Source organism: Kitasatospora sp. NPDC004240, assembly GCF_053603215.1.
This window is the reverse complement of sequence record NZ_JBSGFD010000016.1, coordinates 1-54836: the sequence shown is the minus strand read 5'-3', so window position 1 is coordinate 54836 and position 54836 is coordinate 1. Positions and strand designations below refer to the sequence as shown.

The 54836-nt window shown below is 74.2% G+C and carries 56 protein-coding genes and 1 tRNA gene (1 of these 57 running past the window's edge); 10 read left to right on the top strand and 47 right to left on the bottom strand.

Translation table 11 applies throughout. The annotated features are described in order from the left end of the window. The 16 genes from hypE to ACWEQL_RS07080 form a co-directional block, all read right to left on the bottom strand. Positions 1–591, bottom strand: partial view of a hydrogenase expression/formation protein HypE gene (hypE, locus tag ACWEQL_RS07155; RefSeq protein WP_452149177.1) — the 5' portion only. The gene continues 495 nt to the left of window position 1, outside the view; only the first 591 of its 1086 coding nucleotides appear in the window; the start codon lies at positions 589–591; its stop codon lies off the left edge, out of view. Continuing rightward, entirely contained in the window at positions 584–1708 is a 1125-nt protein-coding gene (gene hypD, locus ACWEQL_RS07150) for a hydrogenase formation protein HypD (RefSeq protein WP_452149176.1), read from the bottom strand. Before hypD ends, hypE begins: the two co-directional genes overlap by 8 nt. Next, the gene (locus ACWEQL_RS07145; RefSeq protein ID WP_452149175.1) at positions 1705–1995 is read right to left on the bottom strand and encodes a HypC/HybG/HupF family hydrogenase formation chaperone; all 291 of its coding nucleotides are present in this window, start codon (positions 1993–1995) and stop codon (positions 1705–1707) included. The genes hypD and ACWEQL_RS07145 overlap by 4 nt, the downstream gene beginning before the upstream one ends. 13 nt (positions 1996–2008) lie before the next feature. Next, positions 2009–4372, bottom strand: a complete 2364-nt coding sequence (hypF, locus tag ACWEQL_RS07140) for a carbamoyltransferase HypF (RefSeq protein WP_452149174.1) — start codon at positions 4370–4372, stop codon at positions 2009–2011. Further along, complete coding sequence (gene hypB, locus ACWEQL_RS07135; protein ID WP_452149173.1) at positions 4369–5154, bottom strand: hydrogenase nickel incorporation protein HypB; 786 nt, start codon at positions 5152–5154, stop codon at positions 4369–4371. Before hypB ends, hypF begins: the two co-directional genes overlap by 4 nt. Positions 5155–5160: 6 nt before the next feature. Beyond that, a complete protein-coding gene (gene hypA / locus ACWEQL_RS07130) occupies positions 5161–5541 on the bottom strand; it encodes a hydrogenase maturation nickel metallochaperone HypA (protein ID WP_452149172.1) in 381 nt (126 codons plus the stop codon). A gap of 135 nt (positions 5542–5676) precedes the next feature. After that, on the bottom strand, positions 5677–5781 hold the full coding sequence (locus ACWEQL_RS07125) for a DUF6893 family small protein (protein ID WP_452149171.1): 105 nt from the start codon (positions 5779–5781) through the stop codon (positions 5677–5679). After that, entirely contained in the window at positions 5775–6299 is a 525-nt protein-coding gene (locus tag ACWEQL_RS07120; protein WP_452149170.1) for a hydrogenase maturation protease, read from the bottom strand. Before ACWEQL_RS07120 ends, ACWEQL_RS07125 begins: the two co-directional genes overlap by 7 nt. Then, positions 6296–7660, bottom strand: a complete 1365-nt coding sequence (locus tag ACWEQL_RS07115) for a hypothetical protein (RefSeq protein ID WP_452149169.1) — start codon at positions 7658–7660, stop codon at positions 6296–6298. The genes ACWEQL_RS07120 and ACWEQL_RS07115 overlap by 4 nt, the downstream gene beginning before the upstream one ends. Further along, positions 7657–8301: a DUF6084 family protein gene (locus ACWEQL_RS07110; RefSeq protein ID WP_452149168.1), complete on the bottom strand. Its 645-nt coding sequence runs from the start codon at positions 8299–8301 to the stop codon at positions 7657–7659. Before ACWEQL_RS07110 ends, ACWEQL_RS07115 begins: the two co-directional genes overlap by 4 nt. Next, on the bottom strand, positions 8298–8945 hold the full coding sequence (locus ACWEQL_RS07105) for a DUF5947 family protein (RefSeq protein WP_452149167.1): 648 nt from the start codon (positions 8943–8945) through the stop codon (positions 8298–8300). Before ACWEQL_RS07105 ends, ACWEQL_RS07110 begins: the two co-directional genes overlap by 4 nt. Then, positions 8942–9409: a thioredoxin gene (locus tag ACWEQL_RS07100; protein ID WP_452149166.1), complete on the bottom strand. Its 468-nt coding sequence runs from the start codon at positions 9407–9409 to the stop codon at positions 8942–8944. Before ACWEQL_RS07100 ends, ACWEQL_RS07105 begins: the two co-directional genes overlap by 4 nt. After that, on the bottom strand, positions 9406–11193 hold the full coding sequence (locus tag ACWEQL_RS07095; protein WP_452149165.1) for a nickel-dependent hydrogenase large subunit: 1788 nt from the start codon (positions 11191–11193) through the stop codon (positions 9406–9408). Before ACWEQL_RS07095 ends, ACWEQL_RS07100 begins: the two co-directional genes overlap by 4 nt. Positions 11194–11275: 82 nt before the next feature. Then, positions 11276–12334, bottom strand: a complete 1059-nt coding sequence (locus tag ACWEQL_RS07090) for an NADH-quinone oxidoreductase subunit B family protein (RefSeq protein WP_452149164.1) — start codon at positions 12332–12334, stop codon at positions 11276–11278. Between the two features lie 132 nt (positions 12335–12466). Next, positions 12467–14161 (bottom strand): hydrogenase maturation protein, encoded by a 1695-nt coding sequence (locus ACWEQL_RS07085; protein ID WP_452149163.1) that lies wholly within the window; start codon positions 14159–14161, stop codon positions 12467–12469. 149 nt (positions 14162–14310) lie between these two features. After that, positions 14311–15186 (bottom strand): MBL fold metallo-hydrolase, encoded by an 876-nt coding sequence (locus ACWEQL_RS07080; RefSeq protein WP_452149162.1) that lies wholly within the window; start codon positions 15184–15186, stop codon positions 14311–14313. Between the two features lie 171 nt (positions 15187–15357). On the opposite strand from ACWEQL_RS07080, the gene ACWEQL_RS07075 reads away from it, so the two are divergent. Beyond that, entirely contained in the window at positions 15358–16413 is a 1056-nt protein-coding gene (locus ACWEQL_RS07075; RefSeq protein ID WP_452149161.1) for an AraC family transcriptional regulator, read from the top strand. A 45-nt stretch (positions 16414–16458) separates the two neighbouring features. Here ACWEQL_RS07075 and ACWEQL_RS07070 read toward each other — a convergent pair whose 3' ends face one another. The 7 genes from ACWEQL_RS07070 to ACWEQL_RS07040 all read right to left on the bottom strand — a co-directional run bounded on the left by ACWEQL_RS07070 (position 16459) and on the right by ACWEQL_RS07040 (position 21618). Beyond that, a complete protein-coding gene (locus tag ACWEQL_RS07070; protein ID WP_452149160.1) occupies positions 16459–17175 on the bottom strand; it encodes a response regulator in 717 nt (238 codons plus the stop codon). After that, positions 17165–18445 (bottom strand): sensor histidine kinase, encoded by a 1281-nt coding sequence (locus tag ACWEQL_RS07065; RefSeq protein ID WP_452149194.1) that lies wholly within the window; start codon positions 18443–18445, stop codon positions 17165–17167. Before ACWEQL_RS07065 ends, ACWEQL_RS07070 begins: the two co-directional genes overlap by 11 nt. 183 nt (positions 18446–18628) lie before the next feature. Beyond that, on the bottom strand, positions 18629–19408 hold the full coding sequence (locus ACWEQL_RS07060; protein WP_452149159.1) for an ABC transporter permease: 780 nt from the start codon (positions 19406–19408) through the stop codon (positions 18629–18631). After that, a complete protein-coding gene (locus ACWEQL_RS07055) occupies positions 19405–20292 on the bottom strand; it encodes an ABC transporter ATP-binding protein (protein ID WP_452149158.1) in 888 nt (295 codons plus the stop codon). The genes ACWEQL_RS07060 and ACWEQL_RS07055 overlap by 4 nt, the downstream gene beginning before the upstream one ends. Before the next feature lie 267 nt (positions 20293–20559). After that, a tRNA-Glu gene (locus ACWEQL_RS07050) sits at positions 20560–20631 on the bottom strand. A gap of 109 nt (positions 20632–20740) precedes the next feature. Next, positions 20741–20935, bottom strand: coding sequence for a hypothetical protein (locus tag ACWEQL_RS07045; protein ID WP_452149157.1), 195 nt, complete (start codon positions 20933–20935; stop codon positions 20741–20743). Further along, positions 20932–21618, bottom strand: coding sequence for a TetR/AcrR family transcriptional regulator (locus ACWEQL_RS07040; RefSeq protein WP_452149156.1), 687 nt, complete (start codon positions 21616–21618; stop codon positions 20932–20934). Before ACWEQL_RS07040 ends, ACWEQL_RS07045 begins: the two co-directional genes overlap by 4 nt. 143 nt (positions 21619–21761) lie before the next feature. Here ACWEQL_RS07040 and ACWEQL_RS07035 point away from each other — a divergent pair, with 143 nt between their 5' ends. Beyond that, on the top strand, positions 21762–24017 hold the full coding sequence (locus tag ACWEQL_RS07035; protein ID WP_452149155.1) for an MMPL family transporter: 2256 nt from the start codon (positions 21762–21764) through the stop codon (positions 24015–24017). A 66-nt stretch (positions 24018–24083) separates the two neighbouring features. Here ACWEQL_RS07035 and ACWEQL_RS07030 read toward each other — a convergent pair whose 3' ends face one another. After that, the gene (locus ACWEQL_RS07030) at positions 24084–25583 is read right to left on the bottom strand and encodes an extracellular catalytic domain type 1 short-chain-length polyhydroxyalkanoate depolymerase (protein ID WP_452149154.1); all 1500 of its coding nucleotides are present in this window, start codon (positions 25581–25583) and stop codon (positions 24084–24086) included. Positions 25584–26614: 1031 nt separating this feature from the next. On the opposite strand from ACWEQL_RS07030, the gene ACWEQL_RS07025 reads away from it, so the two are divergent. Together ACWEQL_RS07025 and ACWEQL_RS07020 are read left to right on the top strand one after the other, a co-directional pair. Then, positions 26615–27220 (top strand): hypothetical protein, encoded by a 606-nt coding sequence (locus ACWEQL_RS07025; RefSeq protein WP_452149153.1) that lies wholly within the window; start codon positions 26615–26617, stop codon positions 27218–27220. Continuing rightward, entirely contained in the window at positions 27217–28398 is a 1182-nt protein-coding gene (locus ACWEQL_RS07020; protein WP_452149152.1) for a glycosyltransferase family 4 protein, read from the top strand. Before ACWEQL_RS07025 ends, ACWEQL_RS07020 begins: the two co-directional genes overlap by 4 nt. A gap of 18 nt (positions 28399–28416) precedes the next feature. On the opposite strand, the gene ACWEQL_RS07015 is transcribed toward ACWEQL_RS07020, so the two are convergent. Next, positions 28417–29073: a response regulator gene (locus tag ACWEQL_RS07015; protein WP_452149151.1), complete on the bottom strand. Its 657-nt coding sequence runs from the start codon at positions 29071–29073 to the stop codon at positions 28417–28419. Then, positions 29058–30446 carry a sensor histidine kinase gene (locus ACWEQL_RS07010; RefSeq protein ID WP_452149150.1) on the bottom strand — a complete coding sequence of 463 codons (1389 nt, stop codon included), beginning with the start codon at positions 30444–30446 and terminating at the stop codon, positions 29058–29060. The genes ACWEQL_RS07015 and ACWEQL_RS07010 overlap by 16 nt, the downstream gene beginning before the upstream one ends. Positions 30447–30668: 222 nt before the next feature. On the opposite strand from ACWEQL_RS07010, the gene ACWEQL_RS07005 reads away from it, so the two are divergent. After that, entirely contained in the window at positions 30669–33212 is a 2544-nt protein-coding gene (locus ACWEQL_RS07005) for a GmrSD restriction endonuclease domain-containing protein (protein WP_452149149.1), read from the top strand. Positions 33213–33275: 63 nt separating this feature from the next. Here the strand turns inward: ACWEQL_RS07005 and ACWEQL_RS07000 are convergent, their stop codons facing one another. Both ACWEQL_RS07000 and ACWEQL_RS06995 read right to left on the bottom strand, forming a co-directional pair. Further along, the gene (locus tag ACWEQL_RS07000) at positions 33276–33473 is read right to left on the bottom strand and encodes a hypothetical protein (RefSeq protein WP_452149148.1); all 198 of its coding nucleotides are present in this window, start codon (positions 33471–33473) and stop codon (positions 33276–33278) included. Next, entirely contained in the window at positions 33470–33838 is a 369-nt protein-coding gene (locus ACWEQL_RS06995; protein WP_452149147.1) for an ATP-binding protein, read from the bottom strand. Before ACWEQL_RS06995 ends, ACWEQL_RS07000 begins: the two co-directional genes overlap by 4 nt. Here ACWEQL_RS06995 and ACWEQL_RS06990 point away from each other — a divergent pair. Next, positions 33750–35024, top strand: coding sequence for a helix-turn-helix domain-containing protein (locus ACWEQL_RS06990; protein WP_452149146.1), 1275 nt, complete (start codon positions 33750–33752; stop codon positions 35022–35024). The two genes, ACWEQL_RS06995 and ACWEQL_RS06990, sit on opposite strands and share 89 nt — an antisense overlap. Then, entirely contained in the window at positions 35017–35220 is a 204-nt protein-coding gene (locus ACWEQL_RS06985) for a DUF397 domain-containing protein (RefSeq protein WP_452149145.1), read from the top strand. The genes ACWEQL_RS06990 and ACWEQL_RS06985 overlap by 8 nt, the downstream gene beginning before the upstream one ends. Before the next feature lie 65 nt (positions 35221–35285). Here the strand turns inward: ACWEQL_RS06985 and ACWEQL_RS06980 are convergent, their stop codons facing one another. From ACWEQL_RS06980 to ACWEQL_RS06965, 4 genes are read right to left on the bottom strand one after another with little or no spacing between them, the layout of a single operon-like run. Next, positions 35286–36275 carry a hypothetical protein gene (locus tag ACWEQL_RS06980; protein WP_452149144.1) on the bottom strand — a complete coding sequence of 330 codons (990 nt, stop codon included), beginning with the start codon at positions 36273–36275 and terminating at the stop codon, positions 35286–35288. Between the two features lie 51 nt (positions 36276–36326). Further along, on the bottom strand, positions 36327–37475 hold the full coding sequence (locus ACWEQL_RS06975; RefSeq protein WP_452149143.1) for a hypothetical protein: 1149 nt from the start codon (positions 37473–37475) through the stop codon (positions 36327–36329). Next, positions 37472–38500, bottom strand: a complete 1029-nt coding sequence (locus ACWEQL_RS06970) for a hypothetical protein (RefSeq protein WP_452149142.1) — start codon at positions 38498–38500, stop codon at positions 37472–37474. Before ACWEQL_RS06970 ends, ACWEQL_RS06975 begins: the two co-directional genes overlap by 4 nt. Positions 38501–38560: 60 nt before the next feature. Continuing rightward, on the bottom strand, positions 38561–39838 hold the full coding sequence (locus ACWEQL_RS06965) for a hypothetical protein (protein ID WP_452149141.1): 1278 nt from the start codon (positions 39836–39838) through the stop codon (positions 38561–38563). 292 nt (positions 39839–40130) lie between these two features. On the opposite strand from ACWEQL_RS06965, the gene ACWEQL_RS06960 reads away from it, so the two are divergent. Next, positions 40131–40463, top strand: a complete 333-nt coding sequence (locus ACWEQL_RS06960; protein ID WP_452149140.1) for a hypothetical protein — start codon at positions 40131–40133, stop codon at positions 40461–40463. A 196-nt stretch (positions 40464–40659) separates the two neighbouring features. After that, a complete protein-coding gene (locus ACWEQL_RS06955; RefSeq protein ID WP_452149139.1) occupies positions 40660–41550 on the top strand; it encodes an AfsR/SARP family transcriptional regulator in 891 nt (296 codons plus the stop codon). A gap of 20 nt (positions 41551–41570) precedes the next feature. Here ACWEQL_RS06955 and ACWEQL_RS06950 read toward each other — a convergent pair whose 3' ends face one another. The 15 genes from ACWEQL_RS06950 to ACWEQL_RS06880 all read right to left on the bottom strand — a co-directional run bounded on the left by ACWEQL_RS06950 (position 41571) and on the right by ACWEQL_RS06880 (position 52970). After that, positions 41571–42095, bottom strand: a complete 525-nt coding sequence (locus tag ACWEQL_RS06950) for a MauE/DoxX family redox-associated membrane protein (protein ID WP_452149138.1) — start codon at positions 42093–42095, stop codon at positions 41571–41573. Continuing rightward, a complete protein-coding gene (locus ACWEQL_RS06945; protein WP_452149137.1) occupies positions 42092–42583 on the bottom strand; it encodes a S26 family signal peptidase in 492 nt (163 codons plus the stop codon). The genes ACWEQL_RS06950 and ACWEQL_RS06945 overlap by 4 nt, the downstream gene beginning before the upstream one ends. Further along, positions 42580–44490, bottom strand: a complete 1911-nt coding sequence (locus tag ACWEQL_RS06940; protein WP_452149136.1) for an ABC transporter ATP-binding protein — start codon at positions 44488–44490, stop codon at positions 42580–42582. Before ACWEQL_RS06940 ends, ACWEQL_RS06945 begins: the two co-directional genes overlap by 4 nt. Beyond that, positions 44487–45059 carry a hypothetical protein gene (locus ACWEQL_RS06935; RefSeq protein ID WP_452149135.1) on the bottom strand — a complete coding sequence of 191 codons (573 nt, stop codon included), beginning with the start codon at positions 45057–45059 and terminating at the stop codon, positions 44487–44489. The genes ACWEQL_RS06940 and ACWEQL_RS06935 overlap by 4 nt, the downstream gene beginning before the upstream one ends. Positions 45060–45137: 78 nt before the next feature. Continuing rightward, positions 45138–45377, bottom strand: a complete 240-nt coding sequence (locus ACWEQL_RS06930) for a hypothetical protein (protein ID WP_452149134.1) — start codon at positions 45375–45377, stop codon at positions 45138–45140. Between the two features lie 166 nt (positions 45378–45543). Beyond that, positions 45544–45909 (bottom strand): low affinity iron permease family protein, encoded by a 366-nt coding sequence (locus ACWEQL_RS06925; protein ID WP_452149133.1) that lies wholly within the window; start codon positions 45907–45909, stop codon positions 45544–45546. Between the two features lie 138 nt (positions 45910–46047). Continuing rightward, positions 46048–46494, bottom strand: coding sequence for a hypothetical protein (locus tag ACWEQL_RS06920; protein WP_452149132.1), 447 nt, complete (start codon positions 46492–46494; stop codon positions 46048–46050). 111 nt (positions 46495–46605) lie between these two features. Further along, positions 46606–47646: an iron-containing redox enzyme family protein gene (locus tag ACWEQL_RS06915; protein ID WP_452149131.1), complete on the bottom strand. Its 1041-nt coding sequence runs from the start codon at positions 47644–47646 to the stop codon at positions 46606–46608. A gap of 6 nt (positions 47647–47652) precedes the next feature. Then, complete coding sequence (locus tag ACWEQL_RS06910; RefSeq protein WP_452149130.1) at positions 47653–47883, bottom strand: hypothetical protein; 231 nt, start codon at positions 47881–47883, stop codon at positions 47653–47655. A 158-nt stretch (positions 47884–48041) separates the two neighbouring features. Continuing rightward, positions 48042–48776: a metallophosphoesterase family protein gene (locus tag ACWEQL_RS06905; RefSeq protein WP_452149129.1), complete on the bottom strand. Its 735-nt coding sequence runs from the start codon at positions 48774–48776 to the stop codon at positions 48042–48044. Continuing rightward, the gene (locus ACWEQL_RS06900; RefSeq protein ID WP_452149128.1) at positions 48773–49027 is read right to left on the bottom strand and encodes a BON domain-containing protein; all 255 of its coding nucleotides are present in this window, start codon (positions 49025–49027) and stop codon (positions 48773–48775) included. The genes ACWEQL_RS06905 and ACWEQL_RS06900 overlap by 4 nt, the downstream gene beginning before the upstream one ends. Further along, on the bottom strand, positions 49024–49707 hold the full coding sequence (locus ACWEQL_RS06895; RefSeq protein ID WP_452149127.1) for a nucleotidyltransferase family protein: 684 nt from the start codon (positions 49705–49707) through the stop codon (positions 49024–49026). The genes ACWEQL_RS06900 and ACWEQL_RS06895 overlap by 4 nt, the downstream gene beginning before the upstream one ends. Before the next feature lie 263 nt (positions 49708–49970). Next, positions 49971–50969, bottom strand: coding sequence for a type I glyceraldehyde-3-phosphate dehydrogenase (gene gap, locus ACWEQL_RS06890; protein ID WP_452149126.1), 999 nt, complete (start codon positions 50967–50969; stop codon positions 49971–49973). Positions 50970–51144: 175 nt separating this feature from the next. Continuing rightward, entirely contained in the window at positions 51145–52101 is a 957-nt protein-coding gene (locus ACWEQL_RS06885) for a GlxA family transcriptional regulator (RefSeq protein WP_452149125.1), read from the bottom strand. Positions 52102–52292: 191 nt separating this feature from the next. After that, a complete protein-coding gene (locus ACWEQL_RS06880) occupies positions 52293–52970 on the bottom strand; it encodes a macro domain-containing protein (RefSeq protein WP_452149124.1) in 678 nt (225 codons plus the stop codon). A 166-nt stretch (positions 52971–53136) separates the two neighbouring features. On the opposite strand from ACWEQL_RS06880, the gene ACWEQL_RS06875 reads away from it, so the two are divergent. Next, complete coding sequence (locus ACWEQL_RS06875; protein ID WP_452149123.1) at positions 53137–54756, top strand: ADP-ribosyltransferase domain-containing protein; 1620 nt, start codon at positions 53137–53139, stop codon at positions 54754–54756. Positions 54757–54836 lie beyond the last annotated feature (80 nt).

Sequence of the window (54836 nt, the reverse complement as noted above, 5' to 3'; positions counted from 1 at the left end):
CTCCCCGCTGACGATCACCACGTCGCCGGGGACGGCGCGCTGCGGCCTGATGTCCACGCCCGCCGGGACGAGCCCGATGCCGGCGGTGTTCAGGTAGACGCCGTCGCCGTGGCCGGCCTCGACCACCTTGGTGTCGCCGGTGACGACCTCCACCCCGGCGGCCCGCGCGGCGGCGCCGAGGGCCCGGGCGACCCGGTCCACCACGGCCATCTCCACGCCCTCCTCCAGGATGAAGCCGCAGGAGAGGTAGGCGGGCCGGGCCCCGCTCATCGCGAGGTCGTTGACCGTCCCGTTGACGGCGAGGTCGCCGATGCTGCCGCCGGGGAAGAACAGCGGCCGGACGACGTAGGAGTCGGTGGAGAACGCCAGTCTGGCGCCGCCGAGTTCGAGGACCGCGGAGTCCGCGAGTCCGGCGAGCGTGCGGCCGCCGTAGGCGGGGGCGAAGAGGTCGGTCACGAGCTCGGCGGACATCGCCCCGCCGCCCCCGTGCCCCATCACCACCCGGGGGTGGTCGCGCAGCGGCAGCGGACAGCTCCACCCGGAGAGGTCGGGCCCGGCGGCCGGCTCGGCCAGGGTCTCGGTGTCAGCCAACGGGGCTCGCCTCCCGGGTCACGGCCGGCGTGCCGAGCCGCCGGTAGAGGTAGTACGCGGCGCAGGCCCCCTCGCTGGACACCATGGTGGCGCCGAGCGGGGTGCGCGGGGTGCAGACGGTGCCGAAGGCCTCGCACTGGTTCGGCTTGAGCAGACCTTGCAGGACCTCGCCGCTGCGGCACGCGGCGGGCTCGCGGGTGGTGATCCCGGCGACGTCGAAGCGGTACTCGGCGTCGTGGTCGCGGTAGCGCGGGGAGAGCCGCCAGCCGCTCATCGGGATGACGCCGATCCCGCGCCAGGCCCGGTCGGTGACCTCGAAGACGTCCTCCAGCATGGCCCGCGCCGCCGGGTTGCCCTCGGGGCGCACCGCTCGCGGGTACGCGTTGTCGACGGTGTGCTCGCCGCGCTCCAACTGCCGTACGGTGCGCCGGATCCCCTCCAGGATGTCGAGCGGTTCGAAGCCGGTGACGACGATCGGCACCCGATGGCGTTCGGCCAGCGCCGGGTACTCGTCGGTGCCCATGACGCTGCACACGTGGCCGGCGGCGAGGAAGCCCTGCACCCGGCAGTCGGGCGAGTTCATGATGGCCTCGATGGCGGGGGGCACCCGCACGTGCGAGACCAGCATGCTGAAGTTGCGCACGCCCTGTCTGCGGGCCTGGTGGACGGCCATGGCATTGGGCGGGGCGGTGGTCTCGAAGCCGATGCCGAAGAAGACCACCTCGCGGTCGGGGTTCTCCCGGGCGATCCGCAGCGCGTCCAGCGGCGAGTAGACCACCCGGACGTCGCCGCCCTCCCCGCGCACCCGGAACAGGTCGCGGTCGGTGCCCGGCACCCGCAGCATGTCGCCGAAGGAGCAGAAGATCACCCCGGGCCGGGCGGCGATCGCCAGCGCCCGGTCGATCACCTCCAGCGGGGTGACGCACACCGGGCAGCCCGGCCCGTGGATCAACTCCACGCCTTCCGGCAGCAGTTGGTCGATCCCGTGCCGGATGATGGTGTGCGTCTGCCCGCCGCACACCTCCATCAGGGCCCACGGTCTGGTCACCGCCGCCCGGATGTCGGCGAGCAGTCCGCCCGCGAGCTCCGGGTTCTGGAACTCCTCCAGGTACCTCAACTCCGCTCCTCCGTCCCGGCCTGGCCGGCCGCCGCCTCCCATGGGTCTCCGAACTCCTCCTGAAGCAGGCCGAGTTCGGCGAAGAGCTCCAGGGTCCGCCGGGCCGACTCCTCGTCCAGGCGCTGCAACGCGAACCCGACGTGCACGATGGCGTACTCCCCCACCTCCAGGTCGGGGAGGTACTCCAGGCACACGTCCTTGACGACTCCGCCGAAGTCGACGACCGCCATCCGTGTGCCGTCCCGCTCCGCGATCTCCATCACCCTGCCGGGCACCGCCAGGCACATGCGCTCTCTCCTCTCAACCGGCGCCCGGGCCGCCGGCCCGGGCGGCCACCATCAGCTGGCCGAGCGCCAGTCCGCCGTCGTTGGGGGGCACCCGGCGGTGCCGCAGCACGGTGAAGCCGTCCGCCCTCAGCCGCCCCGAACAGTCCGAGGAGAGCAGCGCGTTGGCGAAGACCCCTCCGCTCAGGGCGACCGTCTCCGACCCGCACTCCTCACGGGCGGCCCGGCACAGCGCGTGGACCAGCCCGGCCACCGCGTCGTGGAAGCGGGCCGCGATCAGGCCAGCCGCCGCGCCGGCGGCGAGGTCGGCGATCACCGCGGCCAGGAGCGGCCCGGGATCGCCGATCAACTCCTCGCCGTCCCTGCGCAGGTGGAAGGCGTATCCGTCGGCCGGACCGTGCGTCAGCGCCGCGGCCTCCAGCTCGATGGCCGCCTGCGCCTCGTACTCGGCCCGCTGGCAGATCCCGGCCAGCGAGGACACCGCGTCGAACAGCCGGCCCATGCTCGATGTCGGCACACAGTTCAGTGAGCGCTCCAACTGCCGGGCCAGCAGCGGCGGTTCGCCGTCCGCGCAGGCCCGCAGCGGCGGCATCCCGGCCGCCCAGGGGATGCCGGCCGCCCACAGGTGGGCCAGCGCCATCCGGTAGGGCCGCTCCACCGCGGCGTCGCCGCCCGGCAGCGGGACGTAGCCGAGGTGCCCGTACCGGCGGTAGCCGGCGTAGTCGGCGAGCAGCACCTCGCCGCCCCACACCGCGCCGTCGTCGCCGTAGCCGGTGCCGTCGAAGGCCACCCCGATGACGGGACGGCTGCCGTCGAGCCCGTGCTCGGCCATGACGGAGGCGATGTGCGCGTGGTGGTGCTGGACCGGCCGCAGCTCCTCCCGGGGGCGGGAGTACCGGGCGTGCCGGGCGGACCGGTAGCCGGGGTGGCGGTCGACCGCCAGTACCTCGGGGCGGACCCCGGTGACCGCCTCCAGGTGCGCCACCGCGCGGTCGAAGGCCTCCAGCGTGGCCAGGTCGTCCATGTCCCCGATGTGACCGGAGAGCCAGGCGTAGCCGTCACGGGCCAGGGCGAAGGTGTTCTTGAGGTCCCCGCCGACGGCGAGCACCGGCCGGACGGGCACGGGGAGCGGCAGCGGCAGCGGCGCGTGGCCGCGGGAGCGGCGGACCGGCAGCTGCTCGCCGTCCACCACCCGCACCACCGAGTCCTCGCACGGGACGTGGATGGTCCGGTCGTGCGTCAGCCAGGCGTCGACCAGCGGGGCGAGCCGGGCGAAGGCGTCCCGGTCGTCGGTCACGATGGGCTCGCCGGAGAGGTTGGCGCTGGTCATCACCAGCAGCCCGGGGCCGGGCGGCGCGAGCAGCAGGTGGTGCAGCGGGGTGTACGGCAGCATCACGCCGAGGTCGGGGCTGCGCGGCGCCACGGCCTCCAGGGCGGGCAGCGGCCGGCCCGAGCGGCGGAGCAGCACGATCGGGCGGGCCGGGCCGGTGAGCAGTTCCTCCTCGACCGGCCCGGTCCGGACCAGTCCGGCGATCTCCCCGAGGTCGCGGGCCATCAGGGCGAAGGGCTTGGCACCGCGCCGCTTGCGCCTGCGCAGCCGGCTGACGGCCTCCTCGTTCAGCGCGTCGCAGGCCAGGTGGTACCCGCCGATGCCCTTGACGGCCAGGATCGCCCCCTCGCGCAGCAGCCCGCGGGCCCGGTCGAGGGCGGCCTCGCGTTCCAGCCTCGGCCGGCCCGGTACGGCGAGGGCGAGCCGGGGGCCGCAGGCGTGGCAGCCGATCGGCTGGGCGTGGAAGCGGCGGTCGGCGGGATCGGTGTACTCGCGGGCGCAGTCCGGGCACATCGGGAAGCCGGCCATGGTGGTGTTGGCCCGGTCGTAGGGCAGGGCGGTGACGATGGTGTGGCGCGGTCCGCAGTTGGTGCAGCTGATGAACGGGTGCCGGTGGCGGCGGTCGCCGGGGTCGGCGAGTTCGGCGAGGCAGTCGGCGCAGGTGGCGGTGTCCGGCGGCACCAGGGCCAGGCGGGGGCCGTCGTCCCGGGACGGGGTGATGGCGAAGCCGGGGGCGCCGGTGGGGGTGAGCGGCGTGTGGTCGACGGAGTCGACCCGGGCCAGCGGCGGTGCGTCGCCGGCGACGCGTCGGCAGAACGCCTCCACGGCCTCCCCCGGGCCCTCGACCTCGGCCAGGACCCCTTGGCCGGTGTTGGTGACGGTGCCGGCGAGGCCGAGTTCGGCGGCGAGGGAGTGGACGAAGGGCCGGAAGCCGACGCCCTGGACGACCCCGCGGACGGCCACCCTGCGCCGCTGCGGGCCGGCCTGCGCCTGGTCGGCCCGGTCCTGGTCGACCTGGGCCTGGCCGAGCCGTGCCTGACCGGCCGTCACGACCGTTCCACCGCCGCGTCCTGGAGATGCTCATGCGGGTGGCCGTGGCCGTGGCTGTGGCCGTGCCCGTGACCGTGGCTGTGTCCGTGCCCCGGCGCCCCCGCCATCACCGGCCGGTGGACCTCCGCGCCGTCCAGCACCGCGCACGCCCGGTCGAGCAGTTCGCCCAGCCCCTGACCGCTGCGGGCCGAGGTGAACACCACCTCGACCCCCGGGTTGACCCGCGCGACGCTCGCCAGGAACGCGGCCTCGTCGAACTCCACCGCCGCCGCCAGGTCGGCCTTGGTCACCAGCACCAGGTTGGCCAGACCGAAGGCCGTCGGGTACTTGAGCGGCTTGTCCTCCCCCTCGGTGACCGAGGCGAGCACCACCCGCAGCGACTCGCCGAGGTCGTACGAGGCCGGGCAGACCAGGTTGCCGACGTTCTCCACGAACAGCAGCCGGGTACCCGGCGGGAGCCAGCCGTCCAGCTCGGCGGCGAGCATCGCCGTCTCCAGGTGGCACAGCCCGTCGGTGAGCACCTGCTTGACCGGTGCGCCGGAACGGGCGAGGCGGGTCGCGTCGTTCTCCGTCGCGAGGTCCGCGGTGAGCGCCGCGACGGGGATGCCGCGGTCGCGGGCAAGGCCGAGTTCGGCCTCCAGCAGCGCGGTCTTGCCGCTGCCCGGGCTGGAGAGCAGGTTCACGGCGACGGTGCCCTGGGCGGCGAGCCGGGCGCGTAGTTCACGGGCGCCGTCGTCGTTGCGGGCGAGGACCGCCTGCCGGAGTTCGACCGTGCGACACATGGGGGTTCAGCCTTCCTGTCCGGCCGCGGCGCCGGCGGGGCGTTCGGCCCACTCGACGCCGAGGATCTGCAGCTCGCGGCCCGCCAGCAGTTCGACCCGGCCGCCGTCGCAGCGCGGGCAGCCCAGGTCGGGTGGCATGCCGACGGCCCATTCGACCTCGCACGGCAGGCATCTGGCGCGGGCCGGGACCGCCTCGGTCTCCAGCACCGCGCCCTCCACCAGGGTTCCGGCGCAGGCCAGTTCGAAGCAGAAGTCGAGGGCCGAGGGCACCACCCCGGCGAGTTCGCCGACCTGCAGGCGCACCCGCGCGACGGCGTCCGCCCCGTGCTCGCGGGCCGCCGCGTCCACCTGTTCGACGACTGCGGTCGCGATCGACATCTCGTGCATCGGGCCCCGTTCCCGCCGCTGGAGGCAACAGGTTTCATTACAGGCCGCGGCGGCGGCAGCGGCCCGCAGCCGCGCCGCCGCCGCACCGGCGTCTACGCCGTTCGCAGCAATCCGCCGCGCCCGGCCGTCCGCCGGTCACATCCGGCGGATGCGCAGATAGCGCTTCAGCTCGTCCAGGTTCTGCCAGACCAGCGCCGCGACCACGGCCACCACGGCCACGCCGAACAGGTTCTTCACCATGTCGTTGCCTCTCTCTCCGCTTGCACGTCCGCACCGACGGTCCGCAGGACCACCCGCACCGCCTCCTCGACGGCGGCGGCCACCGGTGCGCTCAGTCCGATCCCCTCCTCCAGCGACGCCGGCTCGCACCCGACCACGAGGATCCGCTCGGGCGGACGGCCGTCCGTGCCGGCGGCCAGCGTGCCGAGCAGGGCGAGCACGGCGTCCGGTCCCATCCGGTGCCCGTCCAGGACGGGCACCCCGACCGGGCCGGGTGCCTCGACCGGGCCGGCGTCGGGCTCGATCAGGTAGACCGTGCCCGGCTCGCCGCCCCGGGCGGTGGCGTCGACGAGGAGCAACATTCGGTAGCCGTCGAGGAGTTGGTACGCCAGGTGGACCCCGCGCACCCCGACGTCGACCAGCTCGACGTCCGGCGGCAGCGGGTGCTCCCGCAGCCGTCGGACGGTCTCCACGCCGAAGCCGTCGTCGCCGAGGAAGACGTTGCCGACCCCGGCGACCAGCACCCGTCCCGTCGTCACGGCCCCTCCAGCGGGGTGATCTCGTCCGGCTGGAAGTAGCGGTAGCGGCCCTGGGCCCGCCACAGGTCCGCGCCCGGGTCGTCCTCCAGTGTCACCGCCAGGTGCACCGAGCCGTCGACGTCGTGCAGCACGGCCTCGACCACGGCGGTCCGGCCGTCCAGGAAGAGGTCCTGGGCGTCGGTGCGCCGCCGGCCGGGCCGCAGCACGACCCGGCTGCCGGCGCCCACCTGGTGGCCGCCGACCTGGACGCGGTCCCGCGCGGGGTCGACCCCGGGGTCGTCGCCCGGGTCCCACCAGGGCTGGTCGGGCGCGTTCCCGGTGATCTCGCGCAGGCCGCGGACGGCGCCGTGCAGCCGCTCCAGTACCTCGGGGGGCATCGAGTCGGCGAGGTCGATCACCGCGCCGGCCCGCTCGTCGGTGCCCCGGGCCTCGCGCTTCTCGCGGTCGGTGAGGGCCGCGGTCCGCATCGCGAGGATCTCGTCGATCTCGGTGGCGTCGTAGAGCGCGCCGAGGCTCTCGGGGGCGATGCTCGGGTGGTCCTCCAGGATGATCGGCGAGGAGAGCAGCACCTGGCCGCGGCCGGGCGGGCCGGCGAGGACCGGCCAGGTGTGCTCGTTGCGGCATTGCCCGACGGCGGCCCGGGCCCATTCGGGCGGGTCGGTCACCGAGAGGAAGGAGCCGCGTTCCAGCCCCAGCAGCAGATGCGCCGAGACCAGCGAGCGCGGCAGCGCCTCCTCCCGCCGCTCGTCCGGCCGGGGCGTCCAGTCGCCGGTGTTCTCCACCACGGCGGTCAGCCGCCGTGCCGCGTACGGCCCGGGGACGTCGGCCGCGGTCAGCCGCAGGAGGCCGTCGATCCGCTCGCGCCGGCGCAGCAGCCGGCCGAGGGTGGCGCCGCCCTCGCGGAGCAGCTCCGTCTCCGTGCAGGCCGGCAGCCGGAACGGCCGTACGACCTCGCCGGCGGCCAACTCCTCCACGGGCACGAGGAGTTCGACCCGTTCCTCGACGCCCTCGTCCCACGGGACGAGGACCTTGTCGGCGAGTTCGAGCTCGTCGACCGTCTCGAACCCTCCGGTGGGCGTGGCGCGTTGGACGGTGCGCCGGCGGGCCCGCAGGAAGCGCAGCTCGACGGCCAGCCGGTCGCCGGGGCGCGGTTCCATCAGGCATTCGGTGCGCTGGTGGGAGTGCTCGCCGCTGTCCGTTCCGTAGCCGGGCGGGACGAGGACGCCGAACTGCCAGCGCAGCCGGTTCTTGGCCGCCGAGGCCCGGTACGGGTAGAGCACGTACCCCTCGAAGAGGACGGCGTCGGCGATCTGCCGGGCGTGGGCGAAGCGGCCCTCGATCCCGTCCGGGAAGGCGGTCACCGGGCCACCTCCTCGGCCCGGACGCCGTTCAGCAGGTCGCGTACGGTGGCCTCCCAGGACGGCAGGGCGCGGCGCGAGCGGTGGGCGAGCAGCGCGTCCATCAGGTCCTCGGGCAGCCGCAGCCAGCCGCAGCCGGGGAAGTGCCGGTCGATCGCCTCCCGCCAGACCCGTACGGGCATCCGCACCGCGGCCTCGCGGTCCCAGGGCACCGGGGTGACCTGGAAGCCGCCGGGGCCGGTGAAGGCGGTGCCGGAGAACAGCAGCAGCAGAGGGACGTCGCCGCCGTCCAGGGCCCTGAGGTAGCGGGCCGCGGCCACGTCCATGTCGTAGGTGCACGGGACGGGCAGTTCCACCTCGGTCTCGCCGGTGAAGCCGGGCACCATCAGCGGCACCTGGGCGAACTGGACGGGGTGGAGGGTGCCGCCCCAGCGCGAGCGCTCGCCGAACAGGTCGGTCAGCCGCTCGCCCTCGGCCTCGCCGTACGGGCGCCGCGCGGGCTCGATGCGCAGCTGGCAGCGCAGGGCCAGGGCGTGGACGCGGACGTCGGCGGGGGCGGTGACGCGCAGCCGCAGGAGCAGGGTCGGCCCGGCCGCGTGCTCGGCGGCGCGGACGTCGACGCAGGAGAAGTTGAGTTCGGTCACCGGGCGTCGTCCTCTCGCAGGGGCCGGGCCCGTTCGGCGAGGCGGGCGAAGAAGGCGTCGAGTTCGGCACGGGCCTCGGCGCCGCCGTCGAAGCCCTTCCAGCAGCGCCGCAGCCGGCCGACCAGTTCGTAGCAGACGTCGATCGGCACCAGCCTGCAGTGCACCTCGCCGTCGGTGCGGCGCAGCAGCAGCGCCTCGACGTCGGGTTCCAGGGCGGCGGCCAGCCGGCTGCCGCCGAGCGCGGCCTGCCAGGCGGCCTCGTCGGGTTCGCTCTCGGTGGCCCCGCCGGGGCCCGGGTAGAGCAGCACGAGCCGCTGCTGGCGGCTGTTGCGGAACAGGAAGGCGGCGGCGACCGGGATGCCGAGGGCCGTCCAGGCGTCCTCGCCGATCGGGTGGTCCGGGTCCACCAGGTGGCGGTCGGGGACGCTGCGGTAGCGTCCGCCGGCCGCGCCGGGCCGCTGGAAGAGCAGCCCGCAGGCGGTGCAGACGCAGGTGAGGGCCTGTTCCTCGGTGTCCACCAGGTGCCGGTGGGCCTCGGGGACGCGCTGGCCGCAGAAGGCGCAGCGTTCGGGCCTCGGTGGTGCGGGCTCGCGCAGCCGCCGCAGCAGGGCCGTGCCGGGCCGGTCGATCCGCGGGGTGCTCACCGCGCCTCCGCCGGGGTGGCCGGGCGGGTGCCGATCTGCAGGAGCTGCGGCGCCCGCTCCAGGACGACGGCGGTGACCTCGGGTGCGTGGGTGGCGAGCGCGGCCTCGACGTCCCGCTCGCCGCAGCCGCAGCCGGCGCGGGTCCGGCGCAGCCGTACGGTGCCGGTCGCGGGGTCGTGGCCGAGCAGCTCGACCGGTTCGGGCAGCGAGGCGAGGGCGCGGGCGATCCGGGTGGCGGTGTCCTCGGGGTGCAGGTCGTGCAGGACCAGCAGTCCGGCCACCTCGGGGTCGTCCAGCAGGGCGGTGAGGGCGGGCGGCGGCAGCGCCCGGACCAGCCGGGCGAGGCCGTCGGCGTGGAACTCCAGGAGGGCGCGGGCCAGTTGCTCGCCGGCCTCGCGCGCGCCGTCGTCGGCGAGCCGGTCCAGGGCCTCCTGGATCCGCAGGCCGGTCTGCTCCGGCGTCATGCGGTGAGCCCGCTGAGGCCGGTGGGCACGTGCATCTTCTGCACGGTCTTCCCGCCGCCCACGTACATGTGGACGCCGCAGGGCAGGCAGGGGTCGAAGCTACGCACGGCCCGCATGATGTCGATGCCCTTGAAGTTCTCCGGGGAGTTCTCCTCGAAGATCGGCGTGTTCTGCACGGCGTCCTCGTACGGCCCGGGGGTGCCGTAGCTGTCGCGGACGCTGGCGTTCCACGGGGTCGGCGGGTACGGGTGGTAGTTGGCAATCTTGCCGTCGCGGATCACCATGTGGTGCGACAGCACGCCGCGCACGGCCTCGGTGAAACCGCAGCCGATGGACTCGTCCGGCACCTCGAAGCGCTCCCAGGTCTGGCTGCGCCCGGCCCGGACCTCCTCCAGGGCCTTCTCCGCGAAGTGCAGGGCCGCCGCGGCCGCGTACGCCTGGAAGTAGGTGCGGGCGCGGTTGCGTTCGATGGCGTTGCTCCACTGCGGGATCTTCCACTCGAAGGTGACCTCGGGCTTGGTCATCGAGCGGGGCAGGTTGATCACCACGCTGTGGCCGGTGGCCTTGACGTAGCCGATGTCGACCAGGCCGGAGAGCGCGGTGGACCAGAGGCGGGCGATCGGGCCGCCGCCGGTGTCGAGGGCGAGGTGCTCCTTGCCGTCGAACCAGCGCGGGGACATCACCCAGCTGTACTTGTCGTCGAAGTCCCGCTTCTGGGGCTGCGGGATGGTGTGCTGGTTCCACGGGTGGCGGGGGTCGACCGGGTTGCCGAGCGGGTCGTGGGTGACGAAGAGTTCCTTGCCCTGCCAGTCCTCGTAGTAGGAGCTGCCGAGCAGGATCCGGATGCCGAGGTTGATCTCGGTGAGGTCGTTGGTGACCAGCTTGCCGTCCACGACCACTCCCGGGGTGACGAACATCCGCCGTCCCCAGTCGGTCATGTTGCGGTAGGTGAAGTCGCAGTGGTCGGGGTCGTTGAGGCTGCCCCAGCAGCCGAGCAGGACGCGGCGGCGGCCGACCTCCTCGTAGCCGGGCAGCGCCTGGTAGAAGAAGTCGAAGAGGTCGTCGTGGAGCGGCACGACCTTCTTCATGAACTCCACGTAGCGCATCAGCCGGGTGAGGTAGTCGGTGAACAGCTGGACGGTGGCCACCGTGCCGACGCCGCCCGGGTAGAGCGTGGAGGGGTGCACGTGGCGGCCCTCCATCAGGCAGAACATCTCCCGGGTGTAGCGGCTGACCTGGAGGGCCTCGCGGTAGAACTCGCCCTCGATCGGGTTGAGCGAGCGCATGATGTCGGCGATGGTCCGGTAGCCGTGCTCGCCGGCGTGCGGGGCCTCGGTGCGTTCGGCCATCTCCAGGACGCCGGGGTTGGTCTCGCGGACCATCTTCTCGCAGTAGTCGACCCCGACCAGGTTCTCCTGGAAGATGTTGTGGTCGAACATGTACTCGGCGGCCTCGCCGAGGTTGATGATCCACTCACCGAGGTGCGGGGGCTTCACGCCGTACGCCATGTTCTGGGTGTAGACCGAACAGGTGGCGTGGTTGTCGCCGCAGATGCCGCAGATCCGGCTGGTGATGAAGTGCGCGTCGCGCGGGTCCTTGCCCCGCATGAAGACGCTGTAACCGCGGAAGACCGAGGAGGTGCTGTAGCACTCCGCGACCCTCTTCTGCTTGAAGTCGATCTTCGTGTGGATGCCGAGGCTGCCCACGATCCGGGTGATCGGGTCCCAGGACATCTCCACCAGGCCGCTGCCGTCACCGGCCGCCTTGGTCGTCGGTACCGCCATCGTGTCTGTCGTGCCCTTCTGGAAGCGGGTGGGGAGTTGGGCCGGACGGGCCGCCGCGCACGGGACGCGGCGGCCCTCCGGGTCACCAGGGAGCGCGGTAGCCGGTCGTCAGCCTGCGCCCGGCGTGGCGCCACTTGGGTTCCTTGTCGACGGTCTTGAGGGTGATCGCGCGCAGTCGCCGGATCACCGAGCCGTACACCGAGCTGGCCGCCGTCGAGACCGTGGAGCCCGGCGGAGCGTCCATGAACGGCATGAACTTGTCGGGGAAGCCCGGCATCGTGCAGGCGATGCAGATGCCGCCGACGTTCGGGCAGCCGCCGATGCCGTTGATCCAGCCGCGCTTGGCGACGTTGCACTTGACGACCGGACCCCAGCAGCCGAGCCGCACCAGGCACTCGGGCGTGCCGTAGTCGGTGGCGAACTGGCCCTGCTCGTAGTAGCCGCCGCGGTCGCAGCCCTCGTGCACGGTGGCGCCGAACAGCCACGCCGGGCGCAGCTTGTCGTCCAGCGGGATCATCGGTGCGGAGCCGGCCAGCTGGTAGAGCAGGTACGTCAGGGTCTCGGAGAAGTTGTCGGGCTGGATGGGGCAGCCGGGCACGCAGACGATCGGCAGGCCGGCCTTGGACTTCCAGCCCCACCCGAGGTAGTCGGGCACGCCCATGGCGCCGGTCGGGTTGCCGGCCATGGCGTGGATGCCGCCGTACGTGGCGCAGGTGCCGATGGCGACCACCGCCGTGGCCTTGGGGGCGAGGCGGTCCAGCCACTCACTGGTGGTGATCGGCTGGCCGGTCAGCGGGTCGTCGCCGAAGCCGCACCAGTAGCCCTCCTCCTTGATCTTCTCGTTCGGGATGGAGCCCTCGACGACCAGGACGAACGGGTCGAGCTCGCCGCGGTCCGCCTTGAAGAACCACTCCACGAAGTTGTCCGCGCCCTGCACCGGACCGCACTCGAAGTCGATCAGCGGCCAGTGGACGGCGATCTTCGGCAGGCCCGGCAGGGCGCCGGTGACGATCTCCTCGATGCTCGGCTGCATGGCGGCGGTCAGGGAGACCGAGTCGCCGTCGCAGCTCAGGCCCGCGTTGATCCAGAGAATGTGCACCACGTCGGTGTCGGTGGCGCTCGTTGCTGCTTCAGCACCCATGAGGATGCCTCCTCGGAACTGGGAGCCGGACACAATGGCTCGAAACAGTCATAACAGCGGTTCGCCCGGCCCGCCGGTCCGCAGAGCCGGGCGGTACGGCCGGACGGACGCAAGCCGGGTGGGCCGTCCGGGTCACCCCGCCGCCGGGGCGGGGGACGGTGTTGACGGCAGCTTCCGTACGAAGGCGGCGCGCAGCGCGTGGTACGGGGACTCGGGGGTGAAGAACTGGTGGTGCATCACGGCCAGTTCCTCGGCGCGGTGGTCGGCGAGCGGCCGGACGGCCTCGTCGGCCTCGCGGGCGGCCTTCTTCGCGACGATCCGGCCCTGGACGGTGGGCGAGTCGGCGGTCAGCCGGGCCAGGCGGGCGGCCTCCCGGCCGAACTCCCCCGGGGCGCACGGCAGGACCTGGTCGACCAGCCCGGTCCGCAGCGCGACGGCGGCCGTCACCGGGAGCGCCTGCTCGGTGAACCGCCGTGCCCGGGCCTCGCCGACCCGGCGCGGCAGGGTGTACGTCCAGTACTCCGAGCCGTACAGGCCCATCAGCCGGTAGTGCGGGTTGAGCACCGTGCCCCGGCGGCACCAGACCTCGTCGGAGGCCAGCGCGAGCATCGCCCCGCCCGCGGCGGCGTTCCCGCCGAGGGCCGCGACGACCAGGCGGTCGGTGGTGGTGAGGACGGCCTCGACCAGGTCGTCCATGGCGTTGATGTTGGCCCAGGACTCGGCGGCCGGGTCGGCGGCGGCCTCGATGACGTTCAGGTGGATGCCGTTGGAGAAGAAGTCGCGGCCGCCGCCCAGCAGCAGCACCGAGGTGGGCCGGGTGAGGGCGAAGCGGTAGGCGTCGAGCAGGCGGCGGCAGTGGCCGGTGCTCATCGCGCCGCCGGGGAAGGCGAAGCGCAGCAGGCCGACCGGGCCGTCCTCGCGGTAGCGGATGTCCGACCAGACCGGGTCGTCGGCCGCGGGCATCAGCGGCGCCGGTACCTCCGGCAGGTCGGGCAGCGCGTCGCCGAGGGCGGTGACGGCCGGCAGCTTGAACGTCGTGGGGCCGTCCGGGTGGCGGCGCCGGCGCAGCTCGGGGATCCACACGGCGCCGTCGCGGGTCGCCCGGCAGAGCGCGCCGGCCCGGGTGGCCAGCGGTTCGCCGGGCCGTCCGCGCAGCCGGTGCTCGGGGTGGCCGCCGTGCAGGAACCATTCGGCGCCCAGCAGTTCGTCCAGCACCCCGGGCTGGGAGTCGGCGGCCCGCAGCTTGCGCAGCACGGTGTCGGTGTCGTCGCGGGCCCAGTCGATCCGTCGCACAGCCTGGCGCAGGTACGGCCGGGTGTGCTCCGGTGCCCACCGGTCGGGGCCGTTCTGCGGGCGCGGGACGTACGTGCCGGAGGCGAAGCGCTCCACGGCGCGCAGCACCGCCGCGACCGCGGCGTCGGAGACCTCGCCCCGGTACAGGTCGCTCTTGGCGACGGGCGGCAGCGCGCACGGCGCCGTGGCCCAGACGGGCCCGGCGTCCATCTCCTCCTCCGCCTGGAGCACCGTCACCCCCCAGTCGGCCACGCCCTCGTGGATCGCCCAGTCGAGGGAGGACGGCCCCCGGTCGCCGGGCGGGCCGGGGTGCACGATCAGGCAGGTGACGGTGGACCAGACGTCCCGCGGCAGGGCCGCCCTGAGCATCGGCGCGATCACCAGCTCGGGCGCGCTCCGCCGTACCGCCGTCCGGAGCGCCTCGTCGTCGCCGGTGGCGAGGTGGAGCTCCACGGTGTGCCGCAGATCGCGCAGCTCGGCGTGGACCCGCTGGGTGAGGCTGTTGTACGCGCTCGCGACGAGCAGGATCCGCATGTGCGCCTCCGGCGGTGTGGCCCCCCGTGAACCCGGCGATCATCCCCCGCCCCGCCCCGGGGCCCGCCGCACCGCGCCGTCCGTTCACCCGGGCGGAGTCCGGGCCGGCGCGGCGCGCGTACGGCTGCCCGGGATGCCCGTCCGCCGGGTCAGGCCGTCCAGCGGGAGACCTCGAAGGCCGGGCCGGTGCGGCGGACCTCCAGGGCGCCGGAGCCGCCGAAGTGGGCCGGGACCAGCAGTTCGCGCCGGTCGGCGGCCTGCTCCAGGACTCGCCGGCGGGTGGCGGCGGCCTGCGCCGGGTCCTCGCAGAAGCAGCTGTTGCACGACGGGTGGAGCAGCTGGACCGGGGAGTGCAGCAGGTCGCCGACGAAGACGGCCCGTTCGCCGCGCGACTCCAGCCGCAGCACGGCGGAGCCGGGGGTGTGGCCGGGCGCGGCCTCCAGGGTGAGGGCGTCGTCGATGCGGTGGGCGCCCTCCCAGAGCCGGGCCCGTCCGGCCCGCAGCACCGGCAGGACGCTGTCGGCGAACATCAGGTGCCGGTTGTCCCCGGGGTCGGTGACGGCCTCCAGGCGGGCGTGGTCGGCGGCCGGCAGCAGGTACTCGGCGTTGGGGAAGAACGGCTCCCAGGTGCCGTCCCGGTCCACGGTGTTCCAGCCGATGTGATCGCTGTGCAGATGGGTGTTGACCACCACGTCGACGTCCTCCGGCTTGATGCCGGCGGCGGCGAGGTGGGCCGGGAAGTCGCTCGGCCGGCGGTGGAACTGCGGGGTGCCGGGGCGCTCGCGGTCGGCGCCCACCCCGGTGTCGACCAGCACCGTACGGCCGCCGTGGCGGATCACCCAGCTCTGCAGGGCCACCTTGTAGGCGCCGGTCTCCGGGTCGTAGTGGTCGGGCGCCAGCCAGGACGCGTTCTCCTGCCAGACGTCCTCCGCCACCCCCGGCACGACGTCCCGGGCCGCGGCGAACGGCCCCTGCCACTCCCGCACCCTGATGATCTCGGCCTCGCCGAGCACGATCCGCTCCATGGTGTCCTCCCCTGTCGTGGCGCGGCGGTCCGCCGGTCCATGCCGCCGGTCCGGCCCGCCGCCCTGATGTCATCGAGCCTAGGCGGCAGGTGCTGAGCGGATCGATACGGGATCGGCTCTCTTTGATACGTGATCAGCTCACGGTGGATCCGTCAGGGCTAGGATGACCGCATGGACGTGGTCAGCGACGCGATCGCCGCCGTACGGATCGGACGCCCCTCCTGCAACCGGCTGCGGGTGGCGGGCCCGTGGTCCGCCCGGATCCCCCCGTACGACGGGGCGGGCTTCCACGTGGTGCTGGAGGGCGGCTGCTGGCTGCTGCCCGACGGAGGGTCTCCGGTGGCGCTCAGCCCGGGCGACGCGGTGCTGCTGCCGCACGGCACCGGCCAGGTGATCGCCGGTGAGCCGCTGGACGCCGAACGGGCCGCGCGCGCACCGGAGATCACCCGGGTGCTCGCCGCCGGGCGGCCCCTGCCCTCCCCCGTGCCGGCCGCCGACGCGGCCGAACCCGGCGGCCCCGCCACCGAGTTGCTGTGCGGCAAGTACCGGCTCGACCACAGCCGCGTCCACCCGCTGATGCGTGAGCTGCCGGACGTCGTCCACCTGCCGAACCGGCTCGGCGGCGACCGCCAACTGCGGGCCGCCGTCGACCTGCTGGGCACCGAGCTGGCCTGCCGGGGGGCGGGCGCGGCGCTGGCCGTGCCCAGCCTGGTCGACCTGCTGCTGGTGTACATGGTGCGCACCTGGCTCGACCGGCAGGCCACCGCCGAGGCCTCCGCGGCCGACCCCTCGGGGGCGCCGCACCCGGCCGCCGACCGGGCGGCCCGCTGGCCCGTCGCGCTCGGCGACCCGGTGGTGGCCGCCGCGCTGCACGCCCTGCACGAGGAACCGGCCCGCGCCTGGAACGCCGACGGCCTCGCCGCGGCCGCCGGCGTCTCCCGCGCCACCCTCACCCGGCGCTTCACCACCCTGGTCGGCCAGCCGCCGATGGCGTACCTGACCTGGTGGCGGATGAACCGCGCCGCCACCCTGCTGCGCGGGACGGACCGGCCGCTGGAGTCGATCGCCCGCCAGGTCGGCTACAGCACGCCCTACGCGCTGTCGCACGCCTTCAACCGCCACTTCGGCACCACACCCGGCCGCTACCGCACCCGGGTGCTGGACGGCGGCGGGGCCGGCTCCGCCACGGAGCCCGCCGAGCCGATCGGTCTTCCGGCCGGGGCGTGACGTTCGGTTCACCAGGTGCCTCGGGCGCCCGGGCAGGGCTGGGTGTCAGCCGAGGATGCGCCGCTCGTAGGCCTGGGCCACCGCGGCGGCCCGGTCGGACGCGCCCAACTTGGCGTAGATGTGGGTGAGATGGGTCTTGACGGTGGCCTCGCTGATGAACAGGACCCGGGCGATCTCCCGGTTGGAGGTACCCCTGGCCACCAGGGCCAGCACCTCGCGTTCCCGTGCCGACAGCAGCCCGTCCGGCAGCGCGCGATCCGACGGTGCGCGATCCGACGGTGCGCGGTCCGACGGCGGGCCGGACGGCGGTTCGCCGGCCGGCGGGGAGGCCGGGGACCTCACCGCGGCGACCAGGCGGGAGGCGACCGCCGGGGAGAGCACGGTGCGCCCCTGGACGGCGGCCCGGACCGCGGTGAACAGCTCCTCGCGCGGCGCGTCCTTCAGCAGGTAGCCGGTGGCGCCCGCCTCGATCGCGGGGAGGGTGTCGGCGTCCGTGTCGTAGGTCGTGAGGACCAGCACCCGGGAGCGGACGCCCCGGCGGGTGAGCTCGGTGATCGCCTCGACCCCTCCGCCGCCCGGCATCCGCAGGTCCATCAGGACCACGTCCGGGTCGAGCGCCGCGACCGAGGCCAGCGCCTCGGGGCCGCTCGCCGCCTCGCCCAGCACCCGGAACCCCGGGTCGGCGGCGAACATGCCGCGCAGGCCGTTCCGGACGACCGGGTGGTCGTCCACCAGCAGGAGGGTGATCACGTCAGTACTCATGGCGCACCAACGGTACGCGGGCCGAGACCGCCGTCCCGAGGCCGGGCTCGGACTCCACCGTGACCGAGCCCGCGATGCGCTCGGCCCGGGTGCGCATGCCGGTCAGGCCGAATCCGCCCGCTCCGGTGCGGTCCGCCGGGTCGGCCGGCGCGAGCGGGTCGAAGCCGCGGCCGTCGTCCCGGACGTCCAGCACCACCTCGTCGTCGATGAAGGAGAGCGTGACGCCGAGCCTGGTGGCCCCCGCGTGCCGGGCGGTGTTGGCCAACGCCTCCTGGGCGATCCTCAACAGGGTGGTGGCGATCTCCCCGTGCAGCCGCTCGACGACGCCGGTGACGGTGAACTCGGCCCGCACGCCGGTCCGTTCCCGCCAGTCGGCGACCGCCTTGCGGAGCGCCTCGGGCAGCGTGTCGTGCTCCAGGGCGGCCGGTGAGAGGTCGCGGACCGAGCGGCGGGCCTCACCCAGGCCGTACCGGGCGAGGTCGGCCGCGCGGTCGAGGTGCGCGCGGGCCGCGGCCGCGTCGGGCGTGATGGCGGCCGCCTGGAGCTGGGTGACGATGCCGGCCAGGCCCTGCGCGATGGTGTCGTGGATCTCCGCGGCCATCCGGGCCCGCTCGTCGGCGACCCCGGCCTCCCGTGCCTGGACCAGGAGTTGGGCGTGCAGGGCGGCGTTCTCGGCGAGTGCCTGCTCCAACGCCGCGTTGGCACGGGCGAGTTCCTCGATCGCGGCGGCCTGCACCCGCGAACGGTCGGCCTCCTGGGCGGTCAGCCGGCTCACCACGACGAGCAGCACCAGATGGACGGCCAGCACCCCGGCGAAGGCGACCCACCCGGCCGTCCCCCGGGGCGGCACCCCGCCGGACTGGGCACCCGCCAGGATCACGGCGGTGGCGACCAGACCGGGCCAGCGCAGCCGGCGCGGCAACAGCCGCTCGGCGTCGAAGTAGCCGGCCACCGCGTAGGTGGTGAAGAACGGGTTCTGCCAGGAGAGCGCGAGGGCGAGCGCCAGACGGAGGGCGAAGTAGCAGGTGCTGCGCGCGGACGGGCCGACGGGGAGGGCACCCTCACCGGGGCGGCCCCGGGCCGCCCGGGCCCACCAGATCTGGAGCAGCAGCGCGAGGCCGACCAGCACCGCGGCGAGCGCCCACTGCCCCTGGTCCGTGCCGAGCGGCGGCGAGGTCGCCGCGGAGACCGCCAGGCCGGCGCCGAGCAGCGCGAACGGGCCCCAACGGTGGAACAGCGACCACCGTCGTTCCACGGCGGCGTAGGCCATGCCGGCGTCGGCGGCGCCCGCCCGGGCCGTACCGGTACCGCCGACCGGATCCGGCCCGGCGCGGTCACCGGTCACGTCCGTACGGTTCACGAACCCGGTCGCCCTCACGTCCCCGTCCCCGTCCCGTCCCCATCGGCCATCGGCCATCGGCCATCGGCCCAGTCTGCCCGAGCGTGCACCGCGCTACTCCCAGCGGAACCAGCGGGCGGCCGCCGCCAGCAGGGCCGCCACCCAGGCGGTGAGGACACCCAGGTGCCCCCAGCCCGGCCAGTCCCCCGCCGCCGCCTCGCCGAACGCCCGGGCGGCGGCACCGAACGGCGTCCAGCCGACCACCCGGGCGAGCGCGTCGGGCATCGCCTGCACCGGCACCCAGGTCCCCGCGCAGAACATCATCGGGAAGTACACCGCGGAGCCGACCCCGCCGGCGATCCTCGAGGTACGGGAGAACGCCGAGATCACCGCGCCCAGGGCCAGCGCGCCGAGGGCGGCGAGCGCCAGCACGAGCAGATGGCCCAGCGGCTGCCGCGGCAGCGGCACGGCGAAGACGATCCGGCCCACCGCCAGCGACACCACGGCGGACAGCAGCGCGGCCGCGCCGTACAGGACCACCTGCGCGCCGAGCAGCGCGGCCGGGCGCACCGGAGTGGTCGACATCCGGCGCAGGATGCCGCGCTCACGGTAGCCGGTGATCACCGGCGGCATGCCCGCCACCCCGGCCGTGAGCAGCGCGATCAGCCCGGCCACCGGCGTGTAGGCGTCCACCGGGCGGATTCCGCCGAGCGATTCGTCGGCGGTGCGGAAGGAGGGGACCGCGCCGAGGATCCCGAGCAGCAGGGTGGGGAAGACCAGCATCCAGAAGACGCCGGCCGGCTCCCGCAGGAACAGCCGGGCCTCGGCCCGCAGGACGGCGGCGCCCGGCCCGCGCCGCCGCGACGCGCGCCCGGTCAGGAGGTTCTCGGTCATGGCCGACTTCCGGTGAGATCGATGAACGCGTCCTCCAGGGTGGCGTCGGTGACGCGCAGTTCGTGGGCGGTGATGCGGGCGCGGGCGAGCAGGGTGAGAACGGCGTCCACGGTCTCGTCCGTCCCGGTCAGCGTGAGCCGGCCGCCGTCGGACACCACGGAGACGAGCCCGGGCAGCGCGGCGAGGTCCGCCTCGGCGGGCGGCGCCGAGGGCCGGAAGGAGACCACCGTGGCCCCGGCGGAACGGCCGACCAGCCCCGCCGGCGTGTCCGACGCGACGATGCGCCCGCGGTCGAGGACGGCGACGCGATCGCAGAGCCGCTGCGCCTCCGCCATGACATGCGTGACCAGCAGGACGGTGACCCCGCCGTCCCGGACCGACTCGACGAGGTCCCAGGTGGCGCGCCGGGCCTGCGGGTCGAGGCCGGTGGTCAGCTCGTCCAGGACGACCACCCGCGGCCGCCCGATCAGTGCCAGCGCGATGAACAGCCGTTGCTTCTGGCCCCCGCTGAGATCCGCGAACCGGGTGGACAGCCGGGAGGCGAGGTCCAGCCTCCCCACCAGCGAGGGCAGGTCGGCCGGGTCGGGGTAGCAGGCGGCGTACAGCTCCAGGGCCTCGCGGACGGTCAACTTGGCCTGGAGTTCGCTCTCCTGGAGCTGAACGCCGAGGACGAGGGCGGTCGCGGCCCGGTCGTCCCGCGGGTCGGCCCCGCAGACACGCACGGTGCCGGAGTCCGGGGCGCGCAGCCCGGCCACGCACTCCACCACGGTGGTCTTGCCGGCGCCGTTGGGGCCGAGCAGGCCGAAGATCTCGCCCTCGGCGACGGCGAAGGAGACGTCGTCGACCACGGTACGACCCGCGTAGGACTTCCGTAGGGCGTTCACCTCGATGACGGGCCCGTCCCGGGGCTCCGGTGTCGAGCCGTGGGGAGGGCCCTGGGGTACCGGCGGTTCTGGGCGCCTTGGTGGTTTCGCGTGCTTCATGGACCCAGCCTCGCGGCCGCCGGGGCCGGGTGGCATCCACCGATCCGCTCGGCCATGGCCCGCCGTATCAACCGATCGGCTGATGGCGACGATTCCGGGGGCCGAACGCGGCGGCCTCCGGAAATGCGACAGGGGCGGAAGTCGAGAACGACTTCCGCCCCTGCGAGTTGGAGCGCCGGGCCTGAATCGAACAGACCCTTCCCACTGAAAGTGGGCGTGCTACCGCTGCACCACCGACGCCTGACGGTCCGGATTCCGATCACTTCCGTGATCTCGTCCTGCCGACATGGGAAAACTTATCAGCGGATGATCGGAAGGCGAAATCCGGACCGTCGGTGCGGCCGGTGGATCAGGACCGGACGCCGGCCCGGGCGGCCACCGTTGCGGCGAAATGCCGTAGGGCCAGCGGCGCCCCGGCGTCGTCCCAGGCCACCGCCTCCGCCGCCACGCCGCGGGCGCGCAGGGCGTCCACGATCAGCGGGAGGTCCTCGTCGTACGCCAGACCGGCCGCACTGGTCACGATCGCGACGCCGGGCCCGCTCATGCGCTCTCCCCAGGGCGGTCGCCGGAGGGGCGGCCGTCGGACGGGCGGCCGTCGGCGGCGGTGAGGAGGGCGTGGACGGTCACGGCCATGGTGTGGCGGGCCTGGTCCACGGTCAGGCCGGTGCTGCGCCAGTGGTGCCAGGTGCTCCAGGTGGTGACCGCGTCCAGGCCGTTGAGCAGGTCGGTGCGGGCGGGTTCGGGCAGCGGGTCGAGCTCCGGGGCGAAGATCCGGGCGAGCCGCACCCGCGCGAACTCCGTCATCCCGCGGACGGCCTCCACCACGCTGGGCGACGGGTTCTCCAGCCGCATGACGGCGAGCCGGGCGGGGGTGAGGCCCTCCAGGATGCGGGCGCGCTGCTCCGCGACGGCCGCGACCCGGACGTCCCGCGGCCCGTCCGTCGGCACCGGCCGGACCTGGGCCATCAGCTGTTCCAGGCGCCGGTTGACGGCGACCTCGGCCAGCTGCGCCATGTCCGCGAAGTGGTGGAACACCAGCCGCCGGGAGACGCCCGCGCGCTCGGCGACCTTGTCCGCGGGGAAGTGCGACTGGTTCTCGTCGAGCAGCGACAGCACCGCGTCGGCGATCTTCTCGCGGGTCCGGGCCCCGCGTGCCGTGCGCCCGTCGGTGACGGGCGCGGCGGGCTCAGCGGGCCTGGCGGGCCCCGCCGGCTCGGTCGGCTTCACGTGGGCTCCTCCGGCCTCTCGTTGACTTTGTTGCACCACGAGTGCAAGTGTACGCGTTGCACGGTGAGTGCAATTAGTTCGGCCGGGACGTGCTCCGGCCGTCCACCGCCGTGGAGACGCACGAAGAAGGACGGTTCATCCGCATGTTCACCGGTACGGGGCGCTGGTGCGCCCGTAGACCCAGGCGCGTGGTCGCGGCCTGGCTGCTCCTGCTGGCCGCCGCGCTCACCGCCCTCGGGGTGTTCGGGCGGGTCACCAGCGAGGCGGTCTCCATCCCGGGCAGCGACAGCCAGGCCGCCCGGGACGTCACCGACCGGGCGTTCCCGGGCTCGGCCTCGGGCAAGCAGCCCGTGCTGCTGCACACCGGCGCCACCGCGGCCCCGCTCACCACCCCCGAGAACGCCGCGGCCGTCCGGGCCACCGCGACCGCCGTCGCCGCCGTGCCGCACGTGGTCGCCGTCACCACGCCGTACGACCCGGCCGGCGCCACCGCCCTGAGCGCCGACGGCCACACCGCCTACCTCTCGGTCGAACTCGACCTCAGCGGGCGGGAGGTGACACCGGAGATCACCGAGGCCGTGCTGGCCGCGGCCGCGCCGGCCACCGCCGCCGGCATCGAGGTGACGCCCGGCGGGTACCTGGCCGCCGCCGTCGACAAGGGGTCCACCGGCCGCAGCGAGCTCATCGGCCTCGGTGCCGCCCTGGTGATCCTCACCCTCACCCTCGGCGGGCTCGTCGCCGCCGGACTGCCGCTGCTCGCCGGGATCGTCGGCCTCGGCATCGCGCTGCCGGCCATCGGCCTGGCCGGCCACCTGATGGACGTCCCCGAGGCCGGCGAGACCATCGCCGCCATGATCGGCCTCGGGGTCGGGATCGACTACACCCTGTTCGGGCTCACCCGCTTCCGGGAGCTGCGCGCCGCGGGCGTCGGCATCGAGGACGCGGCCGTCCGCACCACCGCCGGATCGGGCAAGTCCGTCGCCTTCGCCGGCAGCGCCGTCGTCGCCGCCCTCGCCGGGCTCGCCCTCGGCGGGCTGCCGCTGCTGTACGCGCTGGCGCTGGCCCCCGCGATCGCCGTGGTGACGGCGCTCGGCGTGAACCTCACCCTGCTGCCCGCGGTGCTGGTGCTGCTGGGCGAGCGCCTGACGCCGAAGCCCGCCGCCCCCGCCCCGGACGACCGCCCGCGCGGCTGGGGCCGGATCGCCGCCGTGGTCGCCGCCCGGCCCTGGCCACTGCTGCTGGCCGGCCTCGCGCTGCTCGGCGCGCTCGCCCTCCCCGCGGCCCACCTGCACCTCGGCCAGCTGGACGGCGGCAGCAAGCCTGCCGGTTCGATGAGCCGCACCGCGTACGACCGGATGGCGGCGGCGTTCGGCCCCGGGGCCAACGGCACGCTCCAGGTGGTCGACGTCCTGCCCACGCAGGCCGATCAGGGTGGGGCGGCGGCCGGCGACCCGCGCCTCGCCGCCGTGACCGCGGCGCTGCGCTCCGCCGAGGGCGTCGCCGCCGTCACCCCGCCCGCCATGGCCGCCGACGGCCGTACCGTCCGCTGGCAGGTCACCCCGGCCACCGCCCCCGCCGACCCGGCCACCACGGCGCTGGTCCACCGGCTGCGTGCGGACGTCCTGCCCGCCGCCACCGCCGGCAGCGGCCAGGTGACGCACGTCGGCGGGGCCGTGGCGGCGCAGGCCGACCTCAACACCCGGATCGCGCACCGGATGCCGCTCGTGGTCGGGTTCGTCCTGACCGTCGCGGGCCTGCTCCTGCTGCTCGCCTTCCGCTCGCCGCTGGTCGCGGTGAAGGCGGCCGTGATGAACCTGGTGTCGGTCGCCGCCGCGTACGGCGTGCTGACCGCCGTCTTCCAGGACGGCCGGGGTGCGCGGCTGATCGGTCTGGAGGGGGCCGTGGCGGTCCCCGGGTACGTGCCGCTGCTGATGTTCGCGGTGCTGTTCGGGCTCTCGATGGACTACGAGGTCTTCCTGCTGAGCGCCGTGCGCGAGGGCTACCTGAGGGAGGGCGACAGCCGTCGCGCGGTGGTGGCGGGCCTGGCCGGCACCGGGCGGATCATCAGCTCGGCGGCCATGATCATGGTCGCGGTCTTCCTGAGCTACCTGCTCTCGGACGACCCGGTGGTCAAGATGTTCGGCGTCGGCCTGGCCACCGCCGTCGCCCTCGACGCGACCGTGGTCCGCGGCCTGCTGGTGCCGGCCTCCATGGTCCTGCTCGGCGACCGGAACTGGTGGCTGCCCGGCTGGCTCGACCGCCTGCTCCCGCACGTCGACATCGAGGGCGACGGCCACCCGGAGCGCCCCGGGGCGGCCACGGGGGCCTCGGATGTGACGGCAGGTACGGCGGTGCAGGCCGAATGCCCCGCGGTCAGCGGGGCACCGAGGTCGGGGTGACGTTCGGCTGGGGAGGGATGGTCATCGGGGGGAGGGTGATCACCGGGCCGAGCGGGTAGCAGCCGCTCAGCAGGCGCCGTCGGCGATCACGTAGTACCCGGCGGCGGTCTCCTTCAGGGTGTGCGTGGTGAAGAGGGTGTAGAGGCCCATGTGCTGGCCCGAGCCGTTGGCGTACACGGACCCGCCGGCGGTGTGGGCCCGGCCCGCGGCGACCTGGTGGTAGTTGTCGGTGGTGAAGCACCGCGCGACCTGGCCGGTGGTGGTGGCGGTCACCGGGGCGGAGGCCGTCCCGGCGGCCCCGGCGGGGTCCACGGCGGCCACGGTGTAGGTGTGGGTCGTGCCGACGGTCAGGCCGGTGTCGGTGAAGCCGGTGCCGGACGTGGTGCCGACCTCGGCGCCGTCGCGGCGGACCTCGTACGAGACCGCGCCGCCGACGGCGGACCAGCCGAGCGACACGGTGGTGTCGGTCGTCCCGGTGACGGTCAGGCCGGTCGGGGCCGGCAGTCCGGTGCCGGGGCCGGAGCCGTCGAGGCCCCAGAAGGCGGCGGTGTAGGAGGCGGAACAGATGCGGTCGAGGTAGTAGGCGCCCGTCGCGCCGCACCGGTCGTCGCCGGTGCCGGGGTCGACGGCCAGTCCGTGGCCCATGCCGGAGATCGAGTACACCTCGACGGCGGGCGTGCCGTCGGCGGCGGCGTGGACGCTCAGCGTGGTGCCGCCGGGGAGGCTCCGGGTGCTGGAGGGAACCCGGGGGACGCCCAGGACGTCGGTCCACTGGTCGCGCAGCTCGTCGGCGTTGACGGGCTTCACCGTGCTGTCGGAGGTGCCCTGCCAGATCGCCACCCGCGGGTAGCGACCGGTCCAACCCGGGTACGAGCCACGGACCTTGGCGCCCCACTGGGCCGGGGTCAGGCCCTGGTCGCTGTTCTGGCAGCCGCCGGCGGCGGCCTGGGTGGTGGCGCACTGGGCGGGGAGCCCGGAGTTGACGGCGCCGCCGGCGAAGACGTCGGGGTAGTCGGCGAGCAGGTTCGCGGCCTGGCCGCCGCCCGCGGAGAGGCCCGTGACGTAGATCCGGCCGGGGTCGCTGCCGTACAGCGCGACGGCCTTGTCGACCATCTGCCTGACGGACAGCGCCTCACCGCGGCCGCGGGTGCTCTGCGCGGAGTCGAACCAGCGGAAGCAGCTCAGCGCGTTGTTGGCCGAGGTGGTCTGCGGGTACACCACCGCGAAGCCGTACCGGTCGGCCAACCGGGCCCAGCCGGAGTGGGCGTGGTAGTCCGCGGCGCTCTGCACGCAGCCGTGCAGGGCGACCACCAGCGGCCGTCCGGCGGGCAGGCCGTCCGGCACGTAGGCGTACATGCCGAGGTTGCCGGGGTTGGACCCGAACCCGGCGACCTGGGTGAGACCCGCGGCGGCGGCCGGCGGCGCGCCGACCGTCACCAGTCCGGCCGCGAGGGCGAGGACGCCGACCGCGGCGGAGATCCAGCGGCGGACGCGGCGTCCCGTACGGGCGGCGCGGGGCGGACGGGTCGGCGGGCATGCCGGTGGACGTGTCGGTGGACGTGTCATGGGGGAGCTCCTGGGTGGGGGTGGACAGGACCGCGCGCCGCACCGGGCCGCCGTACGGGTGGGGCCGCCCCGGCCGCCTGCGGTGCGCCACGACGTGCATCATCCGACCCGGCCGGTGCTGCGGTAATGGCACGGAGGTCCACCCTCCGCCGGGCCGCCCTGTGATGCTCCGCCATGGGCGGCGGCCGCGTCGTGGCGGCGGACGAGCCGGGGCGCCGGTCCCACCGGCCGGCGGTGGTAGGGGAAACCCGACCACGGAAGTCGACCTGGCCGTCATGACCCCGGCGGGCCGCGCCGCTGGAATGAAGAGGTGCCGATTCCCCTTGCCCGTCAGGGCGTTCCCCTTGCTCATGGGCCCGCTCCGCGCCCTCCCGGCGACCGGCGGACGTGGTGGTGCGCCGGGTGGCTGGCCGCCGCCGGGTGGGCCGGGACCTTCCCGTTGTTCTCCTCGCTGGGGCCGCACCGGAGTTGGGGCCTGGTCGCCGCAACGGCGTACCTGGGGGCGGCCGTTGCCGTGCTGGTCCTGCCCCGGCGGTGGGCGCGCGGGGGCTCGGCGGGCGTGGCGCTCGCCGGTGCGGTCGTCGTGCCGCTGCTGCTCCTGGTCGCGGCCGGTCAGGGGCAGAGCGAGGTCGCCGTCATCGAGCGGTCGGGTGAGCTGCTGCTGCGGCACGGCACCCCGTACCTGGCGGAGCCGCGCAGCGTCGGCGAGTACACGCCGTATCTGCCGGGCATGGCGCTGTTCGGGCTGCCCCGCGCGCTCCTCGGCGCCGACGGCCTGCCCGCCCGGCTGCTCGGCGACGCCCGGCTCTGGTGCGCCGCGGTGTTCCTCGGCTGTCTGTCGGCGGCCGCCGGCCCGTCGCCCCGGCGTGGCGCCGTGGCCCCGGTCGCGGCGCCGGCCCCGGTCGCGGCGCTGGTCGCCTCGCCGCTGGTGGCGCTGCCGCTCTGCGTCAGCGGGGTCGACCTGCCGATGACCGGGCTCTGCTGCCTGGCCCTCGCCCTGGCCGGCCGGGCCCGCCGGACTGGCCCTCGCCGTGGCCTGCGCACTCAAGTGGACGGTCTGGCCGGCGGTCCCGGTCGTCGCCGCGCTGCTGGCGGCCACCGCCGGTCGCCGGGCCGCGGTACGGGCCGGCGTCACCGCCGTGGCCGGCGCGGCCGTCCTGGTCCTGCCGACGGCGCTGCGCTCCCCCGGGCCGCTGCTGGAGCAGGTGTTCGCCTTCCCCACCGGCCACGGCGCCCTGCCCACCCCGGCGAACAGCCCGCTGCCCGGCCGGCTGCTCACGGACCTCGGCCCGGCCGGCCGGTACGCCACGGCCGCCCTCCTGCTGCTCGCCGGCCTCGCCGTCGCCGCCTCGCTCGTCCTCCGGCCGCCGCGGGGCGTCCTCGTGGCCGCCGACCGGCTCGCGCTCGGGCTCACCCTGGCCGTCCTCCTGGCACCGGCCGGACGGTTCGGCTACCTCGCCCTGCCCGTCCTCCTGGTGCTGCTCGCCCGGCTGCGGGGCGGCGCCGCCCCGGCCGCGTCCGTCCCCGCCCGGCCGTCACGGTCGGCCCGTCCGTCACCACCCGCCCGTCCGTCACCGCCCACCCGTCCGTCACCACCCGCACCCGCTCACCGAACCGAGGTCGTACCCGCCCCATGAACAGCACGCTGATCGTCACCAACGACTTCCCGCCCCGGCAGGGCGGCATCGAGACCTTCGTCCACGCCATGGCCACCCGGCTGCCCCGGGCGTCCGGCGGCGAGGTCGTCGTCTACACCTCCGACGAGCCGGGCGCCGCCCGCCACGACGCCGCGCTCCCGTTCCCCGTGGTCCGCGACCGGGCGCGAACGCTCCTGCCCACCGGCCGGGTCACGGGCCGGGCCGCCGAGCTCGCCCGGGCGTACGGCTGCGACCGGGTCTGGTTCGGCGCCGCGGCCCCGCTCGCGGCGATGGCCCCCGGACTGCGCCGCCTGGCCCCGGACATCCGGCGGACGGTCGCCACCACGCACGGCCACGAGATCTGGTGGGCCCGCACCCCCGTCGCCCGCCGGCTACTGCGGCGGATCGGCGACGGCGTCGACGTGGTCACCTACCTCGGCCCCTACACCCGCGACCGGATCGCCCCCGCGCTCGGGCCCGCGGCCCGGCTGGAACGGCTGGTCCCCGGTGTCGACACCGAGCTCTTCCGGCCGTCGGCGAACGACGGCTCCGGCACCGCCCCGGTGATCCTCTGCGTGGCGCGGCTGGTCCCGCGCAAGGGCCAGGACACCCTGATCCGCGCACTGCCCCTGATCCGCCGGGCCGTCCCGGACGCGGTCCTCGTCCTGGTCGGCCGCGGGCCCGACGAACGGCGGCTGCGCGCGCTCGCCCGGCGGTACGCCGAGCCCGGCGCGGTCGTGTTCGCCGGCGGCCGGGAGCACGCGCTGACGCCCGCCGACTACGCGGCGGCCGACGTCTTCGCGATGCCCTGCCGCACCCGCCGGGCGGGCCTGGAGGCGGAGGGCCTCGGCATCGTCCTCCTGGAGGCCGCGGCCTGCGGTCTGCCCGTGGTCGCGGGCCGGTCCGGCGGCGCACCCGACGCCGTCCTCGACGGCGTCAACGGCACCGTCGTCGACGGCCGCGACCCCGCCGAGGTCGCCGGGGCGATCACCCGGATCCTCCGTGCGCCCGCCGCCGAGCGGGCCCGGATGGGCGCGGCCGGACGCCGGTGGGTGCGCGAGGCGTGGTCCTGGGACGCCACCGCCGGCCGCCTCTGCGACCTGCTCACGCCCACCCCGGCTCCCTTGGCCACGCCGTCCGCCTCACGGACCACCGGGCCGCAGGTCACGGCGGGCTGACGCTACTCGCCCCGCACGCTACTCGCCCCGCAGATGGGCGAGGACGGCGAGGACGCGGCGGTTGCCCTCCGCGGGGTCGAGGTCCAGCTTCATGAAGATGTTCCCGCAGTGCTTGACCACCGACGCCTCGGTGACGCTCAGCCGCGCCCCGATGGCCTGGTTGTTGAGGCCCTCGGCCATCAGCCCCAGCACCTCCCGCTCGCGCGGCGTCAACCGGGCCAGCGGACGGTCACCGGACTGCTGCCGGAGCAGCACCCGCACCACCTCCGGGTCGATCACGGTCTCCCCCGCCGCCACCCGGCGCAGCGCGTCCAGGAACTCCGCCACCTCGCCGACCCGGTCCTTGAGCAGGTAGCCGAGCCCCGCCCGCTGCACGCCGACCGCGCCGAGCAGTCGGGTGGCGTACGGGGTGGCCACGTACTGGGAGAGCACGAGGACCGGGAGGTCGGCGTGGCGCTCGCGCAGGTCGAGGGCGGCGCGCAGGCCCTCGTCGCTGAAGCCGGGCGGCATCCGGACGTCGGTGACGACGGCGTCCGGCCGATCCGCGTCGACGGCCGCGGCGAGCGCGGCGGCGTCACCGACCGCGGCGATCACCTCGTGGCCGCCACGGGTGAGCAGTTCGACCAGGCCGGCCCGGAGCAGCACGGCGTCCTCGGCGATCACGAGCCGGAGCACGGCACCTCCAGCCGGAGCCTGGTCGGCCCGCCGATCGGGCTGGTCACCATCAGTCGTCCTCTCAGGATCGCCGCCCGGTCGGCCAGTCCCTGCAGTCCGGCCCCGGCGGCCGGGTCGGCCCCGCCGCGGCCGTCGTCGGTCACCTGGATCACCAGCCGCCCGGCCTCGACCCGGCCGTGCACGGTGACGACGTCGGCGCCGCCGTGCTTGGCGGCATTGGTGAGCGCCTCGGTGACCGTGAAGTAGGCGGTGCTCTCGACCGGTCCCGGCAGCCGGCCGGGAAGGTCGAGGTCGAGCTCCACCGGGACGGGATGGCGCAGCGCGATCTCGGCGACGGCGGCGGCCAGTCCGTGGTCGGTGAGCACCTGGGGGTGGATGCCGCGGACCAGGTCCCGCAGCTGCTCCAGCGCCTGGCGGGCCTCGGCCCGGGCGCGGTCGACCAACATGGCGGCCGGGTGCTCCGTCGGGCCGTCGCCGTTGGCGCCGCCATGGATTGTGGCGCCTCGCAGTTCGTGGGCGGCGAGGCCGAGAGTCATGGTGAGGGCGACGAGTTGCTGCTGGGCGCCGTCGTGCAGATCGCGTTCGATCCGGCGACGTTCGGCCTCGAAGGCATCGGCCAACCGGGCCCGTGAGCGGGTCAGTTCGAGCACCTGGCGGCCGGGATCCTCCTCGCGCGGGCCGAGCAGCAGCCGCGCCAGCCGTACGTGGGCGGTGGCCAGCAGGGCGCCGCCGTAGCCGGCGAGCATCAGCCCGGCCAGGCCGACGGCGGTGGCCGGGAGCGCGTGGAGCGGTCCGGGGACGGCGTGGCCGGGGATGAGCATCACGGTCTCGGGGGCCAGCGCCCAGACGATCATCGGGCTGACCACCAGGGCCGCCGAGAACAGCAGCAGCGCGGTGAGGCCCAGTCCGGCGGCGGTGAGCACCGGGGCGACCAGCGCGGTGTGCGCCAGCTCCCGCCAGGTCGCCCGCTCGCGCAACCGTGTCCTGAGCCGGGCGCGGCGCCCGGCCCCGGGCAGCGCGCGATGCGGGTCGGGTACGGGGTACGGCTCGACCAGCCGGAGCCGGCGACGCTCCAGCGCGCCGACGGGCACCCCGCTCACGGCCACCCCGAGCAGCACCGGCAGGCCGATCCCGACCACGGACAACCCGAGCCCGAGCAGGGTGAGCGCCACCAGCAGCACGGCCACCAGCACTCCGAGCACCGCGCCGCTCACCAGGTACGCCCAGCAGCGCAGCACGTGCCACGTGAACGGGAACCGCAGCACCCCACCACGCAACGCAGCCCACACGGCGACCGGCGGACGGGCGGCGGCGCCCACGGGGTCACCAACGTCCACCCCGCCCAGCTGTTCGTACACCCGCCCAGCGCCCATCCGGCCACTCTAACCGACCTGCTGACGGGGGCTCGGAGGGTGTCGGGGTGGACGCACGTGGAGGCCCGTCACCACGGGACGGGCACTGCCGGAGGAGCGTGCGGCCCGCCGACCCATCTGAGTGAGCGTCAATCTCTTTGCTCCGTTCGGATGTCACGCACGCTCTACGCTGTCGATCGGTGCCGGAGGCGCAGCTCCGTGCACGAGGGTCGAAGGGGAGTCATGCGGGCGCAGGAGATCACGTTCCTCAAACTGGTGCAGGGCGACAAGCAGTTCCAGGTGCCGCTCTACCAGCGCACGTACAGCTGGGGGCGTGAGCAGTTGCAGCGGCTGTGGGACGACGTGTCCGAGCTGGTGGAACAGCACATGGACGGGGACGCGCCGGCTGCGCACTTCCTCGGCTCCGTCGTCCTGGCCCCCGGTCACATCCAGGCCGGCGGGGTGCAGCGCTGGCTGGTCGTCGACGGCCAGCAGCGGCTCACCACGCTGATGCTCGCGTTCACCGCGTTGCGCGACCACTTCAAGGCCGTCGGCGGTGAACGCGCGGCCGACCGGGTCCACCGGCAGATCCTGGTCAACGAGTTCCACGAGGGGCCCGACCACTACCGTCTGCTGCCCACCCAGGCCGACCGGGACGCGTACACCGCGTGCGTGGGGTCCTCGCCGAAGGCCGGCGGAGCGGACAACATCGGTGTCGCGTACCGCTTCTTTCTCGGCACCCTTACCGAGGGTGCCGAGGAGCAAGGGGCCGAGTGGGCCGTCGCGGTGGAGACCGTACTCAAGGACCTGCTCTCGATCGTCGAGATCACCGCGCAGGGCGGCGACAACGTCTTCCGCATCTTCGAGTCGATCAACAACACCGGCGTCGGTCTCAGCCAGAGTGACCTGCTGCGCAACTACGTGTTCAGCCTGCTGCCGAAGCGGGGCGAGCGGGTGTACCGGGAGCTGTGGCTGCCGATGCAGCAGGAGCTCGGCCCGAAGAACCTCGAACTCCTGGTCTGGCTGGACCTGGTGGTGCGCGGGCACGGCAAGGCCAAGCAGAGCGACATCTACCGCGAGCAGCAGCGGCGGCTGGACGCGTTCCGGAACGACGAGGCGGCGTTGCAGCAGGAGATCGCCCTGCTGGCCGAGCGGGGTGAACGGCTGCTGCGCATCCTGCATCCCGAGCGGGAGGGTTCGCCCGCACTGCGCGGCGCACTGGAGCGGCTGGGGGCGTGGGGCGGGCAGACGCACTACCCGCTGGCGCTCCACCTGCTCGATCTCGTGGACGGCGGACGGGCGACGGCGGCCGAGGCCGCCGAGGCGCTCCGGTACGTCGAGTCGTACCTGGTGCGCCGGATGATCTGCCAGGTCCCGACGAACCACCTCAACCGGATCTTCATGGACGCCCCCAGGGAACTGGAGACGGACCGCTCCCCCGCCGAGGCCGTGCACCGGCTGCTCTCGGGCCGCCGCCGCCGCTGGCCCTCCGACGAGGACCTCCGCGAAGCGATCCGCACCAAGCCCTTCTACTGGACCGGGCGGCCCCAGCAGCGCCTCCACGTGCTGCGGCGGCTGGAGGAGAGCCACGCGGCCACCGAGCCGGTGGACTTCGAGAAGGCGGCGCTGACGGTCGAGCACGTCCTGCCGCAGCGCCCGCAGCAGGACTGGTTCGACCTGCTCGCGGAGGAGACGGAGGACGGCCAGAGCCCGAAGGACCTGCACGACCTGCTCGTGCACACCCTGGGCAACCTCACACTCTCGGGTGAGAATTCCAAACTCTCCAACCACCCCTTCGAGCGGAAGCAGCAGATCCTCGATTCGAGCGCGCTGCGGATGAACCAGGAGATCGCCGCCGCCGAACGCTGGGGCCGGGCGGAGATCCTGGCCCGCGCCGACCGGCTCGCCGAGCGCGCCGTTGGCCTGTGGCCCGCCCCCATCGGGGCGGTCAGGACGGTCGGGGACGAGTGGCCCGGCTGGACCGAGCTCCGCGCGGCCCTGGTCGCGATGCCGAGCGGCACCTGGACGACCTACGGCGACGTCGCCGAGCTGGTCGGCGGTCACCCCGTCCCGGTCGGCGCGTACCTGGCCCGCAAGGAGGGCGTGATCGGCGCCCACCGCGTGCTCAACTCGGACGGCCGGGTCTCGCCCTCCTTCCGGTGGCCCGACGGCCGCACCGACACCCCGAGGGAGATCCTGGAACTGGAGGGCGTGCGCTTCGACGAGGTCGGCCGCTCCCACCACTCATGCCGCCTGACGGCCCCCGAACTGGCCACCCTGCTCGGCCGCGACCTGCCGGACTCCGGTGTGCGCGATCCGCTGCCGGACGTGGAGGACGCCGCCGCCGGCGGGCGATTCGCGGTCCAGCTGGCCGAGCACCACCCGGAGGCCGCGCCGGGCGTGCTGGGAGCACTGCTGTTCTGGCAGCAGCAGGGCGGGTACCTGGAGTACGGGCGTGCGGACGAGACCAGCTGCTTCCCGATGCTCGACACCGGCACCGCGGCCCAACCCCACCGGCTGTGGCCGTTCGGCCTCTACCCGGTCACGGGAACGGTGGAGGTCGTCTTCCAGTACCTCAAGGACCGCAGGCCGTTCGACGACGCGCAGGTGCGGCGGGAGCTGCTGCGACGGCTGAACGAGATCGAGGGGGTCGAGCTGGCGGAGGCGAAGCTGGACCTCCGCCCGTCCTTCCCGCTCCGGGTGTTCGCCGACCGCGGCGAGGAGATCCGCGCGGTGCTGGAGTGGTTCGTCCACACGGCGGCACTCGGTCTCGCGCGACGGCCCTGAGAGCTGCTTCCGTGCCGCCGGGCCGGGTCGGGGACTCGGCCCGGCACCCGGCGCTCGGCGCGATCAGGCGGGTATGCGCGTGGCCGGGTCGCGGTGGTCGGGCTGGGGCTGAGGCTGTGGAGTGGCGGGCTCATCCGTCCTGGGCATCCGCAGGGCCGTGATGACCCCGAGGACGACCGTGGCGAGGGCGAGCGCGAAGAGCACCGCGAAGGCGACGGCGACCAGGAAGCCCGCGGAACCGAGCCTCATCGGCGGGCTCACGCGGCGGAGTCCAGTTCGAACCAGACACGCTTGCCCGGCTTCCGGGGGTCGGCGCCGAACCGGTGGGTGAGCGAGCGGACCAGGTGGAGCCCGCGGCCGGAGACCTCGTACGGGTCGGCGGAGAGCCGGGGCTCGGGGAGAACGGGGCAGTCGTCGCTGACGCAGACGCGGACGGTACGGCCCCCGATGAGGACGACGACCACGGTGGGCGCGGCGCTGCCGCCGTGCTTCCAGGCGTTGACGAACAGCTCGTGCAGGGCGAGTTCGGCGTCGCGGATGAGGTCGTCCGGCCAGTCGGCCCAGGACAGGACGTCGCGCAACTCCTCGCGGGCGGCGGACCAGTCGGGCGGGTTGCAGGCACGCATGAGGGAACCTCCGAGCGGGTTGTGCAGTGGAGTTCGATCGACGATCGGCGGATGCGTCGCCGTGAGCCAGGCCAGGACGGAGCTGGCTGAACCGTGTGTGGCTGCTCTTCGGCACGAGGAAAGCAGGCGCCTACTGCCCTTGGAACAGGCATTACTGACGATCCGTCGGATCGACCTGGGAATGACCATAGCCCAGCTTGGGGGCAAGTTTTCCCCAAGCGCGAGACATTCCCCCTATCGTGTTGCTGGCCGCCCTCGGATGGACCGTCCGGTCGGCCACGCGGCAGACTTGACGCCGAACCCGCCCCGGAAGGAAGCCATGGCTCCACGCGCGAACCCCACGCTCCGCCAACGCCGACTCGGCGCTGAGCTGCGAAGAATGCGCGAGCAGGCCGGCTTCGGCGGTAGCGAGCTCGGCCGCGCCGTCGGCATGAATCCCGCGCAGGTCACGCAGATGGAGGCAGGGAGGATCGGCATCAGCGTCGAGCGGCTGCACACGATCGCTGCGGCCTGCATGTGCGTCAACGAGCCCTTGATCGCCGCCCTCTCGGACATCATCACGGAGCGCGAGAAGCCCGGCTGGTGGGAGGAGTACCGCGGAACGCTGTCGGCGGACTTCATCGACGTCGCCGAGGTCGAGAGCCACGCGCGAAAGCTCACGACCTACACGATGGCCTTCATTCCGGGCTTGCTCCAGACCGGCCCCTACGCCTCCGCAGTCTTCGCCCAGGCTGTCCCGCCTCCGCCTCGGCACGAGATCGACCTCAGGACGGCCTTCCGGATGCAGCGCCAACGCGTCATCCGATCCGGCGCAGCGCCCTATGCGGCCTTCATCCATGAAGCCGCGCTACGCATGCAGTTCAGTGGTCCGACCGTCCTCGCGGAGCAGCTTGGCGCACTCATCGACGACTCCCAGCAGCCAACCGTCACTGTCCGGGTGATCCCGTTCGGCATCGGTGCGATGCCCAGTTCCAACGAGAACATCACGTATGCCGAAGGGCCGATCATCGAGCTGGACACTGCGCAGATGGACACGGGTGTCGGTACCCGGGTCCTCGACGCCCCGGCCCACTTGGCGAGGTTCCGGTCCTTGCTCGCCCGATTCGCCGGCGCCGCCCTCCCCGAGGAAGAGTCTCTCGACTTCATCGCGTCCATCAAGAAGGAAGTGGAAAGCAAACGTGACTAGCTTCGCCTGGCAGAAGTCCACCTACTCGGGCGCAAATGACGAGTGCGTCGAGGTGCGTGCCCTGGACGGGCTGATAGAGATCCGCGAGTCCGACGACGGCGACCACATAGTCCGCACCACCCCGGCCAAGTTCGCCAAGTTCCTCCAAGGCATCAAGGCCGGCGAGTTCGACCACCTCGCGGACCTCGCCCGCTGACGTATGCCGCCCAGCCGCTCCAGCCCGGTCGGGCGAGAGGCGGGCCGGCGCGCGGGTATCGGCGCTCACTCCTTGGCGGGCCGGTCGTGGCTGCCCTTCGACTTCAGTTCCCTCTGCTTCGTGTCCTTGTCCACCACGATCTCCCAGGGGCCGGAGACGACCGACGGGGCCTCCCCGGAGACCACGGAGGCGAGGGGGAGGCCGCCGTCGTCGTAGACGGTCGCGACGTCGGTCAGCTCCCAGAAGAGGTTGAGCTCGGCGTGCTCGCTCAGGTTGGCGTAGGTGCTGGAGACGAACGACGTCGTCTGGGTGGACACGGTGAGTTGCTGGGTGGTGGTGGAGGACTCGCTGAGGGAGGCGGAGACGGAGGCGCTGAACGGGCCCCAGCCCGCGCTGGCGCTCACGCCGACGGAGGCGTCGGTGGTGTCGGACTCCGAACTGCTGTCCTGCTTGCCCTGGGTGACCGTGTAGCTGACGGTCCGGCTCTCGCCGGGGGCGAGGCTGTACGACTCCCCCGTGCAGTGCCAGAACTGTTCCCGGGTGACGGTCACGCCGAGTCCGACCTGTTCGTCCCCCGGTACCGTCACCGGGGTCCGCCTCGTGGCGCCGTGCTGGACGAGCCCGGTGGCCACCAGGACGCTGGGGCCGTCCTGCGGGATGAGCATGTCGATGGTCGGCTCGGGGATCGGCCCGAGGTTGTTGGGGTCCAGCAGGTCGGACCCGGCAAAGGTCATGGTGCTCTTGCCCGGCAGGTTCTGCAGGACGGCGGCGAACGCTCCCGAGTAGTGGGACTTGGCCACCCAGTAGCTGTCCGCCCAGCAGTCGCCGGTGATCACGATGTTGCCGCCGTCGGGATCCAGGACGAGTCCGGGCATGCCCGCGGTCCAGTGGCCGTTACCGGGGTCGTAGCCGCACAGGTAGCCGGACTGGTCGAGGTAGAAGAGGTCCAGGGGGATCGAGAGGTCGTTGAAGACGAGGACCTGGGCCCTGGACTCCTTGGCGGGCGAGGCGAGGGTCCCGTCGAGGGCCGCCTGGTAGGTGTCGTTCATGCGCATGGTGAGCTCCGATCACCGCCCGCCGCGCATCCGCGTGCGGGGCCGGGTCCGTCAGAACTGGGGCTCGTCGGTGAGGTAGTAGAGCCGCGGGCCTCGCTCGGTGTGCACGAGGGCCAGGGGACCCTGCGTGGCCACCGTGGCGGCGGCCGGGAGGTGCAGGTTGGCGGTCAGGTCCCACCACTGCCAGTCCTCCTGCAGCCCTCGCCACAGGGAGAGGTGGTTGTCCTTGTCCACGTAGGACACCCAGGGCTGGCCGTCGCCGGTTACCGTGCTCGCCACGGAGCTGTTGGCGGCCACGGTGGTGGGGATCTCCCGGCTCCACCATCCGCCGTCCCGACTCGCCCAGACCGGTTCGGCCGTCTCGTTCCACAGGGCGACGCCCGCCAGGGTCTCGGGGCCCACGGCGGCCGCCAGTGGACTCCCGCGCTCGGGCTGGCTGACGCCCGACTTGCAGGGGAGCGTGTGGCTCCACATGCCGCCGTCGTCCCCGAAGCCCACCACCTCGATGAGGTTGTCCTGGCGGTCCGTGTAGTACACGCGCCGGTGGTCGTACCCCCAGCCCACGGCGGAGAGCCCGCTGAGCGGGGACGCGTGGGGGAGGCTCGCGTAGTTGGTGAGATCGGTGACCTGCCCCGACACCCCTCGTTCCTCCACCTCGATGATGTGGTCGCGGTCGTCGAAGTAGTAGGCGAAGCGGCCCCGGCCGTTCTGCAGGGCGGTCAGCGGACTCTTCTCCGCGACCTTGGGGAGCCTGGGGTTGCCGCCGAAGTTCCAGTCTCCGCTGTGGAACTTCATGACCACGAGCCGACCGCGCTCGTCCGCGTAGTAGACGTTCATCCACTGGCCCCGCATCCCGCCGGTGGCCAGCGGACTGTTCCACCGGGCGACGCGGACGCCGAAGTCGGCGGTGAAGTTGCGGTACTCCCAGCCGTGTCCGGTGGTCCCGATTTCGATGATGGCGCCGTCGGTGTCCGCGTAGTAGACGCGCCGACGGTCCGTTCCCCATCCGACGGCGGCGAATCCGCCGGTCAGGGAGGGCGAGGGAGCGGGTCTGGAGATGCCGGGGCCCACGACCGTCCCGGCGGCGATGTTGAGGTTGGTCCACCGGAACGAGCCGTCCGGCTCCCGTGCCACTTCGATGACCGCCGTGTAGTCCCCGCCCGGGGTCACGTCCAAGGGGCGGGGGCCCGCTGTCGTCATGATCTCCTCCGGATGCTGGTGGGTGTACCGGGAGCCGGTACCGCGTCGCGGGCGGCGGGCGCGGGCCGGGGCGGCGCGGCCGCCGGCCGTACGGAGACGAGCTCCGGCAGGTCCGGTCGGCCGACGCTCAGGGCGGACGTGCCCGGCTTCGCGATGTCGAGTTCGTCGACGTTGACGGGGCCCCAGACGACCGTCGGGCCCCTGGCGGAGACGACGGAGGACAGCGGCGTCCCCGTGGTGTCGAACACGGTGACGACGTCCGTGAGTTGCCAGAACAGGCACAGCCGCCCGTGCGAGGTTTCGTTGGTGTAGTGGTTCGACGTGAAGGTCGTCGTCTGGGTGGAGACGGTGACCTGCTGGGTCTTGGTCGAGGACGTGCTCAGGGAGGCGTTGACGGAGGCGCTGAACGGGCCCCAGCCCGCACTGGCGCTCGCACTGACCGATGCCGACACGGTCTTGGTGTCCGACGAGCTCGCCTGCATCCCCTGCGTCTGCGTGTAGTTGACCATCTTCTCCTCGCCCGCCGCGAGGCTGTACGACTCCGGCAGGCGCTGCCAGAACTGCTCGCGGGTCACGGAGTTGCCGTTCGGCAGCGCCCCGACGCCGACCAGGACCCTCGGCCCGTTCGGCGGAACGATCACCGCGCTGGTGGGCGCCGGGGGCTCGCCGATGTCGTCCGGGTCCAGCAGGTCACGGCCGGTGAGGGTGACGGCGGCGTTGTCCCCGTCGACCCCCCAGACCGCCGCGAAGGCGCCCGAGTACCCGGCCTTGGCGACGAAGCGGTAGGTGCGGTCGACGTTGGTCCAGGTCGCGGTCGCTCCGGGGTCCAGGACCTGGCCCGCGTGGCCGGCGGTGAACCTCTGGGTCCGCGGGTTGCGGCCGCACAGCAGGCCGTCGAGGCCGACCCAGTACACCAGTAGGTGCACCGGGGTGGCGTTGGTGACCGTCATGCTGGTCCGGCTGCCACTGTTCACGGACACGAGCGTTCCGCTCAGGGCGTCCCGGTAGGTGTCGTTCATGCGCATGGGTGGCTCCTTCGCACGTACGTGGCTGTGCGCGTGCGGGCCGGCGACCCGCGGCGTCGGCTACTCCACGCTGGTGTAGTAGACACGCGGGCCGCTGGTGCGGATGGCGGCGAACGGGCTGGGCACGTCGGTGGCGACGTCGGGGAGGTTCAGCTCGACGCCCAGGTTGCGGGAGGTCCACCCGGCCCCGGCCCCCCGCAGTTCGATCAGGTCGTGGTCGCCCTCCCCCGGGCCGCCGTCCGGGTCGGCCGCGCCCAGGTAGAACACCTGGGCCGCCGAACCGTCGGCGCCGGGCACGGCGGCCAGGGAACTGCCGCCGGCCGCCACGGGAGCACCCGCGCCCTCGTCGGCGTCCGCCCCCGCACGGTCGACCCGCCACCCACGGCCGTTGAACCCCACCTCGACGACCATCCGGTCGGCATCCAGGTAGTAGAGCCGTGGACGGTCGTCGCCGGTGAGCACCACCGCCGGCAGGGTGCCCGCCGCGGCGGCCGGGGCACCGTACGCGGCGAGCTCGCACAGCTGCCACTCCACGCCCCCTTCGGGGCTCTTCTTCGTGCCCTCGATCACCGTGTGCTCCAGTTGGACGGGCCGGTCGGACCCGTCGAGGAAGTACACGAGGCGGGAATCGCCCCCGCAGCCGACGGCCGTGAGCCGGCTCAGCGGGGACGGCGTCGGGCAGCCCTCGACACCGGCGGTCACGTCGCAGACCGACCAGCCCTCCTCGCCGCGCCACGCCGCCTCGACGAGGTGGCCCCACGCGTCCAGGTAGTAGGCGTACTCGCCCGCGTCGGTGGTGACGGCGGCCAGCGGGCTGATCAGGGACCCCTGCGGCGCGTCGGGGCACACGCTGTACGTCCACTCCCGTCCCCGCTCCGCCAGCCGCACCGGGCGACGGCCGTCCTCGTCCCCGCCGTCGAGGTAGTAGACCCGCAGACCGCCCAGCCGGCCGGTCACGGCCACCGCGCTGCCCACGTCGGCGGTCGGGGCGCCGGTCTCGCGGGTGAAGACGCGGTACCCGGCCCAGCGGCCGTCCGGCGAGGACGGGTCGTACGCCACGCCGACGAGGCTGCGGTCACGCTCCTGGTAGTAGACCCGCCGCTGGTCCTCGGCGGATCCCGCGGCCGCCAGGCCGCTGCCCGCGATCGCCACCGGGCTGATCTGCCGCCACCCCGGCCCGGTGCCGTCCGCGCGGGTACCGTTCGCGCGTGGACCGTCCGCGCCGGGGTCCGCCGACACCGGCCCTTCCGCGGAGAAGTTGATGTCCGAGTACCCCCACTTCCCGTCCTGTTGCGCCACCTCGATGATGCTGTAGACCTTCTCGGCCATCGTTCTCACGCCCCCGTCCCTTCCGTCCGTGCGGGCGCGGCCACGACGGCGACCGCACCGCCCCGGCGGGGTTCGGGCCGGGGGCGGCGTCGCCGTCCTCCCTTCCACCGTCCTCCCGATCGGCCGCCGTCGCATCCGGAGCGAAACCGACTGGCAGCACAGCGTGGGGAGTTGACGCGCCCACCGACGGCGGCCGCTCCGGGGTGCGCGTGCTCGCCCCTGGTGGGTAGATGGATATGTCGAGGGGCTTCGCCCGCCCGTCTGTTGACTTCAAGCCGGGTTGAGGTCGCACAGTGATCGCATGACCGCCGAACCCACGGAACGCATCGCCCGGATCCGTCACGAGCTGGCCGCCCTGGGGCTCACCCAGCCCCAGTACTGGATGCTGCGCTACCTCAGCCCCGACGACCTGGGCGCCGACGCACCGGGCCGCACCGTGGATGAACTCGCCACCGTGCTCGGGGAGTTCCTGCTGCCCGGGGACAACCTCCCGGCGGACGCCGACGCCCTCCTCGCCCGACAGCTGGTGACCCGGGACCGGGACGGCCGCCTCCGCCCCACCGCGGACGGGCAGGCGGCGCACGCGCGGGTGAAGACGCACCTCCCGGCGATCCGGGCCAGGCTCGGAGAGTGACCCGCCGCCCCGGAGCGGTGGCCGACGACCCGACGGCGGGTGCCACTCGCGCCACACCCGTCCCGATAGTTTTCGTCCGTACGGTTCCAATATCCGAGACCACGGCCTAGTATCACGCCGTCGCAAGCCGTTGATCCCCGTTCATCAAAAGGGAGTTCGAGCGGCCTGCCCACTTGGTGCGTCGTTCGGGGGGATCATGCGCTACTCGGTACTGGGACCGCTGGAAGTGTTCGACCAGGGCATCGCCGTGCCCATCGAACGGCCGCGCCGGCGCGCGGTGTTGACCTTCCTGCTGCTCAACGCGAACCATCACGTCTGCATCGAGCAGCTGGTCGACGCGCTGTGGGGCGAGCGCCCGCCGCGCAGTGCCCGCGGCCAGGTGCACACCGCCGTATCGGCGCTGCGCAAGCTCCTCCCGGGGGGCGGTACCGGGGCCGGGGACGGGACGGGGGCCGCCCCGGGGCCGGGGGACGACGCAGGCCCGCTCGCCTCGCTGGCGGGCGGCTACCGGCTGTCGGTCGGCCGGCACGACCTCGACACCGTGGACTTCTGCCGGGAGGTCGGGGAGGCGCGGCGGCTCAGCGCACTCGGCGACCACACGGCGGCGGTCCGGCACTTACGGGCGGGGCTCGACCTGTGGCGCGGTGCGGCGCTCACCGGGATCGACGCGCCGTTCGTGGAGCCGTTCCGGGCCCGGCTGGAGGAGGAACGCTTCTCCGCCTACGAGTTGCTGGCGGACATCGAGCTCGGCGCGGGCCGCCACCAGGAGCTGGTCCCCGAACTGACGGCCCTGGTGGACCGCTACCCCGCCCGCGAGCGTCTGGTGGAGCGGCTGGTCCTCGCGCTGTACCGCAGCGGCCGGCAGACCGACGCGCTGGCCACCGCCCGCCGGGTCCGGGCGCTGCTGGCGGACGAGTTCGGGCTGGACCCGGGGCCCGCCCTGGCGGAGCTGGAGGGCGCGGTGCTGCGCGGCGACCCGGCGCTGCTCAGCCCGCGCCGGCACACCCAGTCCTGCGTCTCGCGGCTCTCCCGCCTCTGCCGCCACCCGGCGCGCACCCACGCGCACCACCGGCCCTCCGCCCGCTGACGGGCCACCCGTCCCGAGGGTCACGGCCGCCTGGCCGTGGCGGGCCCCCGGAACAGGTACGCCAGGTCGTCCCACCGGACGATCGCCGCGCCCGCCACCGCACCCAGGGCGAGGGCGGCCGCGGCCAGGGCGGGGGCCACCTCGCCGTCGGGGGCCAGTGCCACGGCGATCGCCCCGGCGGCGAGCAGGCAGTTGCGCAGGACGAAGCCCGTGGCACTGCCGCCCGCGGCGGGCTTCGCCACGCCGAAGCACCGGCAGTCCGCCGCCCGTCCGGCCTGCAGGGTGGCGGCGGTGAACCCGGCCAGCAGGACCAGCGTGACGGCTGCGCCGGCCTGCCGGACGGCGACCAGCAGGGCCACGGTCGCCACCTCGGCGGCGATCACCCCGACGGCGGTCGGCCGGCGCAGGCCGGCCGGCAGCCAGCGGAAGTCCGCCAGGTCGGCGGCGAACGCGGCCAGCGCGGCGCGGCTGCGCGCCTTGCTGACCAGGGCGGCGCCGAAGACCACCACCAGCAGGGCGCGGGCGGCCAGTTGCAGCATCGTCATGCGGTCCTCCCCGAACCGTGCACCTCGGCGTCACCGCTCCGGCGACCCGGCCGCTTCAGCGACCGCGCGGGCCGCCCGTCGCGGGACATCCGGCGGACGGCGATCCCCAGCGCGGTGCCGCTCGGGACGGTGCCGAAGCTCCGCGAGTCCAGGCTGCGCGGGTTGTCCCCCAGCACCGCCAGGTGCCCGGACGGCACCGCCGGGCAGCCGTCCGCGGCCGGATCGCCCGCCACCCCGCGGACCCGCTTCACCAGCCAGGGCGTGTCCTGCGTCCGCCGCGCCCCGTCCGGGTACGGGATGACCACCACGTCACCGCGGCGGAACACCCGGGTCCGGCGCACCAGCACCCGGTCGCCGTCGCTCAGGGTGGGCTCCATGCTGCTCCCCTCCACCACGATCAGCTCGTACGAGCGGCGCAGCAGCAGCCCCGTCGCCACGGCCCCGGCGAGCGTGCCGGCGCCGACGGCCAGTGCGGTCGGGATGTTCATCGCGCTCCTCCTGCCTCGGCCCGGGCCAGGGCCTGGGCCGGGCCCTCGTGCTCGTGCTCGGCCCGGGCGGGCGGCTTCACCGGTCCCTGACCGCCGTCCTCGCGGTAGCCCTCGGCCTGGGCGGCGAACAGCTCCGCGTACCGGCCGTCGAGGGCCACCAGCTCCTCATGGCCGCCGCGTTCCACGACCCGCCCCTCCAGGAGCACCACGATCAGGTCGGCCTCCCGCAGCGCGGCGAGCCGGTGCGAGATCAGCAGGCTGGTGCGGCCGGCGCGGTGGCGGCGCAGCGCCTGGTGGACCTCGCGTTCGGCGAGCGCGTCGAGGCCGGAGCTGGGCTCGTCCAGGATGAGCAGTTCGGCGTCCTCGCGCATCAGCGAGCGGGCGAGGGCGACGCGCTGCCACTGGCCGCCGGAGAGGACGACGCCGTTGGTCTCGTCCTCGTCGCTGAAGGTGCGGCTGAGCAGGGTGCGGTAGCCGCGGGGCAGGCGCTCCAGGGCGCCGTCGATGCCGGCGCGGGCGGCGGCGGTCCGGATCCGGTCGAGGTCCTCGCGGTGCCCGGGGTCGCCCAGGCCGATGTTCTCGGCGGCGGTCAGGTCGTAGGTCATGAAGTCCTGGAAGGTCGCGCCGATCCTGCGCCGCAGCTCGTCGACGGGCATGGTGCGGATGTCGACGCCGTCCCAGAGGATGCGCCCGCGGTCGGGGTCGTAGAACCGGCAGAGCAGCTTGACCAGCGTGCTCTTGCCGGCGCCGTTGACGCCGACCAGGCCGACGGCGCGGCCGTGCGGGAGGTGCAGGTCGACCCCGCGCAGCGCCCAGGGGGCGTCCGGGGTGTAGCGGAACCAGACGTCCTCGAAGGTGATGCCCTCGCGCAGCGGCTCCGGTACGTGGGTGCCGTCGGGCAGGTCGGCGGGCGACCGGATCAGCGCCAGGTAGTGGCCGAAGAGCCGCAACGCCTCCTCCGCGCGCCCGAGTTGCATCACGATCGAGGACAGCGCGCCCTGCACGGCGGCCACCGCGGCGGTGAACAGGGTCATGTCGCCGAGGGTGATCCGGCCGGCGAGCACCTGCCGGGCCACGACGACGGCGGCGGTGCCGGCGACGGCCGCGGTGAGCAGCGCCAGCGCCGACTGGACGAGGACGCTGCGCCGCAGAGCCGTGAGGCCGGCGCCGGACGTCTCGCGCAGCCCGTCGAGGGCGCGCCGGCGGAACAGCGGCCCGGTGCCGAAGAGGCGGATCTCCTTGGCGGCCCGGGGGTCGGTGAGCAGCATCCGGTAGAAGAACTGCCGCCGCAGGGCGGGCACCACGGCGGCGGCGGTGTCGGCCATCCCCCGGGAGGTGCGCAGGTGCCCGGCGACGGAGACCGCGACGCACAGGACGAGCAGCGCGCCCATCGGCGGCCAGAACACCAGCACGGTGCCGAGGAACCCGGCGATCGTCGTGGTGCTGCGGACCGTGTCGAGCAGGAAGTCGAGCACGTCGTGCGGTGCTCCCTGGGAGGCGGTCTCGGCGAGGCGGATGCGGTCCTGGGTGGCCGGGTCCTCGAACGGGCGCAGCCCGCGGTAGGCGTTGACCCGTTCGTACAGCCGGTCCTGCACCTCGATGTTGACGGCCCGGCCGAGGACGGCGGTGAGCAGCGCGGTGACGTGGTTGAGCACGGCGGTCGCCCCGGCGAGGGCCGCGCCCGCGGCCGCGAGCCACGCCACCCGGGTGCCGTCGCCGGCGCCGGCGCCGTCCGCGCCGGCGAGGTCGTCGACGAGCAGCTTGGTGACGTAGGCCATCGCGGCCGGGAGCACCCCGGTGAGCAGGGCGAGCAGCAGCTGGAGCAGGACCCCTCCGGGCGAGGCCCGCCAGCCGAGGCGCAGGGCCGCGGCGGCGGCCCCGACCCGCCCGGTGAGGGCCGTGGTCACACCGATTCCCCGACCAGGGCCGGGCGGTCGGCCGCGGCGCGGCGCGCCGAGGCGGGCACCACCTCGTCCAGGTCGTGGCCGGCGGCGGCGATGAGGCCGTCCTCGATCCTGAGCAGCGTCGGGAAGGCGCTGATGTGGCCGAAGGCGGCGGTGGCCGGGGACTTCTCGGCGACGACGGCGACCCGGCCGACGGGGGCGAGGGTGGCGGTCATCCGGCGGGTCTCCGGGTTCTCCGGGTCGCCGACGACGAAGAAGAGCGGGTCGTCGGAGCCGGTGGCGGCGCCGGCGGCCAGCGACTCCAGCAGGGCGCCGCAGGGCGTGCAGCCGACCATCACGAAGCCGGCGAAGGCGTCGCCGGCGGTCACGTCGGCCCGGGTGACCTCCTGCCCGGAGATCGTGACGGCGCTGAACTCGCCGACGGGGGTGCCGACCGCAGGCAGGGCGGCGGGGGCGCCCGTACCGCCCTCCTCCAGTGCCCGCAGCCTGCGGATGACGGCGAAGGTGAGGACGAGGTTGGCCGCGGTGGCGATGCCGAGCACCACGGCGAGGGCGATGAGGGCGGTGAGCATGTCGGTTCCTCTCTGGGCTGGCTGAAGGCGACGGGGGCGGGGGCCGCCGGCGAAACGCGGCCCCCGCCCGACACATCGTCAGCAGCCGTACGCGACCTTCTTGTTGTACTGGAAGCCGCCGACGCCCTTGCAGACGCCCTGGCAGTTGTAGTAGCCGCTGCACATCGGCTGCCACCACCAGCCGCCGGAGCAGTAGCCGCCGCGCGAGTTGCACGCGACGACGCCGCAGTAGTCCGGCGGCACGCAGGCGCCGGCCTGCTTCTGCTTCAGCAGGGCGCCCAGCATCCGGTCGCCGAGGGAGGTGAGGGTCCTGGTCATGTGACCTCCTAGTGGGGTTCGACCCGTCCGTTCGAGTCGCTCCACCATGCTGTCCGGGCCCCCTCTCCATCCCCTTCTCGCGCGCTCCTCATCGGCTCCTCGCGCCGGGTTCGGCAGGCTGATCCGCCTGACCGACCGGCCGACCCGCCGACCCTCCGACCCGCCGCTACAGCTCCTCGTCCATGCCGATGGCGTCGTCCAGGACCTTGCGGGCGTCGCGGTCCTCACCCTCCTTCTCCTCCAGCAGGGCGGTCGCCAGGGCGTCGAGCTTGCGCTGGATGGCGTGCTCGGCGCGGCGCTCGGAGTTCTTCAGCAGGGCGAGCAGGAGCAGCGTGACGGCGGTCATGGTGTCCGCGACGATCAGCTGCCAGTGCAGGCCCAGGCCCGCGACGTGGACGGCGATGAAGCCGGCCACCAGGGCGAAGCAGAACAGGGAGAAGGTGCGGGAGGCGGTGAAGTTCGACGCGGCCTCCGCGAGGCGCTCGAAACCGCGGCCGCCACCTTCCCGGTCGGCGGGGTGGCGTACTCGCATGCCGCGCGGTTACCCGGTCCGGACCGTTCCACACGGCCCGGCTTCTCCCGGTTGCCCGCCGTGCCCGGGGCGGACGCGGGCCAGGTGGGGACGCTCGACCGGCCGTTCGCGCGCGGGCCCGCACCGGGGCGGCGAGGGTCAGCGAGGGCCACCGGGGTCCGGGGCGGGCCCGGGGTCGTCGCCGTAGCGCGCCCGCCACTCGCGGGCCCGGGCGTTGTGCCACTCGACGCCCTCGCGGGCCTGCTGCTCGGAGATGCCGCTCAACTCGGCCACCCGGTCGATCGGGACGGGGTCGTCGTACTCCGAGAGCGTGCGGCAGACCTTGGCCGCCCACTGCTCCACCGGGACGAACGGGCGGCGGCGGTAGTGGTCGACCAGCTCGGCCAGGTGGTCCACCGAGCAGGCCGTCAGGACCCGCTTGCCGTCCAGACCGGGGTCGGAGACGTGCAGCGCCGAGGAGTCCGGGACCAGTGCCCCGAGCAGGTCGACGTCCGGCACGACCGCACCGCAGTGGTCGCACAGGTCGTAGGCGTCCGGGTCGTCGGGGGACCGGTCGTCGCGCGGTGGAGGGCCGATGTGCTCCATGCCGGGCGTCTACCCGGGCCGGTCGGGGGCAACCGCCCGGGCGGGTCCGGTGGCGCGGGCGGGTCCGGCGCTCCCGGGCCGCCGGACGGCAGTGGCCGGCGTCCGCCGGATCTACCGCGACCCGCCGGCCGGCGGGTGGGCGTCGCCGGCCCCGGCCCAGTCCGGCAGGGGGCGGCGCAGCGAACTGCGGCCGGCCCTCCAGTGGGTGAGCAGGTGGTCGGCGAACCGGCCGTCCACCACCTCGGCGGCGGCGATGCCGAACGCCACATCACCCTCCAACTCCGGCTCGGCGGCGATGAGCTCCTCGATCACCCCGCGCCGGACCAGTTGCTCGTGCACGGCGTCGGCCTCGATGTGCTCGCGGTAGAACAGCGTGCCGTCCGGGCCGGCGCCGAGGCGTTCCAGGGCGGTCGCGAGACGGGCGGAGCCGGGCGAGGAGGTGATCTCGACGGTGGCGAAGTGCCCGACGGCGGCGCCGCGCAGGGCACGGTGCAGACCGAACAGCGTCATCAGGTTGACCACCGCCAGCGCGGGCGCCGGGACCAGGTCGAGGTGGTACCCGTAGCCGGGATCGAGGCCGAGGTCGGCCATCATCCGGGCGAACAGCAACGCGTGCGCCCGGTCCGGGCGCCCCGCGCCGTACTCGTCGTAGACGATCGCCATCAGCACCGCCTGGGCCGGGCCGTGGATCCGGGGCAGCATCCAGAGCTGGGGATCGGCCTCCTTCAGGTGGTAGACCGAGCGGTGCACCACATACTCGCGGACGTGCCGGCGCTCGCCCTCGGCGAGCAGGAAGTGCGACGGCCCGCTGCCGTCGGCGGGCTCCACGAGCAGCCGCTCCAGCGCCTCCCCCAGCGGGCGGACGGGCTCCGCCTCAGCGCGCACCGCGGCCAGGAAAGGTTGCTCCAAATCCCGCCGAAACCTCAGCAGTTCGGGATCCCACTCCCAGGCGGGACCGACCCCGGGCAGGCCGCGGTCATGGAGTTCGTAACAGAGATGCAGCGCGAACTGGTGGTCCTCACCCCACGGATCGGCCCCGACACCGGGCGGCACGAGCAGCCGGGCCGCACCGGGCGGCCCGGCGGTCAGCAGGGCGAGTACGGCCTCCGACAGCGGCCCGCGGGCCCGTACCGGCCCGCGCCGGGCAGGCATCCGCGCTCAGTCCTCGGAGGTTTCCGCGGGGGGATCGGGCTCGGCCGGGTCCGGCTCGGCCTTCTGCCGGGCGACGGTCACGCCGGCCCGGACCGTACGGGCCTCCTCGGCGGCCGCGTCGGCCCGGCCGTGGGTTTGCCGCCCGGCCCGGCCGTCGTCGTGGTGCGCCTCGTCGTGGTGCGGCCCGTCGTGGTGCAGGGGGACGCCGCCGGCGCCGCCCTGGGGTGTGTCGTCCATGGTGGTCCTCCTCCGGCGGTCGGGGCGCCGCGCGGGCGCCCGCGTCCACTCCGGCTACCCGGCGCGCGCCGGGCGAAACGGCCACGAGGTTTCACCCGTCCCGGCCCGGTAAGCCGCTCGACGAGGCCCACCCCCCACGAACGACGAACAGAGGGACGTTACGGGGCACCGTCGCCGTGCAGGTGGTACACGGCGTACGCGCGGCCGATGACCGGCTGCGCCACGTTGCGCACCCGTACCCCGCAGGCGGTGAGGCCGCGTTCGGTGCCGAGGTGGGCGTGACCGTGGACGGCCAGGTCCGCGCCGGCCCCGTCGATCGCCTCGGCGAGCAGGTAGCTGCCCAGGAAGGGGTAGATCTCCGGCGGCTCCCCGGCAAGGGTGTCGGGCACCGGCGAGAAGTGCAGCAGCGCGATCCGCACGGCGCACCCCTCGCGTGCGAGCCGGTCGAGCCCGGCGCGCAGCCCGTCCGCGCACTCCCGGGTGTGCCGCATGAAGGCCTTCATCTCGGGCTCGCCGAACTCACCGCCGCTGCGGCCTGCGAACCCGCCGCCGAAGCCCTTCGTCCCGGCGACGCCGACCAGCCGGCCGCCCACCGGGACGGTCGCCGTGCTGCGCTCCAGCACCCGTACGCCGCCCTCGGCGAGGATCCGGCCGACCTCCTCGGGGCCGCCGGCGTCGTAGTCGTGGTTGCCGAGCACGGCGACCACCGGTACCGGCAGCCCGGCGACCTCCTCGGCCACCACGGCGGCCTCCTCCGCGGTGCCGTGCCGGGTGAGGTCACCGGCCAGCAGCAGCAGGTCGGCCCGCTCCCCCAGACCGGCGAAGGCGGGGCGCAGCAGGCCCCGGCTGTCCGGGCCGAGGTGGACGTCCCCGACGGCGGCGACCCGGATCACGGCAGGTCCTCGGCGTCCTCGGGCGGGCGCGTGTCGGCGAGCGCGATGTCGGTGTGCACCACCAGCCCGTCCAGCACCTGGGCGACGATCCGCTCCACCGCCGCCCGGCGCTCGGCGGTGGGCACGGTGCCGCGCACGGTGACGTGGGAGCCGTGCAGCTCGATCCGCAGGGCCAGTTCGCCGACCTCGTCGGCGGCGAGGCGCTCGCGCAGGTGGGCGACCCGGTACTCGGTGTCCTCGGTCGCGCTCATCGCCGGGCCTCGGCGGGGCTGCCGGAGGCGGGGCTCCCGGAGGCCGGGCTCCCGGAGTCCTCGGGGTCGATCACCTGGAGCCGTTCCAGCAGGTAGAGGAAGGCCGCCGGCATCGGGGCCTCCCCGCGTTCGGCGCGCACCCGCCGCCAGTCGATCTTCTCCCGCAGCGGCCGCACCACCGACAGCGCGGCGCCGAAGTCGCAGTGGTGCTCGGAGAACGCCGCGAGCAGGCTGCTGACCAGGTCGGTCGCGGCGAGCACCGGCATGTGCACGGAGTCGACCGGCAGCACCTCGGCCCGGTCCAGCAGTTCGGAGGTGACCGGCCGCTTGGCGAGGACCAGGATCAGGTCGACGTCCTGGCCCAGGCAGCGGGCCTTGATCAGCCAGTCCTCCGGGGGCAGGTACACCTGCAGCCCGGCCTCCCGCAGGGTGCGGGTCACCGCGTCCGCGTCCTCGTGGCGGACGCAGAAGTCGGCGTCGTGCTGGAGCCGGACGGCGGCGCCGTGGGCGTACGCCGCCACCCCGCCGGCCAGCGCGAAGGGGTGGCCCTTGGCCTTCAGCAGGGAGCCGATCCGCTTGGCGGCCTCCAGGATCGCCTGGGTGTGGTCGTACGGCAGCCGCTGCCCGTCGGGTTCCTGGTCCGTGGCGGGCTGCCGGTCCGTCGCGGTCTCCTGGGCCATGGTGTCCTCCTCCGCCGGCCGCTCCGGGTGGGAACCCTCCGGCGGGTACCCGGCCGGGCCGCGTTCAGTCACCGGGCGGACCGGCCCGGCGGGGCGCGCCGCCGGCCGGCCGCGGGCCTCCGGTCACGCCCGGGCGGGCGGAGGACCGGGAGGGCGGAGGACCGCGGCGAACCCACTGCCGCGGCGGGTACGGCGCGACCCCCGCCCGCCGGTGGTGGTCACCGGCGGACGGGGGTTCGACGTGAGGGGGTTCAGCGGGTGGTTCAGCTGCGGGCGAGCAGCTCCAGGGTGTCGATCACGCGGTTGGAGAAGCCCCACTCGTTGTCGTACCAGGCGACGACCTTGACGTGCTTGCCGTCGACCCGGGTGAGGGCGGCGTCGAAGATCGACGAGGCGGCCTCGCCGGTGATGTCGCCGGAGACCAGCGGCTCGTCGGCGTAGTCGAGGATGCCCTTGAGCGGGCCGTCGGCGGCGGCGCGGTAGGCGGCGAGCACCTCGTCGCGGGTGACCTCGCGCTCGACCGTGGTGTTCAGCTCGACGATCGAGCCGACCGGGACGGGCACGCGGATCGAGTCGCCGGAGAGCTTGCCGTCGAGCTGCGGCAGGACCAGGCCGATCGCCTTGGCGGCGCCGGTGGTGGTCGGCACGATGTTGACGCCGGCGGCGCGGGCGCGGCGCATGTCGCGGTGCGGGCCGTCCTGGAGGTTCTGCTCCTGGGTGTAGGCGTGCACGGTGGTCATGAAGCCGTGCTCGATGCCGGCCAGCTCGTCCAGCACGGCGGCCAGCGGGGCCAGCGCGTTGGTGGTGCAGGAGGCGTTGGAGACGATCACGTGCTCGGCCGGGTCGTACTCGTCGGTGTTCACACCGTAGGCAAGCGTGACGTCGGCGCCGTCGGACGGGGCGCTGACCAGGACCCGCTTGGCGCCGGCCTTGAGGTGGGCGCGGGCGGCCTCGGCGGAGGTGAAGCGGCCGGTCGACTCCAGCACGATGTCGACGCCGAGCTCGGCCCAGGGCAGGTTCTCGGGGTCGCGCTCGGCAAGCACCTTGATCCGGCGGCCGTCGACCACGAGCTCGTCACCGTCGACCTCGACCGTGCTCTTGAAGCGGCCGAGCGCGCTGTCGTACTTCAGCAGGTGGGCGAGCGCGTCGGTCGCGGTGAGGTCGTTGACGGCGACGACCTCGAGGTCGCTGCCACGGCCCACCAGGGCGCGGAGGCTGTTGCGACCGATGCGGCCGAAACCGTTGATGGCGATGCGGGTCATTGCGGCTCCCGTTGACTCCCGTTGCGTTACGTCCTCAATGATCGGGAGCGGGGTACGGGCCGGACAGGGGCCCGATTGCCATGGTGCGCAAGGATCCCGCCAGACTCCTCGCCATCGAACGCAAGGATCTCGCCACCCCCTTCGTACCCCTCCTACACGGGTGGACGCACCCCTCCTACACGGGTGGACGCGCGAAGGTGTGCCGGTACTCCGTGGGCGACGTACCGAGGACCCGGTGGAAGTGCAGACGCAGGTTGGCGCCGGTGCCCAGCCCCACCCGGTCGGCGATCTGCTCCACCCCCAGATCGGTGCGTTCCAGCAGCTCACGGGCCAGGTCCACGCGCGCCCGCAGCACCCACTGCATCGGCGTGTAGCCGGTGTCCTCGACGAACCGCCGGGAGAAGGTGCGCGCCGAGACCCGGGCGTTGCGGGCCAGCGCCTCCAGGGTGAGCGGTTCGGCGAGGTGCTCCAGCGCCCACTCCCGGGTGCTCGCGAACAGGTCGCCCAGCGGCTCGGGCACGCTGCGCGGCACGTACTGCGCCTGCCCGCCGCTGCGGTACGGCGCCGCCACCAGCCGTCGGGCCACGTGGTTGGAGAGCCCGACCCCGTGGTCGCGCCGCACCAGGTGCAGGCACAGGTCGATGCCGGAGGCCGCGCCCGCCGAGGTCAGCACGTCGCCCTCGTCCACGAACAGCACGTTCTCGTCCACGAGCACCCGGGGGTGGCGCTCGGCCAGCGCCTTCGCGTAGTGCCAGTGGGTGGTCGCCTTCTTGCCGTCCAGCAGGCCCGTGGCCGCCAGCGCGAACGCCCCGGTGGAGATGGCCGCCAGGCGGGCCCCGCGCTCATGGGCGGCGATCAGCGCCGCGACGACGGCCGCGGGCGGCTCGGTGGTCACCGGGTCGCGGTACCCGGGGACGAAGACCGTGTCCGCCTGTCTCAGCGCCGACAGGCCCTCGGCCACGTGGTACGCGAGGCCGTCGCCGCCGGTCACCAGCCCGGGCGCCGCCCCGCAGGCCCGCACCGTGTACGGCATGCTCGGCCGGCTGGAGAAGACCTGCGCGGGGATGCCCACGTCCAGCGGTTTCGCCCCCTCCAGCACGAGGACCGCCACATGGTGCTTCCTGCGGGCCATCGGCCTGCTCCACTTCCCGCGGTCGCTCCGGGCACCGCGCTGCCTCGGGCGGCCACGTTGACGCCCGCAAGCATCCTGCCATCGTGCGGGCCCGCACGGCTCCGCCGGCCGCCCGGCACCGGTCTTCTCGGCGGACCTGTCAGTGGGCCTTATCAGCGGGCCCTCTCGGCGGCCCCTGTCAGCGGACCTCCTCAGCGGCGGGAGGTGCGGCGCGCGGGCGGGGCTATCCGGGCCGGCTTCCCGGCCGGGGCCTTCTCCAGGTCGTCGAGCTGGGCGACGATCGTGGCGCGCAGGTCGTCGTAGTCCTCGAACTCGTGGTCGTGGAAGAGGGTGTGGCCCGACCACATCAGGTTGGCGCAGACCCGGGCCGGCACCCGGCCGGTGCGGGCGCCCATGCCGACCAGCGCCACCGAGGTGATGCTGCCGGGCGCCTCCCGGTTCTGCCGGTGGATCGCCTGGAACGCGGCGGCGCTCGCCAGCGCCACGTTCAGGGTCGCGCTGACGTCCTGGGAGGAGCTCTCCATGGTCGGCGCGGAGATCAGGAACTTCGGGCTCGTCGCGCCGGAGGGCACGCAGACCGCGCTGCCCACCGGGAGCGTGCCCGCGAAGCGGTCCCGGATCCGGCGCTGCACGCGCAGCTGGACGCCGGCGCCCAGGTGCCGCTTGATGACCGCGTCCACCCCGCCGTCCATCCGGCCGCGGGAGTTGGTGGGGGTGACCCAGGCGTCGACCCGGGTGTCGAGGATCGAGCCCTGGCGGATCTCGATCCCGGGGGTGTCGGCGAAGGCCGCCCGCCACGCCTCCACCACGTCGGCGTTGAGGTCGGTCAGCACCACGCTCAGCGGCGTCGGCTCGCGGTCCACGGTCATGCTCCACTCCGATCGGAAGAGGTCTCGGCTACGGATCGGAACGCTACGTGGCTCCACTGACAGAACCCGCCCGGCGACTCCTCACGGACCGTCACGGACCGGCGTTGTCAGTCGGGGTTCCTACGATCGGCCCCATCACGACGGTTCGACAGTTCGGAGCCCTCCCATGACCGAGACCACCACTCCCGCCACCCCCGACCCGAACGACCCGCTGGCGCTCGCGGAGCTGTTCAAGGGCGGCGGCGAGCCGTGGCTCCCACTGCTGAAGCCCGTCATCGAGGCGCAGCCGGACGCGGCCTCGTTCATCGGCCCGGGCCGCGGCCCGGAGGTCGTCCCCGTCCGCGAGCTCACCTTCCAGGCGCTCAAGCCCCACGCGCCGCACAAGTGGAAGGTCGTGATCTTCGGCCAGAACCCGTACCCGCGGCCGGAGAGCGCCACCGGCATCGCCATGTTCGACAACACCTTCCACGACTGGAAGGACAGCCAGTTCGGCCGGGTGGTCAGCATCCGCTGCATCATCAAGGCCGCGGCGATGTGGAAGTACGGCATCCCCAAGAAGACCCCGATCGCCGACATCCGGGCGCTGCTCAGGAAGCACGACACCGTCCAGCCGCCGGAGTGGTTCCAGGCGATGCTGACGCAGGGCGTCCTGCTGCTGAACGCGGCGCTCACCGCCAGCGGCGACGGCGCGATAGGCACCGACCGGCACACCGCCTTCTGGCGGCCGACCGCCGAGCGGATCGTCGAGGAGATCCTGCGGGCCAAGCAGAACGCGGACGAGGAGGACCGCGGGGTCGTCTTCGCCTGGTGGGGGGCGCACGCGCGCAACCTGAAGAAGGTCGTGCTGCGGCTCCAGGAGAAGTACCCGGACGTCGAGGTCCGGCACATCGACCACGCCAACCCGGCGGCGCAGGGCGACATCTTCTGCGACGACGAGCACTTCGGCACGGTCAACGCGGCCCTCGCCTCGCTGGGCGCGGACGAGATCGACTGGCTCCCCAGCAAGGGCTGGAACGAGCGCGCGGACGAGGACGGCGGCGCGGACGACGGTCTCGCCGACCGGATGGGCGCCTTCATCGCGTCCACCATGGAGCTGCACCAGCTCTACCTGGAGCGCCTCGCCAGCGTCAAGGACGAGGGTCTCGAACTCCCGCCGATCACCGGTGTTTTCGACACCCCGCTGATGGACTTCCGGGACGCCGTGGCGCCGGTCGCCGGGCTGCTGCGCGGCCTGGACCACCACGTCACGCGCTCGTACGAGTTCGGCAAGCGGCAGGCGGACGCGGCGGCGGCGGTCGGCCTGTCCGCGGACGCGATCGCCGCGCTGTACCTCTACACCTGCGAGTCCGCGTTCTACCGGGAGATCAACGCCGTCCTGCGCTCCCCCGACCGCGACCGTCTCGTCCCGTACCTGCCGTACCTGCGCCTGCTGTTCTCGGCAGTGTCCGGGCTCCCGGCCCGCACCGAGCCGCTCTGGCGCGGCGTGCCGCTGGACCTGCGCGGCCAGTACCCGCTCGGCCGCACGGTGACCTGGTGGGGCGTCTCCTCCTGCACTTCCGAGGTCGGCGTGGCCCGTTCCTTCCTCGGCAGCCGCGGCAAGCGCACCCTGTTCGAGGTGCGCCCGCTGCGTGCCACGGGCATCCGCGACTTCTCCGCCTTCACCGGCGAGGAGGAGTTCCTCCTCCTCCCGGGCACCCAGCTCGCGGTGACCGACGTCAGGACCGAGCGCGGCGGCCTGTGCACCGTCACCCTGACGGAGCTGGAGGACCAGACCCTGGTGTCCTGACCGCGCCGCGACGCGGGCCGAACGGCGGGACGGCGGGACGGCGGCACGCGGGCCGAACGGCGGGACGGCGGGACGGCGGC

Coding starts and splice junctions, on each gene's coding strand:
- ACWEQL_RS06980 (WP_452149144.1), bottom strand. CDS start 36,275: ATGCGCATGAACGACACCTACCAGGCGGCCCTCGACGGGACCCTCGCC.
- gap (WP_452149126.1), bottom strand. CDS start 50,969: ATGACCCGCATCGCCATCAACGGTTTCGGCCGCATCGGTCGCAACAGC.
- ACWEQL_RS07035 (WP_452149155.1), top strand. CDS start 21,762: ATGTTCACCGGTACGGGGCGCTGGTGCGCCCGTAGACCCAGGCGCGTG.
- ACWEQL_RS06875 (WP_452149123.1), top strand. CDS start 53,137: ATGACCGAGACCACCACTCCCGCCACCCCCGACCCGAACGACCCGCTG.
- ACWEQL_RS06900 (WP_452149128.1), bottom strand. CDS start 49,027: ATGAGCGCGACCGAGGACACCGAGTACCGGGTCGCCCACCTGCGCGAG.
- ACWEQL_RS06895 (WP_452149127.1), bottom strand. CDS start 49,707: ATGGCCCAGGAGACCGCGACGGACCGGCAGCCCGCCACGGACCAGGAA.
- ACWEQL_RS06880 (WP_452149124.1), bottom strand. CDS start 52,970: ATGACCGTGGACCGCGAGCCGACGCCGCTGAGCGTGGTGCTGACCGAC.
- ACWEQL_RS06950 (WP_452149138.1), bottom strand. CDS start 42,095: ATGACGATGCTGCAACTGGCCGCCCGCGCCCTGCTGGTGGTGGTCTTC.
- ACWEQL_RS06885 (WP_452149125.1), bottom strand. CDS start 52,101: ATGGCCCGCAGGAAGCACCATGTGGCGGTCCTCGTGCTGGAGGGGGCG.
- ACWEQL_RS06960 (WP_452149140.1), top strand. CDS start 40,131: ATGACCGCCGAACCCACGGAACGCATCGCCCGGATCCGTCACGAGCTG.
- ACWEQL_RS06915 (WP_452149131.1), bottom strand. CDS start 47,646: ATGCCTGCCCGGCGCGGGCCGGTACGGGCCCGCGGGCCGCTGTCGGAG.
- ACWEQL_RS07090 (WP_452149164.1), bottom strand. CDS start 12,334: ATGGGTGCTGAAGCAGCAACGAGCGCCACCGACACCGACGTGGTGCAC.
- ACWEQL_RS06910 (WP_452149130.1), bottom strand. CDS start 47,883: ATGGACGACACACCCCAGGGCGGCGCCGGCGGCGTCCCCCTGCACCAC.
- ACWEQL_RS07005 (WP_452149149.1), top strand. CDS start 30,669: ATGCGGGCGCAGGAGATCACGTTCCTCAAACTGGTGCAGGGCGACAAG.
- ACWEQL_RS06955 (WP_452149139.1), top strand. CDS start 40,660: ATGCGCTACTCGGTACTGGGACCGCTGGAAGTGTTCGACCAGGGCATC.
- ACWEQL_RS07125 (WP_452149171.1), bottom strand. CDS start 5,781: ATGGTGAAGAACCTGTTCGGCGTGGCCGTGGTGGCCGTGGTCGCGGCG.
- ACWEQL_RS06975 (WP_452149143.1), bottom strand. CDS start 37,475: ATGACGACAGCGGGCCCCCGCCCCTTGGACGTGACCCCGGGCGGGGAC.
- ACWEQL_RS07085 (WP_452149163.1), bottom strand. CDS start 14,161: ATGCGGATCCTGCTCGTCGCGAGCGCGTACAACAGCCTCACCCAGCGG.
- ACWEQL_RS07045 (WP_452149157.1), bottom strand. CDS start 20,935: ATGAGCGGGCCCGGCGTCGCGATCGTGACCAGTGCGGCCGGTCTGGCG.
- ACWEQL_RS07095 (WP_452149165.1), bottom strand. CDS start 11,193: ATGGCGGTACCGACGACCAAGGCGGCCGGTGACGGCAGCGGCCTGGTG.
- ACWEQL_RS07070 (WP_452149160.1), bottom strand. CDS start 17,175: ATGAGTACTGACGTGATCACCCTCCTGCTGGTGGACGACCACCCGGTC.
- ACWEQL_RS07020 (WP_452149152.1), top strand. CDS start 27,217: ATGAACAGCACGCTGATCGTCACCAACGACTTCCCGCCCCGGCAGGGC.
- ACWEQL_RS07060 (WP_452149159.1), bottom strand. CDS start 19,408: ATGACCGAGAACCTCCTGACCGGGCGCGCGTCGCGGCGGCGCGGGCCG.
- ACWEQL_RS06945 (WP_452149137.1), bottom strand. CDS start 42,583: ATGAACATCCCGACCGCACTGGCCGTCGGCGCCGGCACGCTCGCCGGG.
- ACWEQL_RS06970 (WP_452149142.1), bottom strand. CDS start 38,500: ATGCGCATGAACGACACCTACCGGGACGCCCTGAGCGGAACGCTCGTG.
- ACWEQL_RS07010 (WP_452149150.1), bottom strand. CDS start 30,446: ATGGGCGCTGGGCGGGTGTACGAACAGCTGGGCGGGGTGGACGTTGGT.
- ACWEQL_RS06990 (WP_452149146.1), top strand. CDS start 33,750: ATGAGGTCGTCCGGCCAGTCGGCCCAGGACAGGACGTCGCGCAACTCC.
- ACWEQL_RS06995 (WP_452149147.1), bottom strand. CDS start 33,838: ATGCGTGCCTGCAACCCGCCCGACTGGTCCGCCGCCCGCGAGGAGTTG.
- ACWEQL_RS06935 (WP_452149135.1), bottom strand. CDS start 45,059: ATGCTCACCGCCCTCATCGCCCTCGCCGTGGTGCTCGGCATCGCCACC.
- ACWEQL_RS06930 (WP_452149134.1), bottom strand. CDS start 45,377: ATGACCAGGACCCTCACCTCCCTCGGCGACCGGATGCTGGGCGCCCTG.
- ACWEQL_RS07145 (WP_452149175.1), bottom strand. CDS start 1,995: ATGTGCCTGGCGGTGCCCGGCAGGGTGATGGAGATCGCGGAGCGGGAC.
- ACWEQL_RS07100 (WP_452149166.1), bottom strand. CDS start 9,409: ATGACGCCGGAGCAGACCGGCCTGCGGATCCAGGAGGCCCTGGACCGG.
- ACWEQL_RS07075 (WP_452149161.1), top strand. CDS start 15,358: ATGGACGTGGTCAGCGACGCGATCGCCGCCGTACGGATCGGACGCCCC.
- ACWEQL_RS07065 (WP_452149194.1), bottom strand. CDS start 18,445: ATGGCCTACGCCGCCGTGGAACGACGGTGGTCGCTGTTCCACCGTTGG.
- hypA (WP_452149172.1), bottom strand. CDS start 5,541: ATGCACGAGATGTCGATCGCGACCGCAGTCGTCGAACAGGTGGACGCG.
- ACWEQL_RS06920 (WP_452149132.1), bottom strand. CDS start 46,494: ATGGAGCACATCGGCCCTCCACCGCGCGACGACCGGTCCCCCGACGAC.
- hypB (WP_452149173.1), bottom strand. CDS start 5,154: ATGTGTCGCACGGTCGAACTCCGGCAGGCGGTCCTCGCCCGCAACGAC.
- ACWEQL_RS07080 (WP_452149162.1), bottom strand. CDS start 15,186: ATGGAGCGGATCGTGCTCGGCGAGGCCGAGATCATCAGGGTGCGGGAG.
- ACWEQL_RS07030 (WP_452149154.1), bottom strand. CDS start 25,583: ATGACACGTCCACCGACACGTCCACCGGCATGCCCGCCGACCCGTCCG.
- ACWEQL_RS06925 (WP_452149133.1), bottom strand. CDS start 45,909: ATGCGAGTACGCCACCCCGCCGACCGGGAAGGTGGCGGCCGCGGTTTC.